This is a genomic window from Rhodospirillales bacterium (assembly GCA_028824295.1).
In the GTDB taxonomy this organism is placed as follows: Bacteria; Pseudomonadota; Alphaproteobacteria; order TMED109; family TMED109; genus VXPW01.
Window position 1 is genome coordinate 1 of sequence record JAPPED010000007.1, and the last position, 56511, is coordinate 56511.

General features: G+C 66.7%; 61 protein-coding genes (1 of these 61 only partly in view). 36 read left to right on the forward strand and 25 right to left on the reverse strand.

All coding sequences use genetic code 11. The features are described 5' to 3' along the window. The 11 genes from OXH60_03780 to OXH60_03830 form a co-directional block, all read left to right on the forward strand. Positions 1–849 (forward strand): cbb3-type cytochrome c oxidase subunit I (locus tag OXH60_03780; GenBank protein ID MDE0711236.1); only part of this gene is annotated, 849 nt, incomplete at its 5' end. A gap of 20 nt (positions 850–869) precedes the next feature. Further along, positions 870–1760 carry a heme o synthase gene (locus tag OXH60_03785; protein ID MDE0711237.1) on the forward strand — a complete coding sequence of 297 codons (891 nt, stop codon included), beginning with the start codon at positions 870–872 and terminating at the stop codon, positions 1758–1760. 114 nt (positions 1761–1874) lie between these two features. After that, positions 1875–2483: a cytochrome c oxidase assembly protein gene (locus tag OXH60_03790; protein MDE0711238.1), complete on the forward strand. Its 609-nt coding sequence runs from the start codon at positions 1875–1877 to the stop codon at positions 2481–2483. After that, positions 2480–3313 (forward strand): cytochrome c oxidase subunit 3, encoded by an 834-nt coding sequence (locus OXH60_03795; protein MDE0711239.1) that lies wholly within the window; start codon positions 2480–2482, stop codon positions 3311–3313. Before OXH60_03790 ends, OXH60_03795 begins: the two co-directional genes overlap by 4 nt. 107 nt (positions 3314–3420) lie before the next feature. Next, positions 3421–3711 carry a DUF983 domain-containing protein gene (locus OXH60_03800; protein ID MDE0711240.1) on the forward strand — a complete coding sequence of 97 codons (291 nt, stop codon included), beginning with the start codon at positions 3421–3423 and terminating at the stop codon, positions 3709–3711. Beyond that, positions 3701–4438: an SURF1 family protein gene (locus OXH60_03805; GenBank protein ID MDE0711241.1), complete on the forward strand. Its 738-nt coding sequence runs from the start codon at positions 3701–3703 to the stop codon at positions 4436–4438. The genes OXH60_03800 and OXH60_03805 overlap by 11 nt, the downstream gene beginning before the upstream one ends. A 91-nt stretch (positions 4439–4529) precedes the next feature. Continuing rightward, positions 4530–5417, forward strand: coding sequence for a COX15/CtaA family protein (locus OXH60_03810; GenBank protein ID MDE0711242.1), 888 nt, complete (start codon positions 4530–4532; stop codon positions 5415–5417). Continuing rightward, positions 5414–6850, forward strand: coding sequence for a threonine synthase (gene thrC / locus OXH60_03815; protein ID MDE0711243.1), 1437 nt, complete (start codon positions 5414–5416; stop codon positions 6848–6850). The genes OXH60_03810 and thrC overlap by 4 nt, the downstream gene beginning before the upstream one ends. Beyond that, complete coding sequence (locus OXH60_03820) at positions 6847–8145, forward strand: pitrilysin family protein (GenBank protein ID MDE0711244.1); 1299 nt, start codon at positions 6847–6849, stop codon at positions 8143–8145. Before thrC ends, OXH60_03820 begins: the two co-directional genes overlap by 4 nt. Further along, positions 8142–8810: a GNAT family protein gene (locus tag OXH60_03825; GenBank protein MDE0711245.1), complete on the forward strand. Its 669-nt coding sequence runs from the start codon at positions 8142–8144 to the stop codon at positions 8808–8810. Before OXH60_03820 ends, OXH60_03825 begins: the two co-directional genes overlap by 4 nt. After that, a complete protein-coding gene (locus OXH60_03830) occupies positions 8807–10162 on the forward strand; it encodes a Gfo/Idh/MocA family oxidoreductase (GenBank protein ID MDE0711246.1) in 1356 nt (451 codons plus the stop codon). Before OXH60_03825 ends, OXH60_03830 begins: the two co-directional genes overlap by 4 nt. Positions 10163–10437: 275 nt before the next feature. On the opposite strand, the gene OXH60_03835 is transcribed toward OXH60_03830, so the two are convergent. The 3 genes from OXH60_03835 to OXH60_03845 all read right to left on the reverse strand — a co-directional run bounded on the left by OXH60_03835 (position 10438) and on the right by OXH60_03845 (position 13720). Beyond that, entirely contained in the window at positions 10438–11478 is a 1041-nt protein-coding gene (locus tag OXH60_03835) for an amidohydrolase family protein (protein MDE0711247.1), read from the reverse strand. Between the two features lie 172 nt (positions 11479–11650). Next, positions 11651–12859, reverse strand: coding sequence for an NnrS family protein (locus OXH60_03840; protein MDE0711248.1), 1209 nt, complete (start codon positions 12857–12859; stop codon positions 11651–11653). Positions 12860–13114: 255 nt separating this feature from the next. Next, entirely contained in the window at positions 13115–13720 is a 606-nt protein-coding gene (locus tag OXH60_03845) for a YqgE/AlgH family protein (protein MDE0711249.1), read from the reverse strand. A gap of 117 nt (positions 13721–13837) precedes the next feature. Between OXH60_03845 and OXH60_03850 the strand changes: the two genes are divergently transcribed. Beyond that, a complete protein-coding gene (locus OXH60_03850; protein ID MDE0711250.1) occupies positions 13838–14512 on the forward strand; it encodes an SDR family oxidoreductase in 675 nt (224 codons plus the stop codon). 11 nt (positions 14513–14523) lie between these two features. Here the strand turns inward: OXH60_03850 and ureG are convergent, their stop codons facing one another. The 12 genes from ureG to urtA all read right to left on the reverse strand — a co-directional run bounded on the left by ureG (position 14524) and on the right by urtA (position 25167). Further along, positions 14524–15138: an urease accessory protein UreG gene (gene ureG / locus OXH60_03855; protein ID MDE0711251.1), complete on the reverse strand. Its 615-nt coding sequence runs from the start codon at positions 15136–15138 to the stop codon at positions 14524–14526. Next, a complete protein-coding gene (locus tag OXH60_03860; GenBank protein MDE0711252.1) occupies positions 15135–15806 on the reverse strand; it encodes an urease accessory protein UreF in 672 nt (223 codons plus the stop codon). The genes ureG and OXH60_03860 overlap by 4 nt, the downstream gene beginning before the upstream one ends. 8 nt (positions 15807–15814) lie before the next feature. Further along, positions 15815–16282, reverse strand: a complete 468-nt coding sequence (locus OXH60_03865) for an urease accessory protein UreE (protein ID MDE0711253.1) — start codon at positions 16280–16282, stop codon at positions 15815–15817. A 14-nt stretch (positions 16283–16296) separates the two neighbouring features. Next, the gene (gene ureC, locus OXH60_03870; GenBank protein ID MDE0711254.1) at positions 16297–18003 is read right to left on the reverse strand and encodes an urease subunit alpha; all 1707 of its coding nucleotides are present in this window, start codon (positions 18001–18003) and stop codon (positions 16297–16299) included. Between the two features lie 3 nt (positions 18004–18006). Continuing rightward, entirely contained in the window at positions 18007–18318 is a 312-nt protein-coding gene (locus tag OXH60_03875) for an urease subunit beta (GenBank protein ID MDE0711255.1), read from the reverse strand. Beyond that, complete coding sequence (locus tag OXH60_03880; protein MDE0711256.1) at positions 18305–18637, reverse strand: urease subunit gamma; 333 nt, start codon at positions 18635–18637, stop codon at positions 18305–18307. The genes OXH60_03875 and OXH60_03880 overlap by 14 nt, the downstream gene beginning before the upstream one ends. A gap of 15 nt (positions 18638–18652) precedes the next feature. After that, positions 18653–19480, reverse strand: a complete 828-nt coding sequence (locus OXH60_03885; protein MDE0711257.1) for an urease accessory protein UreD — start codon at positions 19478–19480, stop codon at positions 18653–18655. Between the two features lie 7 nt (positions 19481–19487). Continuing rightward, complete coding sequence (gene urtE, locus OXH60_03890) at positions 19488–20183, reverse strand: urea ABC transporter ATP-binding subunit UrtE (protein ID MDE0711258.1); 696 nt, start codon at positions 20181–20183, stop codon at positions 19488–19490. Between the two features lie 2 nt (positions 20184–20185). Continuing rightward, on the reverse strand, positions 20186–20959 hold the full coding sequence (gene urtD, locus OXH60_03895; GenBank protein ID MDE0711259.1) for an urea ABC transporter ATP-binding protein UrtD: 774 nt from the start codon (positions 20957–20959) through the stop codon (positions 20186–20188). Beyond that, entirely contained in the window at positions 20956–22107 is a 1152-nt protein-coding gene (urtC, locus tag OXH60_03900) for an urea ABC transporter permease subunit UrtC (GenBank protein MDE0711260.1), read from the reverse strand. The genes urtD and urtC overlap by 4 nt, the downstream gene beginning before the upstream one ends. Before the next feature lie 3 nt (positions 22108–22110). Continuing rightward, the gene (urtB, locus tag OXH60_03905; protein ID MDE0711261.1) at positions 22111–23757 is read right to left on the reverse strand and encodes an urea ABC transporter permease subunit UrtB; all 1647 of its coding nucleotides are present in this window, start codon (positions 23755–23757) and stop codon (positions 22111–22113) included. Between the two features lie 120 nt (positions 23758–23877). Next, a complete protein-coding gene (gene urtA, locus OXH60_03910) occupies positions 23878–25167 on the reverse strand; it encodes an urea ABC transporter substrate-binding protein (GenBank protein ID MDE0711262.1) in 1290 nt (429 codons plus the stop codon). Between the two features lie 366 nt (positions 25168–25533). Here urtA and OXH60_03915 point away from each other — a divergent pair, with 366 nt between their 5' ends. From OXH60_03915 to OXH60_03925, 3 genes are read left to right on the forward strand one after another with little or no spacing between them, the layout of a single operon-like run. Then, complete coding sequence (locus OXH60_03915) at positions 25534–26217, forward strand: dienelactone hydrolase family protein (protein ID MDE0711263.1); 684 nt, start codon at positions 25534–25536, stop codon at positions 26215–26217. After that, positions 26214–26654 (forward strand): FKBP-type peptidyl-prolyl cis-trans isomerase, encoded by a 441-nt coding sequence (locus OXH60_03920; protein ID MDE0711264.1) that lies wholly within the window; start codon positions 26214–26216, stop codon positions 26652–26654. Before OXH60_03915 ends, OXH60_03920 begins: the two co-directional genes overlap by 4 nt. 2 nt (positions 26655–26656) lie before the next feature. After that, positions 26657–27532: an S-methyl-5'-thioadenosine phosphorylase gene (locus OXH60_03925; GenBank protein ID MDE0711265.1), complete on the forward strand. Its 876-nt coding sequence runs from the start codon at positions 26657–26659 to the stop codon at positions 27530–27532. Between the two features lie 12 nt (positions 27533–27544). Here OXH60_03925 and OXH60_03930 read toward each other — a convergent pair whose 3' ends face one another. From OXH60_03930 to petA, 3 genes are read right to left on the reverse strand one after another with little or no spacing between them, the layout of a single operon-like run. Then, entirely contained in the window at positions 27545–28324 is a 780-nt protein-coding gene (locus OXH60_03930; GenBank protein MDE0711266.1) for a cytochrome c1, read from the reverse strand. Continuing rightward, positions 28321–29541 carry a cytochrome b N-terminal domain-containing protein gene (locus OXH60_03935; protein ID MDE0711267.1) on the reverse strand — a complete coding sequence of 407 codons (1221 nt, stop codon included), beginning with the start codon at positions 29539–29541 and terminating at the stop codon, positions 28321–28323. The genes OXH60_03930 and OXH60_03935 overlap by 4 nt, the downstream gene beginning before the upstream one ends. A gap of 5 nt (positions 29542–29546) precedes the next feature. Next, positions 29547–30074 carry a ubiquinol-cytochrome c reductase iron-sulfur subunit gene (petA, locus tag OXH60_03940; GenBank protein ID MDE0711268.1) on the reverse strand — a complete coding sequence of 176 codons (528 nt, stop codon included), beginning with the start codon at positions 30072–30074 and terminating at the stop codon, positions 29547–29549. A gap of 328 nt (positions 30075–30402) precedes the next feature. Between petA and OXH60_03945 the strand changes: the two genes are divergently transcribed. From OXH60_03945 to apbC, 6 genes are all read left to right on the forward strand, one after another. Further along, positions 30403–30648 (forward strand): type II toxin-antitoxin system prevent-host-death family antitoxin, encoded by a 246-nt coding sequence (locus OXH60_03945; GenBank protein ID MDE0711269.1) that lies wholly within the window; start codon positions 30403–30405, stop codon positions 30646–30648. Next, positions 30645–31031 carry a type II toxin-antitoxin system VapC family toxin gene (locus OXH60_03950; GenBank protein MDE0711270.1) on the forward strand — a complete coding sequence of 129 codons (387 nt, stop codon included), beginning with the start codon at positions 30645–30647 and terminating at the stop codon, positions 31029–31031. The genes OXH60_03945 and OXH60_03950 overlap by 4 nt, the downstream gene beginning before the upstream one ends. Before the next feature lie 474 nt (positions 31032–31505). Continuing rightward, a complete protein-coding gene (locus OXH60_03955; GenBank protein ID MDE0711271.1) occupies positions 31506–33362 on the forward strand; it encodes a ribonucleoside-diphosphate reductase subunit alpha in 1857 nt (618 codons plus the stop codon). A gap of 227 nt (positions 33363–33589) precedes the next feature. Further along, positions 33590–34117: a hypothetical protein gene (locus OXH60_03960; protein MDE0711272.1), complete on the forward strand. Its 528-nt coding sequence runs from the start codon at positions 33590–33592 to the stop codon at positions 34115–34117. A 200-nt stretch (positions 34118–34317) separates the two neighbouring features. Next, positions 34318–35004, forward strand: a complete 687-nt coding sequence (locus OXH60_03965; protein MDE0711273.1) for a hypothetical protein — start codon at positions 34318–34320, stop codon at positions 35002–35004. A 206-nt stretch (positions 35005–35210) separates the two neighbouring features. Then, complete coding sequence (gene apbC / locus OXH60_03970; GenBank protein ID MDE0711274.1) at positions 35211–36302, forward strand: iron-sulfur cluster carrier protein ApbC; 1092 nt, start codon at positions 35211–35213, stop codon at positions 36300–36302. 9 nt (positions 36303–36311) lie between these two features. On the opposite strand, the gene thyX is transcribed toward apbC, so the two are convergent. Beyond that, on the reverse strand, positions 36312–37232 hold the full coding sequence (thyX, locus tag OXH60_03975; protein MDE0711275.1) for an FAD-dependent thymidylate synthase: 921 nt from the start codon (positions 37230–37232) through the stop codon (positions 36312–36314). 10 nt (positions 37233–37242) lie between these two features. Continuing rightward, entirely contained in the window at positions 37243–37743 is a 501-nt protein-coding gene (locus OXH60_03980) for a hypothetical protein (protein ID MDE0711276.1), read from the reverse strand. A gap of 210 nt (positions 37744–37953) precedes the next feature. Here OXH60_03980 and OXH60_03985 point away from each other — a divergent pair, with 210 nt between their 5' ends. From OXH60_03985 to OXH60_04025, 9 genes are all read left to right on the forward strand, one after another. Further along, positions 37954–38118, forward strand: a complete 165-nt coding sequence (locus OXH60_03985) for a hypothetical protein (GenBank protein MDE0711277.1) — start codon at positions 37954–37956, stop codon at positions 38116–38118. An 85-nt stretch (positions 38119–38203) separates the two neighbouring features. Beyond that, positions 38204–38590 (forward strand): succinate dehydrogenase, cytochrome b556 subunit, encoded by a 387-nt coding sequence (gene sdhC, locus OXH60_03990; protein MDE0711278.1) that lies wholly within the window; start codon positions 38204–38206, stop codon positions 38588–38590. Further along, complete coding sequence (sdhD, locus tag OXH60_03995) at positions 38587–38970, forward strand: succinate dehydrogenase, hydrophobic membrane anchor protein (GenBank protein ID MDE0711279.1); 384 nt, start codon at positions 38587–38589, stop codon at positions 38968–38970. Before sdhC ends, sdhD begins: the two co-directional genes overlap by 4 nt. Then, on the forward strand, positions 38970–40760 hold the full coding sequence (gene sdhA / locus OXH60_04000) for a succinate dehydrogenase flavoprotein subunit (GenBank protein MDE0711280.1): 1791 nt from the start codon (positions 38970–38972) through the stop codon (positions 40758–40760). Before sdhD ends, sdhA begins: the two co-directional genes overlap by 1 nt. 94 nt (positions 40761–40854) lie before the next feature. After that, positions 40855–41553, forward strand: coding sequence for a succinate dehydrogenase iron-sulfur subunit (locus OXH60_04005; GenBank protein ID MDE0711281.1), 699 nt, complete (start codon positions 40855–40857; stop codon positions 41551–41553). 8 nt (positions 41554–41561) lie between these two features. Further along, positions 41562–42500, forward strand: coding sequence for a sodium:calcium antiporter (locus OXH60_04010; GenBank protein ID MDE0711282.1), 939 nt, complete (start codon positions 41562–41564; stop codon positions 42498–42500). A gap of 51 nt (positions 42501–42551) precedes the next feature. Further along, positions 42552–43661 carry a TRAP transporter substrate-binding protein gene (locus tag OXH60_04015; GenBank protein MDE0711283.1) on the forward strand — a complete coding sequence of 370 codons (1110 nt, stop codon included), beginning with the start codon at positions 42552–42554 and terminating at the stop codon, positions 43659–43661. Then, positions 43661–45157, forward strand: a complete 1497-nt coding sequence (locus tag OXH60_04020) for a CoA-acylating methylmalonate-semialdehyde dehydrogenase (protein ID MDE0711284.1) — start codon at positions 43661–43663, stop codon at positions 45155–45157. The genes OXH60_04015 and OXH60_04020 overlap by 1 nt, the downstream gene beginning before the upstream one ends. Positions 45158–45442: 285 nt before the next feature. Continuing rightward, the gene (locus OXH60_04025) at positions 45443–45934 is read left to right on the forward strand and encodes a VOC family protein (protein MDE0711285.1); all 492 of its coding nucleotides are present in this window, start codon (positions 45443–45445) and stop codon (positions 45932–45934) included. A 119-nt stretch (positions 45935–46053) separates the two neighbouring features. Here the strand turns inward: OXH60_04025 and OXH60_04030 are convergent, their stop codons facing one another. Further along, entirely contained in the window at positions 46054–46836 is a 783-nt protein-coding gene (locus tag OXH60_04030; protein MDE0711286.1) for an SDR family oxidoreductase, read from the reverse strand. 219 nt (positions 46837–47055) lie between these two features. After that, positions 47056–48060: an AraC family transcriptional regulator gene (locus OXH60_04035; GenBank protein ID MDE0711287.1), complete on the reverse strand. Its 1005-nt coding sequence runs from the start codon at positions 48058–48060 to the stop codon at positions 47056–47058. Positions 48061–48284: 224 nt separating this feature from the next. Here OXH60_04035 and OXH60_04040 point away from each other — a divergent pair, with 224 nt between their 5' ends. From OXH60_04040 to OXH60_04050, 3 genes are all read left to right on the forward strand, one after another. Next, positions 48285–48749 carry a (2Fe-2S)-binding protein gene (locus OXH60_04040; GenBank protein ID MDE0711288.1) on the forward strand — a complete coding sequence of 155 codons (465 nt, stop codon included), beginning with the start codon at positions 48285–48287 and terminating at the stop codon, positions 48747–48749. 1 nt (position 48750) lies between these two features. Next, the gene (locus OXH60_04045) at positions 48751–51189 is read left to right on the forward strand and encodes a molybdopterin-dependent oxidoreductase (GenBank protein MDE0711289.1); all 2439 of its coding nucleotides are present in this window, start codon (positions 48751–48753) and stop codon (positions 51187–51189) included. A 92-nt stretch (positions 51190–51281) separates the two neighbouring features. Next, positions 51282–52730, forward strand: a complete 1449-nt coding sequence (locus OXH60_04050) for an amidase (GenBank protein MDE0711290.1) — start codon at positions 51282–51284, stop codon at positions 52728–52730. A 156-nt stretch (positions 52731–52886) separates the two neighbouring features. Here the strand turns inward: OXH60_04050 and OXH60_04055 are convergent, their stop codons facing one another. Then, positions 52887–53171, reverse strand: coding sequence for a hypothetical protein (locus OXH60_04055; GenBank protein MDE0711291.1), 285 nt, complete (start codon positions 53169–53171; stop codon positions 52887–52889). Between the two features lie 178 nt (positions 53172–53349). Here OXH60_04055 and OXH60_04060 point away from each other — a divergent pair, with 178 nt between their 5' ends. The 3 genes from OXH60_04060 to OXH60_04070 are packed head-to-tail and all read left to right on the forward strand — an operon-like array spanning position 53350 to position 55540. After that, the gene (locus OXH60_04060) at positions 53350–53979 is read left to right on the forward strand and encodes a CoA pyrophosphatase (GenBank protein MDE0711292.1); all 630 of its coding nucleotides are present in this window, start codon (positions 53350–53352) and stop codon (positions 53977–53979) included. Beyond that, positions 53976–54254 carry a DUF6111 family protein gene (locus OXH60_04065; protein MDE0711293.1) on the forward strand — a complete coding sequence of 93 codons (279 nt, stop codon included), beginning with the start codon at positions 53976–53978 and terminating at the stop codon, positions 54252–54254. Before OXH60_04060 ends, OXH60_04065 begins: the two co-directional genes overlap by 4 nt. Beyond that, complete coding sequence (locus OXH60_04070) at positions 54251–55540, forward strand: CCA tRNA nucleotidyltransferase (GenBank protein MDE0711294.1); 1290 nt, start codon at positions 54251–54253, stop codon at positions 55538–55540. Before OXH60_04065 ends, OXH60_04070 begins: the two co-directional genes overlap by 4 nt. Positions 55541–55602: 62 nt before the next feature. Here the strand turns inward: OXH60_04070 and scpB are convergent, their stop codons facing one another. Further along, positions 55603–56340: an SMC-Scp complex subunit ScpB gene (gene scpB, locus OXH60_04075; GenBank protein ID MDE0711295.1), complete on the reverse strand. Its 738-nt coding sequence runs from the start codon at positions 56338–56340 to the stop codon at positions 55603–55605. Beyond that, positions 56330–56511: the 3' portion of a ScpA family protein gene (locus OXH60_04080; protein MDE0711296.1), read on the reverse strand. 622 nt of this gene lie beyond the right edge of the window; 182 of the gene's 804 nt are visible here — the last part of the coding sequence; its start codon lies off the right edge, out of view; its stop codon occupies positions 56330–56332. The genes scpB and OXH60_04080 overlap by 11 nt, the downstream gene beginning before the upstream one ends.

Genomic DNA, 56511 nt, shown 5'->3' on the forward strand with positions numbered 1-56511 from the left:
CAGCACCTGTTCTGGTTCTTCGGGCACCCGGAGGTCTACATCCTCATCCTGCCCGGCTTCGGCATCGTCAGCCAGGTGGTCGCCACCTTCGCGCGGAAGCCGGTGTTCGGCTACCTCGGGATGGCCTACGCGATGGTCGCGATCGGCTTCATCGGCTTCCTGGTGTGGGCGCACCACATGTACACGGTGGGGCTCGACGTCAACACGAAGGCCTACTTCACCGCGGCAACGATGGTGATCGCGGTACCAACCGGCATCAAGATCTTCAGCTGGATCGCCACGATGTGGGGCGGGTCCATCGAGTTCCGAACACCGATGCTGTTTGCGATCGGCTTCATCTTCCTGTTCACGGTGGGCGGGGTCACCGGCGTGGTGCTCGCCAATGCCGGCATCGACACGGTGCTGCACGACACCTACTACGTGGTCGGACACTTCCACTACGTGCTGTCGCTGGGCGCCGTCTTCGCGCTGTTCGCCGGGTTCTACTACTGGATCGGCAAGATGTCGGGCCGGCAGTACCCCGAGTGGATGGGGAAGGTGCACTTCTGGCTCCTGTTCGTCGGCGTCAACCTGACGTTCTTCCCGATGCACTTCCTCGGCCTGCAGGGCATGCCGCGGCGGATCGCCGACTACCCGGACGCCTTCGCGGGATGGAACATGGTGGCGTCGCTCGGCGCATGGATCTCGGCGGTATCGATCGTCTGGTTCATCGTCATCATCGCCCGGACCTTCCAAGCGGGGGAGAAGTGTCCCGAGAATCCCTGGGGCGAAGGCGCGGACACGCTGGAGTGGAAGACGGCTTCACCGCCGCCGTTCCACACCTACGAAACCCTGCCGACCATCCGCTAGGACTCCGAGCGGTGCCGGACATGTCCCGCCCGGTCGCCTACCGGGCGGGCGGCGACATCAGCGACTTTTTCGCGCTCGCCAAGCCGCGCGTGATGTCGCTGGTGGTCTTCACCGGCATCGTGGGGATGGCACTGGCACCGGCCACGCTTCACCCGGTTCTGGCAGTCGCGGCGCTGATCGCCCTGGCGCTCGGGGCGGGCGGAGCCGGCGCCATCAACATGTGGTTCGATCGCGATATCGACGCGGTCATGGAGCGCACGAAGACGAGGCCGGTGCCCGCGGGCCGGGTCCCGGCCGCCGAGGCGCTGGCCTTCGGCGTGACTCTGTCGATATTCGGGGTGCTGCTGATGGGGCTCGCGGCCAACTGGGCCGCCGCGGCGTTGCTGCTGGCCAGCAGCCTCTTCTACGTCTTCGTCTACACCTGCTGGCTCAAGCGCTCGACTGCACAAAACATCGTGATCGGCGGCGCCGCGGGCGCGCTGCCGCCCGTGATCGGCTGGGTCGCCGCCAGCGGCGGCGGGCTGGCGCCGCTGCCCCTGATCCTGTTTGCCGTCATCTTCCTCTGGACGCCGGCCCATTTCTGGGCATTGGCGCTCGTTCGCGCCGACGACTACGCGCGCGCCGGCGTGCCGATGCTGCCGGTAACGCGGGGCGCCGCCGCAACTCGGCGGGGCATTCTGGTTTACAGCGCGGCCACTGTGGCGGTGACGATGCTGCCGTATGTCCTGGGCGAACTCGGCGCCGTCTACGGTGTGGGTGCCTGCGTGCTGGGCGCGGGATTGTTGTGGCACGCCTTCACGATTTGCCGACGGCGCGCGGGCAGCGAAATGCGAATGTTCTGGTATTCGATTGCCTACCTGTTCCTGTTGTTCCTGCTGATGCCGCTCGACCGCCTGCTGACGGGTTCTTGACGTGCCCCGCCAGGATCCCAGGACGCGCCGCAAGAACCTGGCGCTGGCCGGCCTCATCGTGATGCTGATCGCGGTGTTCTACGCCGTCTCGCTGATCCGCATGGGCGCCGGGACATGAACCGCAACCACGCCGTCGGCGGGATGGTGGTGGTGGCGGTCGTCGTGATGGCCGGGCTCAGCTTCGCCGCCGTCCCGTTGTACGACCTCTTCTGCCGGGTCACCGGATTCGCCGGTACCCCCGGTGTTGCGGCCAGCGCGCCAGGGGGCGCCGGCCACGCGGTCACGGTGCGATTCAACGCCGACGTGGCGCCCGGGCTGCCGTGGCGCTTCGAACCGGTCGAGCGGCAATTGACCGTGGAGGCCGGCGCGTCGGTACTCGCCTTCTACCGGGCCACGAACGACGGCACCGAACCGGTGACCGGCACCGCAACGTTCAACGTCACCCCTCTGAAGGCCGGTCAGTACGTGCAGAAGATCGACTGCTTCTGCTTCGAGGAGCAGCGACTCGACCCCGGCCAGACGGTCGACATGCCGCTCACGTTCTACGTCGACCCGGAGATCGCCGCTGATCGCGCAACGCGGGAGGTGACGGCCGTCACCCTCTCCTATACGTTTTTCGGCGCAGACGAGACGAACCCGGACCCAACAGTCGCTTTTGCAGCCCCGGTGCCGGCGGCTGCCGCCAGCAGCCCTGAGGAATCACTTCGCGGGAGCCATCCATGAGCCAGCACGCCCATCCCTATCACCTTGTCTCCCCGAGCCCGTGGCCGGTGGTGGGTGCGCTCGGCGCCCTCACGCTCGCGGTGGGCGGCCTCATGTACATGCACGAACTCGCTTACGGCAGCGCCGTGCTGGCGGTCGGAACGCTGCTGGTGGCGTTCACGATGTTCGTCTGGTGGCGGGACGTGGTGCGCGAGGCGGAACATGAGGGCCATCACACGCCCACTGTCCAGCTCGGGCTGCGGTACGGAATGGTCCTGTTCATCGCCTCCGAGGTGATGTTCTTCGTCGCGTGGTTCTGGGCGTTCTTCGACGCCAGCCTGTTTGCCGACGAGGCCCAGCAGGTCGCCCGGGTCACGTTCACGGGCGGGACCTGGCCACCGACCGGCGTCGAGGTCTTCGACCCGTTCCACCTGCCGCTCCTCAACACGATCATCCTGCTGACCTCGGGCGCGACCGTGACCTGGGCCCACCATGCGCTGCGCGAGGGAAAACGGTCGGGGCTCATCCAGGGACTCCTTGTGACCGTCGCGCTCGGCGTCGCCTTCACCGCCGTGCAGGCCTACGAGTACGCGCATGCCCCGTTCGCCTTCACCGACGGCATCTACAGCTCCACTTTCTTCATGGCCACGGGCTTTCACGGGGCCCACGTCCTGATCGGGTCCATCTTCCTGATCGTGTGCCTCGGCCGGTCCATCGTCGGGCATTTCAAGCCGGAGCAGCACTTCGGCTTCGAGGCGGCCGCCTGGTACTGGCACTTTGTGGACGTGGTCTGGCTGTTCCTCTTCTTCTCCATTTACTGGTGGGGCGGCTCCGGGGGAGTTACCCACTAACGTCCGGAGGTCTCAGCCACCGCCCCGGGACGGCGGCCGGCACGGCGGCGGGCCGAGCGCTCAGGGGATGGTGCCCGGCCTGCGGCAAGGGACGCTGCTTCCGGGGGTTGACCGAGTTCGTGGACGCCTGCCCCAGCTGCGGAATCCGCCTGGGCAGCGCCAACGTCGGCGACGGGGCATCCTGGTTCATCATGCTCGTCGTCGGCGCGCTCGCTACCGGCGGAGCATTTGCGCTCGACGCGTGGCTGCGCCCGCCGGTCTGGGTCCATGCCATGGTCTGGACGCCGGTGATTCTCGGCGCAACCGTCGGCCTCCTGCGTCCGGTGCGGGCCCTGCTCCTCGCCAGTCACGTCCGACACGACCTGCTGGACGACGATCGGAAGCCTGATGTCGGCTGAGCCGGCGCGGCTCCGCGACAACCGGATTCTCCAGGGCACCGCGATCGCATCGGCCTTCCTGATCCTGCTCGGCCTGGGCACATGGCAAATGGAGCGGCTCCGCTGGAAGGAAGCGCTTCTGGCCGATATCACCGCGCGGGCGGGGGCAACGCCGGTCGCCGCCCCGGAAAACGCCCCCGACCTTCCCGAGTACACGCCCGTCTATGCGGACGGCGTGTTCAAGCACGACCTTGAACACCTCCTCATTCCCCGGACCCGGGCGGGCGTCGCCGGCGCTCACGTTCTCACGCCGCTCGCGCGTCCGGGTGCTCCGGCAGTTCTGGTGAACCGGGGATTCGTGCCGGTGGAATTTGAGCCTACGGCCACCCGGCGCGCTGGAAACCCGTCCGGCCCTGTCCGGGTGGAGGGCCTCCTCCGGCTGCAGCACCCGCCGGGCCCGTTCGTCCCGGACAATGATCCCGCCGGCGGCAGCTGGTATTCGATCGATCTCGCGGCCATGGGGGAGGCAACCGGCCTGGAACTGGCCGGCTACGTCCTGGACGCCGGCCCGTCGCGCAATCCCGGGGGATGGCCGGAGGGCGGACAGACCAACGTGTCCATCCGCAATACCCACCTCGAGTACGCGCTGACCTGGTACGGCCTTGCGGGCGTCCTCGCCGCCTGTGTCTCCGTGCTGGGTCGCCGCGCCGGTGATTCCCGACAGCGGCGCGCTGGCGACGTCACGTGACGCAGGTTGCGGCGACCCTCGCTTGCGGGGCCGGCGGCCAGTTCCCGGCCGGCCGAAGCGCGGCACGAGGCGCGCGCAGGACTCCGCCCGCATGAGGCTGGCCAGCTACCTAGCCATCGTCTTCGTCCTGGTGCAGATCGTGCTGGGGGGCGCCGTGCGTCTGACCGGCTCAGGCCTGAGCTGCCCCGACTGGCCACTGTGCCACGGTTTCTGGCTGCCGACCGTGCAGGCGCTCGAAACCGTTCCGGATCTCGCCTACGAGCACTGGCAGGTCTGGCTCGAGTGGATCCATCGCGTCAATGCGGCCGTCTTCGTCGCTCCACTCGTGCTCCTGGTCCTGCTGACCGCGCAGACCCCGAAGCACCGGCTCCTCGGCGGAGCCGCCGTCGTGCTGGTCGTGATCCAGGCGATCCTGGGCGCCTTCACCGTCTTCGACCGGAACAGCCCGTGGTCCGTCACCGTCCATCTCGTGATCGCGCTGATCCTGCTCGTGGCGCTCGTGGGCTCTTCCACCGGACCCCGAAGAGCCCGTGTGCTTTCCCGGATCCTGCCTCCGGACTGCAAGCAGCTCGCCTGGGTCGGAACGGCCGTGGCCATCGCAACGGCCGGGGCCGGCGCGTTTCTCGCCAAGTCAGGGGCGGCGCATGCCTGCCCCGACTGGCTGCTTTGCGGCAGTCCATGGAACCAGGCCCACTACGCGAACCCGGACGTCCTGCTCCATATCGTCCATCGGCTGCTCGCCCTTGCGACCGTCGTCCCGGCCCTGGTGCTGCTGGCGCGGCTGCCCCGACGTCAGGCCGCCGTGGCCTTCAGCTGGGCAGCCGCCACCCCGGTGGTCTTCGTACTGCAGGCGCTGCTGGGCCTGGTGACGGCGACCAGCGAACCCGAGCTCTGGATCGCGTTGTCGCACCAGCTGGTCGGCGCGCTGCTGGTCGTCTCCTACGCCATGGTCGGCTGGTACGTGTTCCGTGAACGATGATTGAGGACCACTCTCCCCTCCGGTATGTCAGCACCCGTGGGTCGGGCCCGGTGGACTTCCGTACCGCGACGTTGTCCGGCCTCGCGCCGGACGGCGGACTCTTCATGCCCGACCGCTGGCCGGAGTCGGAGCCGCTGTTCCGGCGCACGGCCGGCGCCGGGTACGTCGAGACTGCGGCGCATGTCCTCACCCGGCTAAGCGGCGATTCGCTCCCAATCGGCGCGTCTTCCGAACTTGCCGCCGATGCGTACCGGACGTTCTCGCACCCGGAGGTGGCGCCGGTGCGCGGGCTTCGGGACGGGCTCCACCTGCTCGAGCTCTTCCATGGCCCCACGCTCGCCTTCAAGGACTTCGCGCTCCAGGTCCTCGCCCGTCTCTTCGACCGCTTCCTGGAGCTCGACGGCCGGCGGGCACTGGTCCTGTGCGCGACTTCGGGCGACACCGGCGCAGCCGCCATCGAGGCCTGCCGCGGTCGTCGCGCGATGGCGATCGTCGTCCTGCATCCCGAGGGCCGGATCGCCCCGCTGCAGCGACGCCTCATGACCACCGTCGACGACCCGGCCGTGTTCAACGTGGCCATCGAAGGTACGTTCGATTCCTGCCAGTCGCTGGTCAAGCAGGCGTTCGCCGATGAGGCGCTGCGCCGCGAATGCGGCCTCCTCGCCGTGAACTCGATCAACTGGAGCAGGATCGCCGCGCAGGCGGCCTACTACGTCCACGCCGCCAACCGAATCGGTGGCCCGCCGCCGGTGTTTGCAGTACCGTCGGGCAACTTCGGCGACTGCTACGCCGGGCACGTGGCCGCCTGCATGGGGCTGGGGGTGGCCGGCCTGATCGTCGGTACGAACCGCAACGACATCCTGGCCCGATTCTTCGAGACCGGGCGCTACCATCCCGGCACGGTCCACCGCACCCTCTCGCCGGCAATGGACATCCAGGTCGCGTCGAATTTCGAACGGCTACTGTACGAGATTCGTGATCGGCAGCCCGATGCGGTGCAGCGTGACTTGGCAGGCCTTGCGCGCGGCCAGGCAATTTGCGTGACCGCCCGGGAACGTGCGGAAACCGGGAAACGTTTCAAGGGAAGCATGGTGACGGAAGACCAGACCATTCACACGATGCGCGACATCCGGGACCTCTGCGGCGTCCAGATCGACCCGCACACCGCCGTCGGGATCGCAGCCGCCCGCCTGGCCGGCGCTCTCGACTGGAACTACCACGCCACTGCCGCTCCCGTGATCGCGCTGGCAACCGCCCATCCCGCAAAGTTCCCGGACGCCGTCCGGCAGGCCTTGAACGAAGAGCCCGAGACGCCCGAACCCCTGGCGCGTTGCATGGAGGCGCCGGAACGTGTGACCACCCTTCCGGCCGACTACACGCGGCTCGCGGACCATCTCCGTCGGGCCGCCGCCGCCGCGGCACCCGCGCCATGAACAGCCACGGCACCTTGCCGGAAGCGGCAGTCACCACCCTTCCGTCCGGTCTCCGGATCGCCAGCCAGAGCGTCCCCGGCACCCGCACCGCTGCGGTAGGGGTCTGGGTGCACACCGGCGCCCGCAATGAGCCGGAGGAGCGCAACGGGATCTCCCATCTGCTGGAGCACATGGCGTTCAAGGGAACGACCACGCGCACGGCCCGGCAAATCGCCGAGGAAGTGGAATCCGCCGGCGCCTACATGAACGCCTACACCGGGCGCGAGGAGACCGCCTACCATCTCCGCATCCTGCCGGGAGCGTTCCCCCTGGCCGTCGACGTCCTGTCGGACATCCTGCTGAATCCGACCTTCGCCGACGAGGAACTGGCGCGCGAGCGATCGGTGATCATCCAGGAGATCGGCGAGGCGCGGGACAATCCCGCGGACGTCGTCTTCGACCGCTTCCAGACGTGCGCATTTCCCGACCAGCCGCTTGGCCGGCCCATTCTCGGGACCCCGGAGATCGTCTCGGGAATCGGGCGGAAAACCCTCCTCGCCTACATGCAGCAGCACTACCGGGGCGAGGCGATGGTCCTGGCGGCCGCGGGCGAAGTCGATCACGAGGCACTGGTGAACCTCGGGGCTGCCGCGTTCGAGGGCATCGGGAGCACGCGCTCGGACGCGCCGGCACCGGCCCGCTACCACGGCGGGGTGGGCGAGGTACCCCGCGAACTGGAACAAACGCACCTGGTGCTCGGGTTCGAGGGGGTCGCCTACGCTGATCCCGACTTCTATGCCATGACCATGTTCTCCGCGATCCTCGGTGGTGGCCTGTCGTCCCGGCTGTTCCAGGAAGTGCGCGAGAAACGCGGGCTCGCCTACGACATTCACAGTTTCGGAAGCTCGTTCCACGACAGTGGCATCTTCGGTGTCTACGCAGGGACCGCCGAACAGGATGCCGGCGAGGTGATTCGCCGCACCGCCGAAGAGATCCACGGAGTGGCCGGCAAGGTCCGGCCGGATGAGCTCGACCGGGCGATGGCACAGGCCAGAAGCGGCCTGCTCATGGGACTGGAAAGCTGCGCCGGACAAGCCGAGGCGCTGGCCCACCAGCTTCGGATCCACGGTCGGCCCATCCCCGTCGACGAGCACCTGCGGCGGCTTGCCGACGTCGACCGCGCTGCCGTGAGCCGCGTCGCCCGGCGCGTCCTCGCGAGCGAGCCGACCCTCGCTGCGATCGGCCCCCTCGGCGGGCTCCCCACCAACGCCACGCTCCGGTCACTTTTCGGGACCCCGGTGCCGGGCGCGGCGTGATCCGGCTGCCCCCGGCCATTCGGGATCTGTTCGCGTCCCGCAGCATCGAGGGACCGAACCTGTACCTGCGGCCTCCTAGGCGATCCGACGCGCACGCCTGGGTGTCCCTGCGAAGGGAGAGCTACGCGTTCCTCAAGTCGTGGGAGCCATCGTGGCGGCCCGAGACCTGCACCCGGTCGTCCTATCTCCGCCAGTACCGCGGCCAGGTGTTCGCGGCCCGTGAAGACCGGGGGTATGCCTTTCACATCTTCCGCAACTCTGACCGTGCGCTGCTGGGCGCGGTGACCGTGGCAAACGTGCAGCGGGGAGTCGCGCATTCCGCGTCGCTCGGCTATTGGATCGGGGCTCCCTATGCTCGCCAAGGTTACATGCGCGAAGCCATCACGGTCCTGATTCCGATGCTCTTCCGACAGATGAAGTTCCACCGGTTGGAGGCCGCCGCGGTCACCTCCAACTGGCCGAGTCGCCTCTTGCTCGAGAATCTGGGGTTTCGCTGCGAAGGCATGGCCCGCGACTACCTGAAAATTGACGGCCGCTGGCGGGACCATGCCCTGTACGCACTGCTCGCGACCGACCCCCAGCCGGGGCCGCCGACGTCGGCCGACGTGCAGGCACCTGCGCCCGACGGCACCCACACGCACTCGTACTCCGGAGCGACACCATGAATCTGTCCCGTCTTCTGGAAGCCCGCGCCGAAGCCGGAAATCCGGTCCGTGTCGGCATCATTGGGGCCGGCAAGTTCGGCACCATGTTCCTGGCGCAGGCCCGTCGAACGCGCGGCCTCCATGTGGTCGGCATCGCCGACCTAGACGTCGGCAAGGCCCGCGCGAACTGCCGGCGAGGCGGCTGGAGCGCAGAGCAGACCGGGGCGGCGGATCTTGACCAGGCGATCAAGACCGGCACGACGCGGATTGATGACGATGCGTCGGCACTGATTGCCCATCCGGCCCTTGACGTCCTGATCGAGGCGACCGGTGACCCCAAGGTGGGGATTCGCCACTGCCTGGCGGCGATCGACCATGGCAAGCACGTCGTCATGGTCAACGTCGAGGCGGACGTCCTCGCGGGGCCGCTGCTCGCGAGGCGCGCCGAAGAAGCCGGCGTGGTGTACAGCCTAGCGTGGGGTGACCAACCGGCGCTGATCGCCGAGCATGTCGACTGGGCGCGGGCCTGCGGGTTCAACGTCGTTTGCGCCGGTAAGGGGACGCGCTACCACCCGGACTTCCACCGTTCGACGCCCGATACCGTCTGGGACAACTACCACCTGAGCCAAGAAGAGGCCGAACGCGGCGGCATGAATCCCAAGATGTTCAATTCCTTCATCGACGGGACCAAGTCCGGAATCGAGATGACGGCGGTCTGCAACGCCACCGGGCTCACGCCGCAGGCTGGTGGCCTCACCTTCCCACCCTGCTCACGCTACGACCTCGCTGAACTGCTGAAGCCCGCCAGCGCAGGTGGTCTGGCCGAGCATGTCGGTACCACCGAAGTGGTGTCGTCGCTCCACCGGGACATGTCCCCGGTCAGCGATGACCTGATGGTGGGCACCTACGTAGTGATCGAAGGGGACGGCGATTACGTCCGGAATTGCTTCGAGGAGTACCGGATGCTTCCCGACAGCACGTTCCATTACGCCGCGCTCTACCGCCCCACGCACATGATCGGGCTCGAACTTGGCATCTCGGTGGCTTCGGCAGCGCTCCGAGGGGAGCCGACCGGATCGCCGACGGGTTTCCGTTCCGACGTCATTGCCTGCGCGAAGCGGCCGCTCAAGAAGGGCGAAGTGCTGGACGGAGAAGGCGGCTACATGGTCTGGGGCCGGCAGTCCCCCGCGATCGATTCGCTGGAGTTCGGCGGGTTGCCCCTTGGCCTGGCGAGCGGCGTACCGCTGACCCGTGACATCGCCGAGGGCGAGCTCCTCCGGTGGTCCGACGCCACCGTCCAGGACACGGACGAAGCGGTCAGGACCCGCCGCGAGATGGAAGCCGCGTTCGGGAGACCCAACGAACCGGCCTAGCCGCAGACCAGGGAGGCTCCGTGCATCCGGAGTCGGAGGCCGTCGAGCCGGTTTGCGTTGGTCCCCGGTGCGGCGGCGACGCCGGTCACACGGCTGCCGACAAGGTCATCGTGACGGCCTTGGACCGCCCGTCGAACCGCATCATCGACGGCGCTCACCTGCAGCCGGCGCTGCGATTGGGTCGGGGCCGTCCAAGCGCCGCCGGACGCGCCGGCGTCCCCTCCGATGCGCACTCGGACTGTTCTGTCGACGTCCAGTTACGGCGCCGGTGGCCGTCAATCCGACGGAGTGGCGGAAGGCTGGATCCGATAGACCCTGGTCGCCGTGTCGTGGAACAGTGCCCGCTTTTCGTCCTCCGAGGCGCCAGCGACGAGCCGTTTGAACGAGTTCCACAGTACCGTGTAGCTGCAGCTGACCTTGTCGACCGGGAAGTTCGATTCAAACATGCAGCGGTTGACGCCGAACAGCTCGATCATCGTCTCGTAGTACCGCCGGGTAGCCTCCATCAACTCCCAGCTGTATGGCGGACGGCTGCGCCCGTGCCAGCCGAAGCCGTTCACCTCCATATTGATCCCCCCGAGCTTCGCCACAACGTTCGGGCATTCGGCCAGCTCTACCATTCGCTCCCGCCAGTCGTCGAAGACTTCGTCGGCACGATTCGCGTACGGCCCCACGCCGAGCGGCCCGCCAAAGTGATCGAGAATGACCGTCTGATCGGGGAACGCACGCACCAGGTCGACGGCTTCAGACAGCTGCGGGTGGTAGCACCACAGGTCGAAGGTCAGTCCCCGGGGTGCCAGGTGCCGGAAGCCGGCGCGAAAGGCGTCGCTCGCCATCAGGCCGGGCGGGGGCGCCGCACGGGCGATCGGAGTTTCGGGACTCTCGTCCCAGGCAACCACGTGGCGGATGCCGCGGAAGCGCGCCGGGCTGGCCGCAATCTGCGCATCCAACGTGGCCGCTACCCCGTCGCCCTCGTCGAGAGGGGCCGTCCCGACGATGGCGGCGGCAATCTGAGTCTCCCCATAGAGCCCGGATGCCGCCATGGCCGCAAGGCCGTTCACGAACTCCGTCTCCCCTACGACCCGCGTGCGTGGCGTCCCTCCACACCGATACATTGCCCCGCACTCGACGTAGACCGTGCTGACCACCCGGTGGCCGCCGCCAAGGTCCGTCAGGATCTCATCCAGCAGATAGCGGGGCTGGACCATCACATCGCGACGGTCCCAGAAGTGATGATGGGGATCACAGATCGGCAGCTCAGGCTCCAGTGCCTGTTCCTGGACCAGGTCGAGCCAGTCGGCGTTCTTCGCTTGCATGAGCCTGATTTCCCCAATGATGTGGCCGAAACGGCAGGAACGGCCAGTCTACAGGGGGTGCAGGAGCCGGCCGTTCGCAGGAACGCGGTCGGTCCGATACCGCTCGGCCCGACGTTCGGCACGCCCCGGCGTGCGGTCAGCGGCCCCACCTGGGGGAGGACTCGGAACGTTGCTACGCCGCCCGGCGCGGCGCCAGGAGCATCGGCCCGTACGCGACGGCGTAGCCGAGGAAGGCGGCAATCCATGCGACAGCCGCCACCGATGACAGCAGCGGACTCCACGCTGGCAACAGGGGGGCGGCGATCCGTGTCGCGGCCGCCAGCAGGACCGACAGGTAGATGATCACCGTGGCCGGCGAAGCTCGAAGGGGCCGTCCGGTGTGGCCAAGGCTTGCCCGCGTCATCACCGCCAAGGTCATGGTGCCGAAGGCACCCACCGTCCAGGCGTGGACCGCGGCGCGATGGACGTCCTCCAGTTCCGCGATCAGGGCGAGCCCGGCCAGCGCGAACCCGACCGGCACGAACAGATACGCCCCGTGCAGGACCGCGACCAACGGGTCGGCCACGGTCCGGTGCGGTCGCCAGCGCAACTGCCGGACCAGGTGCAGGCCGGCCGACCCCAGCAGGATCACGCCGACGATGGCGGCCGGGACGATCCAGCCATCCACGACCCACAGCGCGAGCCCCAGCGCGCCGATCCCGACCACGACCGAATCGTACCGTGCGTGCGGGGCCGGCATCACCGTCTCGCCGCGCGCCTCCAGCCAGTTCGCCGTAAAGCTGGGAACGATCCGGCCCGCAACCAGCGTCAGCAGCAGGAGCACCGACGCGATGGTCATGCGAGTGCCGATCGCTGGATCGCCGCCACGCCAGACGGCCCAGGAATAGACCGCGTGCGAGGCAGCAAATGCGGCCAGGAGGCCCACGACCTTCAGGTTTCGCCAGTTGCCGCCAGCAACAATTTCCCGTCCCGCGACAGCCGTGACCGCCACGAGGAACGCGGTGGACAGGCCCGCCGCAGGGGCATACCCGATCAGGGGCGATAGGTTGACCGCGAGGCGTCCGACAACCCACAACCCCAGCAAGGCGAGGAGGAGCCAACCCGACACAGGCGGGCGACGTGTCCAGCCAGGGATGGCCGTGAACAGGAAACCGGTGATGGCCGCAGCCACGTAGCCAAACAAGAGTTCGTGAGCGTGCCACGCGACGGGCGGAAACGCGGTCGGGAGGTCCAGGAATCCCCGTAGCCACGCCAGCCAAAGGCCCATCAGGAGCGCGGCGTACAGCGATCCGAACAGGAAGAACGGCCGGAAACCGAAGCTGAGCAGGGGCGGCCCCGGCCGGGCGCCGGCCTGCTTCCCGGCTGAGGCCAGTGGTTTCACGATGGCGGAGGGCAGCCGCTGGCGCCCGGGCCGGGAGGTCGCATGCTTCCTCTCAGCGATGTCACGGATGGAGAGCAATCCCGAGACCGGAGACGGGAGACGGGTCTGGACGCCGCGTCACTGGTCCAGGCGGGACTACGGCCGAGTTGAGCCGCACCTGCGGGTGCCGGCGAGGCTTGGTAACGCTTGTCGCGCCCTGATGCCCGGGGCAAACCGCAGAGACCGCCGGCGCGAGGTCAGCGCCCCTCGCCGCCCTCAGGCGTTCCCGGCCGTCGGCGAGATTCGATAAGGGTCGACCGGCTGACCCGACGCGGTATCCCCGATGCCGCCGATCGCTCGTTCCCACTTTGCCGAATGATCCGCCGAAAACACCAGGTCCTCGTCGGCCGCCACGTTGAGCCAGGAGTTCTGCATGATCTCGTGATCCAGCTGACCTGGTCCCCAACCTGCATAACCAAACAGGATCAGGGCCCGCCGTGGTCCGCCGCCGCTGGCGATTTCCCGGAGCACGTCCACGCTTGATGTCAGCAGAATGGAACTCCCGACGCGCTGCGAATTCTCGTACTTCAGGTCATCGGTGTGCAGGACGTACCCGCGGTTCAGCTCGACCGGACCGCCCATGTGAATCTGCACCTTTTCCGCCGCGTCGGTACCTTCGATGTTCAAATCGTTCAAGATCTTGTCGAACCGTGGCGAATCGGCCGGGCGGTTGACGACCAATCCGACAGCGCCTTCGGCCGCATGCGAACAGAGATACACGACCGCCCGCTCGAAAAACATATCCGTCAGCGACGGCATGGCCACCAACAGCTGGCCGGCGAGGTGTGACTGGTCCGAATTCTCTGACGGTGTCTGCGACATGGGTCAACGCTATTCTTTGTGGGGCCGCTCCGCAACGCACCCGGCGCCGCGGCCGGGAACCCGGCCCGGCGGCGATCGCCGGCAGAGGCGCGACGGTCCCTCTCAGGAGATTCACGCATGCCCCGCACAGTGATCACCGGCGCAAGCCGCGGCATCGGGCACGCCCTCACCATCGAGCTCGCTAGGTGCGGTCACGACGTCCTTGCCCTTTGCCGGAAACCGGCGGAAGTCACCGGGCTCGCCGATGTCGACGGCGTCACCGTGCGGGGGCTCGATGTCGCCAGCCCGGTCGCCATGCATTCGTTTGCAACCAGTCTCGACGGTACGATCGATATTCTCGTCAACAACGCGGGGATTGCGGGCGGCAAACTTCGAGACAACCTGTCCGAAGCAGACTTCCAGATGGCCGATGACGTGTTCCGCGTGAATGCGGTCGCACCCCTCCTGCTGACACGTCTCCTCGCGGACCGGCTCCCTCCCGGTGCCCTGATCGTGAACGTGACCTCGATCATGGGGTCCAACGCGGCCAACACGTCGGGCGGCATGGCGATCTACCGGGCCAGCAAGGCAGCCCTCAACAGCATCACCCGAACGCTGGCGGCGGAACTGGGCCCGAAGGACGTGACGGTGCTGGCCGTGCATCCGGGTTGGGTGCGGACCGATATGGGCGGTCCGTCCGCGAACATCGACACGGAAACGTCAGCCCGTGGCATCGCGCAGGTGATCGCCGATGCCGACCCTTCGCAGAACGGCACCTACCTCGACTGGAAGGGTGATTCGCTGCCCTGGTGACGAAGCGGTGCCTAACGCTCTGTCGTGAGGCCCCCCGCCTCCACGATGAATTCCGCCACCGCGCGGACGCCCTTGCCGTGCTTCACCTGCGCGAACAGGAAGGGGCGTGAACCGCGCATCCGTTTCGTATCACGGTCCATCACCTCAAGGTCCGCGCCAACCAGCGGCGCAAGATCGGTCTTGTTGATGATCAGCAGGTCGGATCGGGTGATTCCAGGGCCGCCCTTGCGCGGAATCTTGTCGCCCGCCGAGACATCGATCACGTAGAGGGTCAGGTCGGCGAGTTCCGGCGAAAACGTCGCTGCGAGATTGTCGCCGCCGGATTCCACGAACACCACGTCGAGGTCGGGGAATTCGGCCTCCAGTTGCGCGATCGCCGCCAAATTCATCGAGGCGTCCTCGCGAATCGCGGTGTGGGGACATCCGCCGGTCTCGACCCCCTGGATCCGTTCCGGGGTGAGCGCCCCGGAGCGGGTCAGGAACTCGGCATCCTCACGGGTGTAGATGTCATTCGTGATGGCCGCAATGTCGTAACTGTCGCGCATCGCCTTGCACAGGCCGTCCAGCAAGGCCGTCTTGCCGGAGCCGACGGGCCCGCCGATGCCCACGCGGAACGGTGTGGTCATGATCGGAATAACCTCGTGTATTGGGTTTCGTGCCGGATGGACGTCCAGTCCACGGCGACTGCTGCGGAGCCGATGTCGTCCAACGATCGGCCGAGCGCCTCGTCCGTTGCCTGGAGGACGTCCGCTTCGAGATCGGCCAGAATGCGCTGCCCGGCGACCTGTCCGAGCGGGATCAGCCGAATCCCGGCGGACACCAGGTTCGCCGTCACTGCATGGAGGTAGGCGGCCAGCCCCTCCCGAACCGGGATGTCCTCCCGGGCGACAGCGGCGGCGACGCTGATCGGATATACCGGCGGCGGGTGCCCGTCCGCCGAACCGTCGCCGTTCCACGCCGCTGCAACCGTATCCGCGAAGGCGGTGCCCTGTGCGGTGGTCTCGGCCGCGATCTCGAACGTGCCGCGCATGGCCCGGCCCAGCGCTCCCACCGCGGCCAGGCGCTCGGCGTCACCGCACCGGACCGCGTGCCAGGTCTCCCGGTAGAGATCGGCATCGACGCGCGCGGCGCCAAACCGGAGAATGCCGCGTACCCACGTTGCCAGCGTGTCCTGGTCGTGGACCAGTCCGGCCTCGACGGCATACTCGATGCCGTGCGAGTACGCGTAGGCACCGACCGGGAACGACGGTCCGAGCCATGCCATCAGGCGGATGATGCGCCGATCGGCTTCCACACCCGGAGCTACCCGCGGTCTTCCCCGGGATCGGACGCGGCGTGCGCGTACGCGCCCGCTTCCGGCGAAAACGGGGCTTGCCGCCGTCGCGTGGCAGCACCCAGCCCCTCCGCCATCCCGGCCAATACGTGGTCGTCCTGAATCCTGAGACCCCCGTCCGCCAGCACTTGCAGCGGGGCATGGCGATTGCCGATGTGCCATGCCACCCTGGCCGCGTGCGCCGCCGATTCGCAGCGGATGTCGACGACCGGTTCGGGAGCCGCCCGGACCAGCACCGCGCCGCCGTCGGCGAGCGTCAGTCCATCACCGTCCCGCAGTCGGGGCACGGTCTCCAGTTCGAGGAGCAGCGGTTCGCCGTCATCGCCGCGGAGCCGCCCACGGCGACGCTGTCGATCGTCGTGCGTCAGCGTCACCGACGGCCCCCCCGGCGGCGGTGTCCAGGCGCCGTGGCGCAGCACCGCGATCGCGCGTCGCATCGCCGTCGTCGCACTCAGAAGAGAAAGTAGCGCTGGGCCATCGGCAATCGGGTTGCCGGCTCGCAGGTCAGCAGCGCTCCGTCAGCGCGGACCTCGTACGTCTCCGGGTCGACGTCGATCGCCGGGCAGAGATCGTTCAGCACCATGTCCTTCTTGCCGAGCGCACGGGTACCCGACACCGCCACCAACCGCTTCGTCAGTCCCAGTTCGCCCAGTCCGTCCTCCAGGCCCGCCTGCGAGACGAACGTCACCGATGACGCAGACCGGGCTCGACCCAGCGCCGCGAACATCGGGCGGTAGTGCACGGGCTGCGGCGTGGGAATCGACGCGTTCGGGTCCCCCATCGCCGCCGCGGCGATCGCTCCTCCCTTGAGCACGAGATCGGGTTTGACGCCGAAGAACATCGGCTTCCACAGCACCAGGTCGGCCAGCTTGCCCACCTCGACCGAGCCGACCTCGCCGTCGATCCCGTGCGTCCGGGCCGGATTGATCGTGTATTTCGCGATGTAGCGCCGCACCCTGAAGTTGTCGTTGTCGCCGCGCTCCTCCGGGAGTCGGCCGCGCTGCTGCTTCATCTTGTCGGCGGTCTGCCAGGTCCGGACAATGACTTCGCCGACCCGACCCATGGCCTGACTGTCGGAGGCGATCATCGAGAACGCCCCGAGATCGTGCAGGATGTCCTCCGCCGCGATGGTCTCGCGCCGAATGCGGCTCTCCGCAAAAGCCACGTCCTCCGGAATGTTCGGGTCCAGGTGATGGCACACCATGAGCATGTCGAGGTGCTCGTCGACGGTGTTCACGGTGAACGGACGGGTGGGATTGGTGCTGGACGGCAACACGTTGGGCTCACCACAAAGCCTGATGATGTCCGGCGCATGGCCGCCGCCGGCCCCTTCGGTGTGGAACGCATGAATGGTGCGGTTCCGGAACGCGGCCGTCGTGGTCTCGAGGTAGCCCGACTCGTTCAGCGTGTCGGTATGGATCGCGACGCCGATGTCCCACTCGTCGGCGACGGACAGGCACGTGTCGATGGCCGCGGGCGTGGTACCCCAGTCCTCGTGCAGCTTCAGGCCGCAGGCTCCGGCGCGCACCTGCTCGACCAGCGCCGTCGGCTCGGAGGCGTTCCCCTTGCCGTAGAAGCCCAGATTGACGGGCAGCTCCTCCGCGGCCTCCAGCATGCGTGCCAGGTGCCAGGGCCCCGGCGTGCACGTCGTCGCATTCGTCCCTTCGGCAGGACCCGTGCCGCCGCCCAGCATCGTGGTGACACCCGAGTAGAGGGCATCGTCGACCTGCTGCGGGCAGATCCAGTGAATGTGCGCATCAATGCCGCCGGCGGTCAGGATGCGGCCCTCGCCGGCGATCGCCTCGGTGCCCGGCCCGACGACGATGTCCACGTTCGGCTGCGTATCCGGATTGCCGGCCTTGCCGATTGCGGCGATCCGTCCATCGCGAAGGCCCACGTCCGCCTTGACCACTCCCCAGTGATCGACGATCAGGGCGTTCGTGATCACGGTGTCCACCGCACCAGCCGCACGGCCGGCAGATCCCTGGCCCATGCCGTCGCGGATGACCTTGCCGCCGCCGAACTTGACCTCCTCGCCGTACACGGTCCGATCGGCTTCCACCTCGACGAACAGGTCGGTGTCGGCCAGCCGGACCCGGTCGCCGACCGTCGGCCCGTACATGGCGGCGTAGGCCGCCCGCTCGATGGAAAATGGCACGGCCTAGTCCTCCAATGGGCCTTGAACCCGGGCATTGAACCCGCGGACGATCCGAGCGCCGGCGTAGGGAATGAGCTGCGCCTCGCGCCGCTGGCCCGGCTCGAACCGCATCGCGGTCCCGGCTGGAATGTCGAGGCGGCGGCCCCGTGCCGCATCGCGGTCGAACTCGAGCGCGGTGTTGACCTCGAAGAAGTGGTAGTGCGAGCCGACCTGGATCGGCCGGTCGCCGGTGTTGGCCACCGTGATCGTGATGGTGTCGGCCTCTGCGTTGAGGAGCAGCGACCCGGGCGCGGTAATGATCTCACCGGGAATCATCGGTCATCTCCCGATTGCAGCGGATGGGCTGGTGCACGGTGACCAGCTTGGTACCGTCGGGGAACGTGGCCTCGACCTGGATCTCGGGGATCATGTCGGCGACGCCCTCCATGACCTGATCGCGGCGCAGGACGCCGGTCCCGTCGCGCATCAGGTCCGCGACGGAAGCTCCGTCCCGCGCGCCCTCCACGATGTAGTCAGTGATAAGGGCGACCGCTTCTGGATAGTTCAGCCGGACGCCACGCTCGAACCGTCGGCGCGCGACGATAGCGGCCATGGCAATGAGCAGCTTGTCCTTTTCCCGCGGCGAAAGATTCATCCATGTCCTCCCGAATCAAACGTGCCAGAGCCGAGGCAGGGTGGCGGCGAGACCCGCCGCGGAGGCGCGAAACCCCGCCCAGAAGGTCGCAAACGCGCGGCGGACGTCGTCTCCGTGCGCCGCGAGCCACCGGACGACCAGCACGCCGTTGACGACCGTGGCCCCGGCGCGCACGCCGGCCGGCAGATCGTCAAGCAGGCGCCGAGCCTCCTGCTGCCGTGCGGGCGCGTCATCCGCGGCGTAGACCGCGCAGGCCACCGCCCGCGCGCCGCCGAAGCCGGCCGGGTGGTCGAGCACATCCAGCAGGTCGTCCTCGACGTGGAGCGCGTCGGCCCAGACGAGGTCGTCGCCCCTGCGCACCTCCCACGCCTCGCGGACCAGCCCTCGCGTCATCCGCTCGCCGGACGCAATCCGCCCAAGCACCAGGAACTCTCCGGCCAGGACCCGCCCCCCGGGCGCCCGGTCGATGCGGACCCGGCGCCGCAGCCGTGCCTGATCGAACAGGATCGTCTCCTGGGGCAGCCACTCGAGCCACGTGCCTTCCGCGGCCTCCAGGCGGACATCGATTCGGCAATCCGCACCGGTCGAGCGGTACACCTTTTCCGCCGCCTGCGCGGCCACGATCGCGGAAGCCCCGTCCGCGGCGGATGCGGTGACGTCGATCCGGTCACCGCCGACGAGCCCGCCCGACGTCGTCACGAGCGCCGCCAGCGGCGGTTCGGCGGCAGGCTGGGCTGGAAACAGGACCCGCATCGGATCGCGCTGGTACAGGTGGCGCAGCGAGGCCGTGCCGACGCCCGCAAAGCCGACCTCGGCCACGCCGTGGACGCCGTGTCCGGACACCGGCGCTTCAGACGGTAAGGCGGCGGCGGACATCTTCCTCAACCATGTCGTCAGACTTGCCCGCCAGCACCACTTCGCCCCGGTCCATGACGACGAAGTCGTCGGCGAGGTCGCGCGCGAACTCGAAGTACTGCTCCACGAGCAGGATCGCCATGTCCCCACGGGCGGCCAGTGTCCGGATCACCCGTTCGATGTCCTTGATGATCGACGGCTGGATGCCCTCCGTCGGCTCGTCGAGCACCAGCAGCCGGGGCCGCATCACCAATGCCCGGGCGATTGCCAGCTGCTGCTGCTGGCCGCCGGACAGATCGCCGCCGCGGCGACCGAGCATGTCGCGCAGGACGGGGAACAGGTGGAAGATCTCCTCCGGCAGCGTACGGGTCGGCCGGGGCAGGGAGGCATAGCCGGTGTAGAGGTTCTCGCGGACGCTGAGGAGCGGGAAAATCTCGCGCCCCTGGGGCACGTAGGCGATACCCCGGGCGGCGCGCTGGTACGCTGCGAGCGCCGAGATGTCGGCACCCTCCCACAGGATCCGGCCGGCGCTGATCATCTGCTGGCCGACGATGGCGCGGAGCAGCGTGGTCTTCCCCACGCCGTTGCGCCCCATCACGCAGGTCACGCGGCCAGGTTCCGCGCTCAGGCTGACCTGCCGCAGCGCCTGGCTGGCCCCGTAGTGGAAATCGATGGCCTCGACCTGCAGCATGGCTAGCGCCCCAGGTACACCTCGACCACCCGCGCGTCGTTTTGCACGGCATCGAGGGTCCCTTCGGCCAGCACCGCGCCTTCGTGCAGCACCGTGACCCGGCAACCCAGGCCCCGCACGAACGCCATGTCGTGCTCCACCACGACGACCGAACGCGATCCGGCAATCCGGGTGAGCAGCGCCACGGTCTGCTCGGTTTCCTCGTCGGTCATGCCGGCGGCCGGCTCGTCGACCAGCAGGAGTTCGGGATCCTGCATCAGCAACATCCCGATCTCGAGCCATTGTTTCTGGCCATGAGACAGGTCGCCCGCCCGACGGTCGCGATGGGAGCTCAGGGCGGTCGTCTCGAGCACCCCGTCGATCCGCTCGCGAGAAGCGGCGCCGAGGCGGGCGAACAGGCTGCCGAACACCCCGCGGGTGCCCGCGAGTGCCAGCTCCAGGTTGTCGAAGACGGTGTGTTCCTCGAACACGGTGGGCTTCTGGAACTTCCGGCCGATTCCCAGATTGGCAATTGCCGCTTCGTCCAGTTGCGTGAGATCGATGCCCCCGTTGAACTCCACCTGGCCGCGATCGGGCCGGGTCTTGCCCGTGACCACGTCCATCATCGTCGTCTTACCGGCACCGTTGGGTCCGATCACGGCGCGAAGTTCGCCCACCTCGACATAGAAGCTGAGATCGTTCAGGGCCTTGAAGCCGTCGAACGACACCGATACGCCGTCGAGGTACAGGATGGTGTCGTGCAGTTCCGGCCGCGCCTGGACAGGGACATCGCTCATAGCGCCGATTCCGGGGACCGAGCCCGGCCGGGCCGGCGCCGCCAGCGGTCGCCTGCCCGCTTGAAGACCGGCACGGTCCCGACGAGCCCCTTCGGCAGGAACAGGGTCACGGCGATGAACAGCCCCCCCAGGACAAACAGCCACATGTCAGGGAGCGCCCCAGTGAACACCGTCTTCGCGTAGTTGACGAGAATCGCCCCGAGCACAGCGCCGTACAGGGATCCACGGCCGCCCACCGCCACCCAGACCACGATCTCGATCGACGCTGCCGGCGCGAACTCGGACGGGTTGATGATGCCGACCTGCGGCACGTACAGGGCGCCGGCGAGACCGGCCAGCATGGCCGACAGGACGAAGACGAAGAGCTTGTAATGCTCCACTCGGTAACCCAGGAACCGGACCCGGGTCTCGGCATCTCGCACCGCGACCAGCACCCTCCCGGCGCGGCTGCGGACGATGAAGCGCCCGAGCAGGTAGCCCAAGGCCACGGCCAACGCGCTTGCGCAGAAGAGCGCGACGCGGGTGCCGTCCGCCTGCAGGTTGAACCCCAGCAGGTCCTTGAAGTCGGTCAGCCCGTTGTTGCCTCCGAAGCCCATGTCGTTGCGGAAGAACGCGAGCATGAGCGCGAACGTCATCGCCTGGGTGATGATCGAGAGATAGACGCCGGTCACCCGCGAGCGGAACGCGAACCAGCCAAAGACCAACGCCAGCGCGCCCGGCACGACCAGCGCCATGACCATCGCGAACGGGAACCAGTCGAATCCGTGCCAGTACCAGGGCAGCTCCTCCCAGTCGAGGAAGACCATGAAATCCGGCAGTTCGGGATGCCCGTAGACCCCCCGGTCGCCGATCTGGCGCATCATGTACATGCCCATGGCGTAGCCGCCGAGCGCAAAGAATGCGCCGTGGCCAAGGCTGAGCACGCCCGCGTACCCCCAGATCAGGTCGACGCTCAGGGCCAGCAACGCGAACGTCAGGTACTTGCCCAGCAGGCTGACGACGTAGGTCGGAACGTGCAGGACCGAATCCGCAGGCAGCAGCAGGTTGGAAATCGGCACCACCACGACGGCCGCCAGCAGCACGGCCAGCAGGATCTGGCCGCCCCGATTGCCGGCGAGCAGATCGACGAGCACCGACCGGACCACCATCATTCAGCTTTCCGCCGCCCGGCCCTTGAGGGCGAACAGGCCGCGCGGCCGCTTCTGGATGAACAGGATGATGGCCACCAGCACGAGGATCTTCGCGAGAACCGCGCCGGCAAACGGCTCCAGGAACTTGTTGATGACCCCGAGGCTCATGGCGCCGACCAGGGTTCCCCAGAGATTGCCGACCCCGCCGAACACCACGACCATGAAGCTGTCGACGATGTAGGCCTGCCCGAGATTGGGGCTCACGTTGTCGATCTGGCTGAGAGCCACCCCGGCCACGCCCGCGATGCCCGCGCCCAGACCGAAGGTCGCGGCATCGATCCACCCGGTGCGGATCCCCATGGATGACGCCATCGACCGGTTCTGGGTCACCGCCCGCATGTACAGCCCCAAGGCGGTGCGTCGAAGGACCAGCGCGATGCCGGCGACCACCAGCAGGCTGAAGATGATGATGGCGACCCGGTTGTAGGGAAGCACCAGCCCCGTCGCTGTCTCGAACGCCCCGCTCAGCCACGACGGGCTCGACACCTCGCGGTTGGTCGGTCCGAACACCGTCCGCACCAGCTGCTGCAGGATGAGGCTCAGCCCCCAAGTCGCCAGCAGGGTCTCGAACGGCCGCCCGTAGAGCCAGCGAATGACGCTGCGCTCGATCGCGACCCCGGCGGCTCCGGCGACGAGAAAGGCCGCCGGCACGGCCACCGCCAGGGAATAGTCGAGGCCGCCCGGGGCAAAGTCACGGAAGAGCTGCTGGACCACGAAGGTCGTGTAGGCGCCGAGCATCACCAGTTCGCCATGGGCCATGTTGATGACGCCCATGACCCCGAACGTGATGGCCAGCCCCACGGCCGCTAGGAGCAACACCGAACCAAGGCTGAGGCCCTGGAAGATGGCGCCCAGAAGGTTCCAGAAGGCGAGATCCCGCTCGACCGCATCCAGCGCCTCGGCGGCGGTCGCCCGGACCTCCCCATCCGGTTCGCTCTCCTGGCTGAGGCTGGCCAGCAGCGACCGGACTTCCGGAAGCGCTGACTCGGAAAGGCGCTCCACCGCAGCCAGCCGAACATCGAGCGGGAAGTCCGGATTGGTCTCGATCGCTGCCTTGGCGAGCGTGAGCTGGTCGAGGAGACCCTGATCCTCCTCCCGGGCAATCGCCTGTTCCACGGTCTCCAGCGCCCCTGCATCGCGCGCCGCAAACACCGCCGCCGCCGCCTCCTCGCGCCGGTCGGGATCGTCGGACAGCAGGGTCAGGCCGCCAAGCGCCGCCTTGATCACGCCGCGCAGGCGATTGTTGACCTTGACCTTCTTGAGTTCCTTCTTCCTGGCGTCGCCGACCGCACTGTCGTCCAGGGCATTCGTCAGCGCATAGACCTTGCCGGTCTTGTGGCCGATCACGATCACCCCGTCCGCCTTGCGCACGAACAATTGACCCTTCGCCATGGCCTCGAGGATCGGAATGGCCCTCGGGTGCCCGGTCGCCGCCAGGACCTCGACTCCGACCGCGCGGTCCTTGTAGCTCTTGGCCGACAGTCCCTGGACCGCTTCTTCCAGTGTCGCTGCGTGGCTGGCTGGAGCGCCGCCTGCAACGGTCGCCGCGAACGCGAAGCATGCGAACACCGCGGCCAACAAGGGCAGGGCAAATCCGCGTGTCGGCATGGCAGCGGGTCCGGACGTTAGAAAACCGGCCAGAGGCCAGCGGAAAACGGTGGAGCAACGACGCTCGATCCGGTCCGGGGCAGCGGGACCCCTCCCGCCGTCCTGGACCGGATGCGCCGACTACATGTCGGCGATCGCGCCGAACTTCGGGGCCTCGCAGTTGCCGCAGACCCACGGGAAGGTCCAGTCGGCAGTCAGCTTCGCGCTTTCGGGAATGAAGTCCGACCAAGCGTCACCCTTGACCACCCCGTCGGTTTCCCAGACCGTTTCGAACTGCCCGTCATCCTGGATCTCGCCGATGAGGACCGGCTTCGACAGGTGATGGTTGGTGTTCATCATGGCCATGCCGCCGGTCAGGTTCTTGAAGGTCTGGCCGTACATGGCCTGCCGTACGGCATCGACATCCACCGTCCCGGCCTGCTGCACCGCCTGCACCCACATGTTGAAGCCGATGTAATGGGCTTCCATGGGGTCGTTCGTCACGCGGTCCTCGTCCTCGATGAACGCGTGCCATTTCTCGATGAACGCCTCGTTCTCGTCGGTCTCCACGCTCATGAAGTAGTTCCACGCCGCGAGGTGGCCTACGAGCGGTTCGGTGTCGAGCCCGGCCAGTTCCTCTTCGCCGACCGAGAAGGCAACCACGGGAATGTCCTCGGCCTTGATGCCCTGGTTGGCCAGCTCCTTGTAGAACGGGACATTGGCGTCGCCGTTGATTGTCGAGACCACGGCCGTCTTCTTGCCTTCGGAAGCGAACTTCTTGACATCCCCCACGATCGTCTGCCAGTCGGCGTGCCCGAACGGCGTGTAGTTCTCCAGGATGTCCTCGTCGGAGATTCCCTTCGCGTTCAGGTATGCGCGGAGGATCTTGTTGGTTGTACGCGGGTACACGTAGTCCGTGCCCAGGAGCGCGATCCGTTCGGCTCCACCGCCGTCCTCGCTGAGGAGATAGTCAACCGCGGGAATGGCCTGCTGATTCGGAGCTGCGCCGGTGTAGAACACGTTCCGGGAGCTCTCTTCGCCTTCGTACTGGACGGGATAGAACAGCAGTCCGTTGAGCTCCTCGATCACCGGCAGCACCGACTTGCGGGATACCGAGGTCCAGTTCCCGAAGATCACGGCAACTTCATGCTGCTCGATCAGCTCGCGAGCCTTTTCGGCAAAGAGGGGCCAGTTCGATGCTGGATCAACGACGACTGGTTCAAGCATCTTGCCGAGCAGGCCGCCCTTGCTGTTCTGCTCCTCGATGAGCATCAGCATCGTGTCCTTCAACGTGGTCTCGCTGATGGCCATCGTGCCGGAGAGTGAATGCAGGACCCCGACCTTGATGGTCTCGGCCTGCGCCGCTCCACTCAGTGCGGTCGACGCGGCCAGGATGCCTGCGAAGACCAGGTGACGCTGGTTTCGAAACATAGAATTTCTCCGTGAAGTCTGGTGCACACCCACCGATGTCCGGGGCCGCTTTGCGGACTGCACCACGCCTTCACAGAAGCAAGCTTTATGCCATTTTTGCGGCTGAATGTTCCGAGCCAGCCTGGAAACCGAATCTGCAGGCAACCTGATCTGAAGTATATGCATATATGATAATCAATAATGAAAATAGTATGCCTATATCTTAGGCATAATGCCCCACCAAGGCCGATGTTTCGCTGCTCGCCGCAACGCCGCCGTCCGCTTTCGTCCCCGCTCTGGAAACCCGGGCCTGCGCGAGCTACAAAGCGGTGCTCGCCCAGGCGGGATCTCCAGCAACCCACCTCGCCCGAATCGGATTTAGCCCTCATGGGATCAATGATCGCGGTCCGCGCCGCTGATGACACCAGTTTGCCCGTCTATCTCGCCGAACCCACTGGAATCCGCCGTGGTTCGCTGGTGGTCATCCAAGAAATCTTTGGCGTCAACCCGTACATCCGCAGCGTGGCGGACCAGTTCGCCGAGGCCGGTTACGTGTGTTACGCGCCGGACCTCTACCACCGGATTGAGCCCGGCATCGAACTCGGCTACGAGGCGGCCGACGTCCAGCGCGGCCTGGAGCTCAAGTCGCAGACGGGCTTGGACCTGCCCGTCATGGATGTGCAGACCTGTGTCGCCACCCTGTTGATCGACCACAGGGTCGGCGTGGTCGGCTTCTGCTATGGAGGTTCGTTGTCGTGGCTCAGCGCCTGCCGTGGCTACGGCATGGAGGCAGCCGTCTGCTACTACGGCGGACAGATCGCAGCCTTGCTCGACAAACCGGCCAACGTCCCCGTGCAGATGCATTTCGGAGACCGAGACGCGTCCATCCCGCCCGAAGACGTCGAGAAAATCCGCGCCTTCGCGACCGAAGCCGACATTCACGTCTACGAAGGCGAGCACGGGTTCGCCTGCCACGCGCGCGGCAGCCATCATCCGGTCTCGGCGGAAGCTGCCAATGAACGCACCCTCGCCTTCTTCTCCAAGCACGTGGCCAAGGAAGAAATCTCGTGAACCGAGCAGCTGCGGTCGCCTTGGCGGCGTTCCTGGCCCCATGGACCGCGCTAGCCATCGAACCGCCCGCCAAGCTCGTCGTGGTCGATCTGCAGACCGGCGATGGCCGGTTTGTCGAGGTGGGCCGAGGCGTGAGCGTGCACTACACCGGATGGCTGTTCGATCCCGATGCAGCAACCGACGATCCCTGCCTTGCGCGGGGCAAGCAGTTCGACAGTTCCCGGAACCGTCAACGGCCGTTCAATTTCCCGCTTGGTGAGGGCTTCGTCATTCCCGGCTGGGACATCGGTGTCGTCGGGATGCAGGTCGGCGGGCACCGCTGCCTGGTCGTCCCGCCGGATATGGCCTACAGAGAGCATGGCGCGGGTGGCGGAGTGATCCCTCCGAATGCGACGCTCATTTTCGAAGTGGAAGTGCTCTCCGTGGCCGATTTCTAGCCATGACGAAACCGGTCTTCGGGGTGGTGGGCGGCAGCGGCATCTACGAGCTCGACTCGCTCGAGTCGCCGAGCTGGAAGACCGTAAGCTCCCCCTTTGGCGCGCCGTCAGACGCGATTCTTCACGGCCGGCTGAGAGGGCTGGAATTTCGTTTCCTGCCGCGGCACGGCCGCGGCCACCGCATTCCTCCCAGCAGCCTCAACTTCCGGGCGAACATCGACGCGCTGAAGCGCACCGGCGTGACCGACATCATCTCGCTTTCCGCCGCAGGGAGCCTCAGGGAGGACTTGCCGCCCGGTACATTCGTCCTAGTCGATCAGTTCATCGACCGCACCTTTGCGCGGGTCAAGAGCTTCTTCGGACCCGGTCTCGTGGCCCACGTCTCCATGGCCCATCCCACCTCGGATCGCCTTCGGCGACTGCTGGCCGAAGCGTCCAGCACTGCCGACATCGATGCGGTGAACGGGGGTACGTACCTGGCCATGGAAGGGCCGCAGTTCTCGACGCGAGCCGAATCCGAGCTCTACCGGTCCTGGGGCTGCGACGTGATCGGCATGACCAACATGCCGGAGGCGAAGCTGGCGCGCGAGGCCGAAATCGCCTACGCCAGCGTGGCGATGATGACCGATTACGACTGCTGGCACCCGGACCACGAGGCCGTGACGGTCGAGCAGGTCGTCGGCGTGCTGCTGGACAACGCCGCCCGCGCGAGGACGTTGGTCGAGGCTTTCGCGGACGCCGCCGCGGCCACGGACTGGGATGAGTCCGATCCTGCCTACCGTGCGCTCGACGAGGCCATTATCACGCCACCGGAGGCGCGCGACCCGGAACTCGCGAAGAAACTGGATGCGGTGGCCGGACGGGCTCTGGAAAGCTAGCCCGCCTCGTCGTCAAAGGTCATCGTCGCCGCGTTTCACCGGCACCCAGGTGCGCCGGTAGGTCGCGTAAAACACACCCGTCATGACCACCAGGAAGATCAGCACCCGCAGCCCCATGCGCTTCCGCTCGTCGGCCGTCGGGTCAGCTGCCCAGGCGAGGAACGTCGCCACGTCGTGAGCTTCCTGCTCGATGGTCGCCTCGGTGCCGTCCGCGTACGTGACATCCTCGCCCCAGAGCGGCTTCGGCATCGCGATGACAGATCCCGGAAAGTACGGGTTGTAGTACGAGGACCCCGGGTCGACCCCGTCGGGCGGATCCTCGTAACCGATGAGGATCGCATAGACGTAGGGCGCGCCGCGTTCCAGCACCTTGAGCGAGAGATCCGGCGGCGCGACGCCGTTGTTGGCCGCCGCCGCGGCGTTCGCGTTCGCGAAAGGCTCGGTGATCAGGGGGTCGGAGGGACGGCCGGGGCGTTCGAACATCTCGCCCATGTCATCCGGCCCGTCCGTGACCAGCGTCTCCGACGCCATGCGGCGAATGTCGTCCTCGGTGAAGCCCAGGTCACCCAGGTTGCGCCACGCCATGAACCGGAGCCCGTGGCAGGTGGCGCAAACGTTCCGGTACACCTCGAAGCCGCGGATCGCCGCGGCGCGGTCGATCCGGCCGAACGGCCCGTCAAACGAAAACTCGACGGCCGGCGGCGCCAAACCGTCGGTCGCGGCCCGGGCAACCTGCTCAGCCGACAAGGCCGCCAACAGCACCGCGGCAAACAGTACCCCCGGGCGCGTCACGGACCCTGGCTCCCGTGCTTGTGGCCATAGATGCTTTCGGGCAACTGTCGAGAACGCTCGACCCGGCCGATCACCGGCATCAGCACCAAGAAGTGCGCGAAATAGTAGATCGTCGCGATTCTTCCGATCGTGATGTAGATGCCCTCCGGCGGATTCGCACCGATCCAGCCGAGCAGCACCGTGTTGCCCGCGAACAGCCAGAACAGCCACCGGTAGACCGGCCGGAACGCGGCACTCCGGACTCGTGAACTATCCAGCCACGGCAGCGCAAACAGCACGAAGACCGCGCCGAACATCGCGATGACGCCGCCCAGTTTATGGGGGACAGCTCGGAGAATGGCGTAAAACGGCAGGAAGTACCATTCGGGCACGATGTGCGGCGGTGTCCGGAGCGGATCAGCCGGGATGTAGTTGTCGGGATGACCGAGGCTGTCCGGAGCGTAGAACACCACGCCGGCGAAGAAGACGAGCGCCATGCCCAGACCGACCAAGTCTTTCACCGTGTAGTACGGGTGGAACGGAATCGTGTCCCGCGGCGCGCCGGGATTGACGCCGAGAGGATTGTTCGAACCGTGCCGGTGCAGGGCGACAATGTGCAGAAAGACCAGCGCGACGATGACGAACGGCAAGAGGTAGTGGAGCGAGAAAAAGCGGTTCAGCGTCGGATTGTCGACCGAGAAGCCGCCCCAGAGCCATTCGACGATGGCCGGACCGATGACCGGTATCGCCGAGAAGAGATTGGTAATGACTGTGGCGCCCCAGAAGCTCATCTGGCCCCAGGGCAGCACGTACCCCAAGAACGCGCTCATCATCATCACGATCAGGATGATGATGCCGAGCCACCACAGCAGTTCCCGGGGTTCCTTGTACGAGCCGTAGTAGAGGCCCCGGAAGATGTGGATGTAGACGCAAATGAAGAAGAACGAGGCCCCGTTGGCGTGTACGGACCTGATCAACCAGCCGTAGTTCACGTCCCGCATGATGTGCTGCACGCTGTCAAAGGCGTGGTCGACATGCGGCGTGTAGTGCATGGCCAGCACAACGCCGGTAATGATCTGCACCACGAGGAAGAACCCGGCCAGGGAACCGAAGTTCCAGAACGCGTTCAGGTTGCGAGGGGTGCGGTACTCGATCAGCGAGTGCCGCGCAGCCGAGAACACCGGCAGGCGGTAGTCGATCCAGCGCACAACCCGCGATACGAGACCGGAACTCCGCATAGCGCTTAGCCCACCCGGATTGTCGTGTCGTCTACGAAACGGTACGGCGGCACGGCGAGATTCTTGGGAGCCGGGCCCTTCCGGATACGACCCGAGGTGTCGTAATGCGAGCCGTGGCAGGGGCAGAACCAGCCCTGGTATTCGCCTTGCCCGTCGCCGATCGGAATGCATCCGAGATGGGTGCACACCCCGACCAGCACCAGGAAGCGGGGATCCTGCGCCCGGCTGGCGTCCGTCGCCGGATCGGGAAGATCAGCGGTGTCGTCCTGAGCGGCCTGCTCTATTTCTTCAGGTGTCCGATAACGCACGAACACCGGAGCTCCGCGCCACAACACGGTGCGGCTGTTGCCAGGTTCGAGGCCGGTCAGATCGATGTCCACCGTGGCCAGCGCCTGGACATCGGCCGACGGATTCATCTGATCGATTAGCGGCCAGGTCGCGCAGCCTGCGGCTACGGCGCCGAAGGCGCCGGACGCAACGTTGAGGAAGTCGCGGCGGCTTGAAGCCGCCGCTGGAGCAGCTGGATTCGACATGTGGTGCAGAGGGGTCCTAGGCCAACGCCGGATCGTGTGGGCCGGGCTCGTTTGTAGCCGAGACCTGCCGATTTGCAAAGGGGTGACGCTCCCGGCACGACCGGAACCCCGTTCGTGGGAACCTCGCGGCCACACTTGATGAAATAGTGCGGAAGACGCTCGGTGACCATCGCCGGGACGGCGTGACGGGTCGGTCAGGTGATCGACACGTTCCTGGACGGTATCGGCGCGGGCCTCTCGTAGCAGAGACTCCGGTTGCCAGCAGTCGCCGTTGATGCTTCGGCAAGGATAGACTAAGTTTAGTAGACTAAGTTTGGAGTGACCCGATGTGCGCATCGTGAACATGCACGAGGCAAAGACCAACCTGTCGCGTCTTGTCGAGGGCGCCGCCAACGGTGAGCCCTTCATCATTGCTCGTGCCGGAAAGCCCTTGGTCAGGGTGGCCGCTGTGGAAGCGCCCAGGGCGGGCGTCGAGCAGCGCGTCGGGTTCATGTCGGGACAGATCTCGGTGCCGGACGACTTCGACCGCATGGATGCCGGAGAGCTGCAAGCCTTGTTCGAAGGCACGAAGTGAGACTTTTGCTCGACACCCATCTGCTGCTGTGGGCGGCGGGGGTGCCGGAACAACTGCCGGGCGACGCCCGCGCCCTGATCGAACGGCCGGAGAATGAGTTGGTCGTCAGTGCCGCGTCGCTGTGGGAGGTGACCATCAAGCGAAGCCTTGGCCGGGCGGATTTCATTGTCGAGCCCCGCCAGCTGCGTCGGGGGCTGTTGGAAAACGGTTACACCGAGTTGGCAATCACCGGAGCTCATGCCATTGCCGTGGATGGGCTCCCGCCAATTCACGGCGACCCCTTCGACCGTCTCCTGGTGGCGCAGGCACAGGTTGAGGCCATTACGCTTCTCACCGCGGACAAGACCGTCGCTCGTTACCCGGGGCCGGTCCGGCTGTGTTGAACGCGGGAGCGTGGGTCGCGACATCGTTGTCGGCCGGATAAAGCCCGCTCAACCTGTTTCGGGGCCGTCCGAGTCCGGTGGCCGGCATCGAGGTCATCCGCGGTTCGGGCAACGGAGAAAGCACCAAATGGACGGGGTGCGTTTGCCGTCCGAACGGAGAGAGCAGTTGCACCCGGGCATCCATTAGGCACCCTCGCCGGGCGCCAATTGAGACGGCTGCCGCTTGCCAGCGGAACCGTTCCTGCGGACCTTCCAAGGGGCGCCGGTTTATGGTACGGTGCCGTGGCCATTTGTTCAGATGAATGGACGCTGGCCGATCAGGTTAGGCATCAGGAATTTCGTGATCGGGAGAGTCACTGGCACTGCATGTTCCACTCTACTACGATAGGGGGCCCATATCTTGATTTCCCCTCGTCGTGTGGGGTTTTCTCCTTCTAACCGCAATTATTGGGGCAAAACAGCAACATGGATGGGATGATCGAAGAGCGTGTGCCCCCTGCAGCCGTGCTGCCCGACAAGCTTTTCGGTCAAGATCAGGATGCGATTCAGGTCCCTGGAGGGTGGCGCGTCTCCCCGTGCGACGATCGGGATGCGCACCTTACCGAATTCGGAAAATCCGTTCTCCGAGATCGCTACACGTTACCCAACGAAACGATCCAGACCATGTTCGCCCGCGTCGCCAGCACGTTCGCGGACGACGATGGGCACGCGCAGCGCCTGTACGACTACATTTCCAATCTCTGGTTCATGCCGTCGACGCCGGTGCTGTCCAACGGAGGCACGTCGCGCGGACTTCCGATCTCCTGTTTCCTGAACGAGGCGAGCGACAGCCTTGAAGGAATCGTTGATCTCTGGAACGAAAACGTCTGGCTCGCCGCTCGCGGCGGCGGAATCGGCAGCTACTGGGGCAACTTGCGCTCCATCGGCGAGCAGGTCGGCCAGAACGGACAGACGTCCGGAATCATCCCCTTTATTCGCGTCATGGACTCCCTGACCCTGGCGATCAGCCAGGGAAGCCTGCGCCGTGGCAGCGCTGCCGTCTATCTGCCCGTCAGCCATCCAGAGATCGAGGAGTTCATCGAGATCCGACGTCCCACCGGCGGCGACCCCCACCGCAAGGCACCCAATTTGCATCACGGTGTCGTGATTCCTGACGCCTTTATGCGGGCCGTCGAGGCGGACGAAGAATGGGAGCTGATCAGCCCGCGCGACCAGCGGTCACGCCGGGCCGTCTCTGCGCGGGCGCTCTGGATCCGGATCCTGACCGCGCGCGTGGAAACCGGTGAGCCGTACATGCTGTTCATCGATCACGTGAACCAGTCCGTCCCGGAACATCACAGGTTCCTGGGTCTCAATGTCCGCACCTCGAACCTTTGTTCGGAAATCACGCTGCCGACCGGTCCGGATCACCTCGATCGCGAACGAACCGCGACCTGCTGTCTCTCGTCCGTCAACCTCGAGCGCTACGACGAGTGGAAAGACGACACCCTCTTCATCGAGGATGTCATGCGGTTCCTCGACAACGTGCTTGAAGGGTTCATCCAGAACGCGCCCGATTCCATGGCCAACGCGCGGTATGCATCGGAGCGGGAACGCAGCGTGGGTCTCGGGGTCATGGGGTTCCACTCGTTCCTGCAGGCGCACGGACTGCCGCTCGAATCCGCTCCGGCCAAGGCCTGGAACCGAAAGATTTTCAAGGATCTTCGTGAGCGGGCGGATGCCGCATCGCGCGTCCTCGCCATGGAAAAGGGCCCCTGCCCCGACGCCAGAGACGCCGGCGCGATGGAACGTTTCTCGAACAAGCTCGCGATTGCTCCGACCGCGTCGATCTCGATCATCTGCGGCGGCACCTCGCCCGGGATCGAGCCCTTTGCGGCGAATGCCTTCCTTCACAAGACCCTTTCGGGCGCCTTTCCGGTCCGGAATGTCTACCTCCAGAAACTGCTGGAGAAGAAAGGTCGTGACACCGATGAGGTGTGGTCGTCGATCACGACCCGCCAAGGTTCCGTCCAGCATCTGGATTTCCTTGACGACGACGAAAAGGCCGTGTTCCGCACCGCCTTCGAGATCGACCAGCGCTGGGTGGTGGAACTGGCCGCGGACCGGGCGCCGTACATCTGTCAGTCCCAGTCGCTGAACCTGTTTCTGCCCGCCAACGTCCACAAGCGGGACTTGCATCACCTGCACTTCCAGGCATGGAAACGCGGCGTGAAGAGCCTCTACTACCTCCGGTCCATGTCGCTCCAGCGCTCCGACCGGGACGCCATCGTCGAGGCACCGGCAGCGCCGGAAGAACCGGTGGACTACGAGGAATGCCTAGCCTGCCAATAGGCCTTGAGCCGCCCGGCCTGCACGCAAGCCCTCCATTCAGTGATCGTTGACTTGGGCCCCCGGGCGCTCGCCCGGCGGAACCGCCGTCGGGTCCCTTCGCCGCCGGCGCACCAGACCTATCGTCCGGATGACCCGACGGGCACGCATGGCCGCCGCAAGCGGTAGCGCCGCAGGCCCGCACCGCTTCGCGACAACTTCCTCGCCTACCGCCGCACCGGGCTCGTACCATGTCCGAACACCTTGAAGACATGCTGGCAGGTGGCCACCCGAACTCGCTGGGACGGACCGTGGAAGTCGTGGAGACCGTCTTGGCCGACACTGAACGCTTCGGCGAGCTCTTCGCCTGCTACGTGTCCAAGGATCCGGTGGTCCGGCTCCGCACCTCGAACGCGCTCAAACGCATCGAGGCCCAGCGTCGGGACCTCCTGGTCCCTTACATCGACCGGCTGATCGAGGAGGTCGGCAGCCTCGACCAGGCTTCCGCGCAGTGGACCCTCGCCCAGCTCTTCGGACGGCTGGCCGCCGACATGGACCAGGATCAGTGGGCGGGCGCCCTCCGGATCATGAAGCGAAACCTGTCGTCGCACGACGACTGGATCGTGCTCAATGCAACCATCGAGACCCTGTCAGACTGGGCGATGGCAGACCAAGGCCTGAGGCGATGGCTGAAACCGCACCTCGAGCGCCTGTCGGCTGACAGGCGGAAATCGGTCGCGTCGCGGGCGGCGAAGCAACGGCGCAAGCTCTACCCTTGATTCCGTCCCCTGCAGGTATGCCGGCGATCGCCTGCCCGGATTGACGGTACGCCCAGCCTGCATTACCCGGACCCGCGTCCCCGCCCTCCCCGGGACGGGCACGGCCGCCCCGTAGTGCTCGGAAGCACGGGACGCGACACCACGCGCCCGATGGTGCGAAGGCCGACCGGCAACACTCCGGAGAGGAGAGGAGAGGAGAGATGAAGCGGAACCGCTTCCGTGCCCTGAAACGTTTCGCCGACCGGCGCTCCGAAACCGATTCACCGGCGCTTGACAGCAGTGCCGTCAGGGCACTGGAGGACTTTGGTCGCGTCCGGCTGTCGAAACACTTCTTCATGCGCGATTTCCTGTACTCCGAGATCTCGGCGGTCCACGGGATCCCCAACGTCCCGAACGAACCCGACCTCGCGATCGAAGCGGGCAGAGGACTGTGCGAGCATCTTCTGGAGCCGCTGCGCGACATCTTCGGCCACGTCACCATTCGGTCGGCCCTTCGCAACGCCTCTGTCAACCGGTACGGCAACCGGCACCAGCTGAACTGCGCCCGCAACCCGAAGACCCACGCGAAGCACATCTGGGATCATCGCGACGCGGACGGTTGCTTCGGCGCCACGGCTTGCATCGTGATCCCCTGGTTCATCGACTCGGATCGGTACCGGGCGACAGGCGACTGGCGTCCCCTGGCATGGTTCATTCACGACCGGCTTCCGTATTCGGAGATGTGCTTCTTTCCGAAGAACGCGGCCTTCAACCTGGCGTGGCGGAGCCGGCATCCCCGGCGCGAAATCCGCAGCTACATCGCGCCCAAAGGCATCCTTACTCGTCCGGGATTTGCCAACCACGACGGCGATCACAGCGCCTGCTACCGCGAGTTCCCCGGCACCTGAAGCGCCGGCCCGTTCGGATCGAGGCCCCGCTCGGTCTTGCCGGGCTCCCCAAGCCACCAAGCCCCGTCCCCCTCCCTCGCTTGCCCGCGCGCCGCGTCGGCGGTCGGAGGTTGGCAGTCGGACATGTATTAGACTTGCCACAGGCAGCGTCCGGGTTACCAAGCCGCCCGAACAGCGTTTCCCCTGCGGCCATGCGGAAGGTGCTCGTGTCAACCATCACCGAAGCCGAAGTGCGCTCCGCCCTAGCCGGCGTCAAGGATCCAGCCCGCAATCAGGACGTCATCAGTCTCGGGATGGTGCAGGAAATCGCCATCCGGGACGGCAACGTCGCCTTCGCCCTAGAGGCCGATCCGGCCCGGGCCAAAGCCCTCGAGATCGTTCGCCGCGCCTGCGAACAGGCCGTGCTGTCGCTCCCCGGCGTCGCCTCGGTGAGCGCAGTGCTGACCGCCGAACGCCCGCCGCAGGCGCCAACGGGACCGGCGCCAAACGCCCGGGCGATCTCGCTCCCCGGCGTCCAGTCGATCATCGCCGTCGCCAGCGGCAAGGGTGGCGTCGGCAAGTCGACGGTCACGTCCAACCTCGCCCTGGCCCTGAGCCGACAGGGCCTTCGCGTGGGCATCCTGGACGCGGACATCTACGGCCCCTCGCAGCCGCGCCTCATGGGGATCGCCGGCCGGCCGCAATCCATCGACGGGAAACGCATCCGACCGATGGCCGGCTACGGAATCAAGGTCATGTCCATCGGGTTCATGGTGGACGAGGAGCGCCCGATGATCTGGCGCGGGCCCATGGTCCAGGGGGCACTGGAGCAGCTGCTCCGCGACGTGGAATGGGGTGAACTGGATGTGCTGTTGGTCGACATGCCGCCTGGCACCGGGGACGTGCAGCTCACCATGTCGCAGCGCGTGCCGCTCCGTGGCGCGGTGATCGTGTCCACGCCTCAGGACATCGCGCTCATCGATGCGCGCAAGGGACTGAACATGTTTCGTCGCGTCGACGTGCCGGTTCTCGGTTTCATCGAGAACATGAGCTGGTTTGCCTGCCCGAAATGCGGCGAACGCACCGAGATCTTCGCCCACGGCGGCGCCGAGCAGGCTGCGGCAGCCATGCAGGTCCCGTTCCTGGGCGGCATCCCGCTGCACCTCTCCATCCGGGAAACGTCCGACCAGGGCCTGCCGGTGGTGGCCACGTTGCCCGAGAGTGCCGAGGCGCAGGCGTTCGTTGCCGTGGCCGCACGGCTCGCCGCGGAGTTGCAGCGAACCGAGACCGCGCCCAAGCCGGAGATCAGCTTCGAGTGAAGGCGGCGGCTACGCGTCCGGCAGCTCGCGTCCAAGGAGCGCGTGCAGTTCGCGCCATTCCCGAATACCGAGCCCGCTCGCCTCTCGGTCCACCGGTTCGCCCGCCAGCCACGCCCTGACCACCGTCAGCATGGGCCTGGACAGCTCGGCAGCTCCCAGGCGATAGTCCTCGAACGCTTCCGCCACCACCGGCACCCAGCGCCGCACGATCCCCAGCATGGCCTCTGCATAGACCCGGATCTCGGTCTGGGCATGGGGGTCCGCCCGCAGCTGAAGGAAATGCAGCAGGTTGTGAAGATTCACCTTCCAGTACCACTGCGTGTACGTGGACAGGGGCAAATTGATCCGGGCGAGCTCGCGGGCGAGCCCCGGCCGGTCGGGGTCGGCGGGAGAGCCGTCCGGCTGCTCGTTGAGGAGCCATTCGTAGCGGCTGTACGCCTGCCGTGCATCCTGCTCCAGTAAACGCCGGATCTCGTCGGCGTCGGCCGGCAAAACGCTCTCCTCGCGCCCCTGCGCGTTGGATTTCGACTGCACCGCCAGGTCCTCGGGCGCCGGCAGGTAGAACTCGCGGTCAAGGACCGAATAGCGGGCCGAGTACTCGTTCACCGACGCCGTGCGGTGCCGGATCCACTGCCGGGCCACGAAGATGGGCAGCTTCACGTGGAACTTGATGGAGCACATCTCGAACGGCGTGGTGTGCCGGTGGCGCATCAGGTAGCGAATCAGGCCGCGGTCCTCGCGGACCCGACGGGTGCGCGCGCCATAGGAAACCCGGGCCGCCTGCACGACCGCCGCATCATCCCCCATGTAGTCGACCACCCGGATGAACCCGTGGTCCAGCACGGGATACTCCCGCCCCAGGATGGCCTCGAGGTTCGGGACGACAGGCCGGCCCGTGGTTGCATCGTCCCCGGTGGTCGAAGCAGTCACGGACCCGGTTTCACTGGCCGAGCTGGAAGACGTGTCGGCGCAGGAAGTAGCGGATCGCCGCCGGCTTGGCAGGCAGGATGGCGGGGTAGTACGCCGGGTGGGCGTGAAACGAGAAGGACCCCGCCGCGCGCGCGGTGTAGTGCAAGTGCCATCGGTTGCCGTCGACCACCGCGGTGCGCCACGCCGCGAGTGTCGTGTTGCCGAGCATGGTCTCGAACTGCTCGTGGACGTAGATCTGCTGCTTCTCGACGAACGCCTTCAGGCGAGCAGGCTGCTCGAGCGGATAGCAGTGGGCGGGCAGGCCGAGGATCAACAGCGCGTGGTCAAGGCTGACCGCCCGGATCAGCCCGCCGCCGTCGTATCCGTTCTCGTCCGTCTCGATATCAACCACGTGATATCCAACGGCGGCCACGAGGGCGGCCTCGAGATTGCCGGCCGTGGGGACCAGCGCATCGCCGGCAAACGCTTCCGGCAGGATGGCATGAAGAAGGGGGTCACCATTAGATGACAAGGGAGGTACTCCAATAGGATCGCGGCGGCGCGGTCGGCATTCATCCGGAACCAACGGCCCGGACCCGGTTGCCGGCTCAAGGTAACCAACTGCGGCGACGCGCGCACCCTGATCGGGGCCGCCGGCCTGGGGTTCGAAGGCAAGACACTGGTCCACCCGACGACACTGGCAGGAGCGAACGAGGTCTCCGGTCCGACTGCGGCAGAGGACGTGCATGCGGAACGGGTGATCGACGCCCATCGCGCGGCCGAGGCCATTGGGAAGGGCGTGGTCCAGCTCGACGGCAAGCTGGTCGAGAAGCTGCCCGTCGAGAACGTGGGGCGGATCGCGGCCAGGGCAGCGACCATCCTGGAACTGGAGGGAGCCTCGGGCTAAATCGGGCCTGCGTTCTTCGGCCGGCCTCTGGTATCGTGCCCGCCGTTCCTTTCCGGCACTGCCCCGGATCCCCACGGAGTTCCGCATGCCGGACCCCAACGGACGGCCGCTGTCGCCCCACCTCTCGGTCTACCGACCGGAGATCACGTCGGTCCTGTCGATTCTGCACCGGCTCTCCGGGCTGCTGCTGGGATTCGGGATGGTGGCGCTTGCGGCATTCCTGGTGGCCGCCGCGGCCGGGCCGAAAGCGTTTGCCATCGCCACGTCGGCAGCCGACAGCCTCATCGGATGCGCGTTTTTCGTCGCGGTGTCGATCGCGTTCTTCTACCACCTCGCAAACGGTGTTCGGCACCTCTTCTGGGACGCGGGCCTCGGATTTGAACTGGTCAACGTCCGCAGATCCGGCTGGTTCGTGATCGCCCTCACAGCCGTCCTGACGGTGCTGTTCTGGCTGGGAGTGGGCGCAGCGTGAACCTTCTCACACCCCTCGCGCGGGCACGGGGCCACGGATCCGCGCACGAAGGCGCGCATCACTGGTGGATGCAGCGCGTGACGGCGGCGGCACTGGTGCTGCTTGGTGCTTGGTTCGCGTGGTCGATGCCGTGCCTCGTGGGCGCGGATCACGGCGAGTTCGTCGCCTGGATGGCCCGGCCGGTCAATTCCCTGCTGCTCGTCCTGCTGGTGATCGCCGGCTTCTACCACGGTTGGCTCGGCGTCAGGGTGGTCGTCGAGGACTACGTTCACGCCCCCGCGGCCCGGATGGCAACGCTGGCCGTTTGCGCCGGGATCGCCTGGCTGGCGGCTGCCGCTGCCGTGCTGGCGGTTCTGCGGACCGGGATGGGAGGGGCGTGATGGCGACGAGCTACGACATCGTCGATCATGCCTACGATGTCGTGGTGGTCGGCGCCGGCGGAGCGGGGCTGCGCGCCACGCTCGGGCTTGCCGAGCGGGGATTTCGCACGGCCTGCCTGACCAAGGTGTTCCCGACGCGAAGCCACACCGTGGCGGCGCAGGGCGGGATCAGCGCCGCGCTCGGGAACATGGGCGCGGACGACTGGCGTTGGCACATGTACGACACCGTCAAGGGGTCGGATTGGCTGGGCGATCAGGACGCCATCGCGTACATGTGCCGGGAAGCCACGGACGCCGTCATCGAACTCGAGCACTACGGCGTCCCCTTCTCCCGGATTCCGGACGGACGGATCTACCAGCGTGCCTTCGGCGGCATGACGACCGAATTCGGCGAAGGACCGGCAGCGCAGCGCACGTGCGCGGCAGCCGACCGGACCGGCCACGCGATCCTGCACACGCTGTACCAGCAGTCCCTTCGCAACGCCGCCGAGTTCTTCATCGAATTCTTCGTGCTGGATCTCCTGATGGACGCGGACGGCTCCTGCCAGGGCGTCCTGGCCTGGAAGCTGGACGACGGCACCCTGCACCGGTTTCGGGCCCACACCGTGATCCTCGCCACCGGCGGCTACGGGCGCGTCTACTTCTCCTGCACGTCCGCCCATATCTGTACCGGCGACGGTAATGCCATGGTCCTGCGGGCAGGGCTGCCGCTCCAGGACATGGAGTTCGTGCAGTTTCACCCGACCGGCATTTACGGCGCCGGCTGCCTCATCAGCGAAGGTGTGCGCGGCGAGGGCGGTTATCTCACCAATTCCGAAGGCGAGCGCTTCATGGAGCGTTACGCGCCCAGCGCGAAGGATCTCGCGTCACGCGACGTGGTGAGCCGGTCGATCACGCTCGAGCTCCGGGCCGGCCGTGGCATCGGGGAGTTGGGAGATCACGTACACCTGCACCTCGAGCATCTCGACGCCGACGTCATCGCCGAACGGCTTCCGGGGATTGCGGAATTGGCCCGCATCTTCGGTGGCGTCGACGTCACGCGCGAACCGATTCCGGTGTTGCCGACGTGCCACTACAACATGGGCGGCATCCCGGTGCTGCATACCGGCGAGGCGGTGACCGGATCGGCAGGCAGCCCGGATGCAGCCGTCCCCGGACTGATGAGCGCAGGCGAGGCGGCGTGCGTCTCGGTCCACGGCGCCAACCGGCTGGGATCGAACTCGCTGCTGGACCTCGTGATCTTCGGCCGCGCCTGCGCGAACCGGATTGTCGACACGCAGCGGCCCCAGGCTCCCCGCCACGCGCCCCTGAAGGACGCGGAAGACGCCATTCTCGACCGCTTCGACGGTTTTCGGCACGCCGACGGGGACACGCCGACGGCCGAGCTTCGGCTGCAGATGCAGCGCGTGATGCAGGACCACTGCGCCGTCTTCCGAACCGGCGACAGCCTTACCGAGGGAGTCGACAAGATCGCCGAGGCCTGGCGACAGCTTGCCGACGTCCGGGTCAGCGACCGGTCGCTGATCTGGAACACCGATCTCGTGGAAACCCTCGAGCTCGAAAACCTCCTCCAGCAGGCGGCCGTTACCATTGGCTCGGCCCTGCACCGGACAGAGAGCCGGGGCGCGCATGCCCGCGAGGACCACCCGGACCGCGACGACGAGAACTGGTTGACCCACACGCTGGCATGGTTCCGTGACGGCCGCGCCGAGTGCGCCGCACGCCCGGTGCATCTCGAGACGGATTCGCCGGACGTTGACACCATTCCGCCCAAGCCGCGCGTCTATTAGTGAGGAAGATGCAACGATGGTGGCGTTCAGACTTCCAAGAGGCTCCGAAGTAAGGAAGGGCCGCCGGGTTCCGGCGCCCGACGGCGCCAGCCGCGTGCGCGAGTTCCGGGTCTACCGCTATTCGCCGGATGAAGACGAGTCGCCCCGGCTCGATACATTCGAGGTCGATCTGGACAAGAGCGGACCCATGGTCCTCGACGCCCTGATCGAGATCAAGAATTCCGCCGATTCCACGCTGGCCTTTCGCCGGTCCTGTCGCGAGGGAGTTTGCGGTTCCTGCGCCATGAACATCGACGGGACCAATACGCTGGCCTGCACCAAGGCCATCGACGACGTCCGGGGCCCGGTGAAGGTCTATCCCCTGCCGCACATGCCGGTGATCAAGGATCTCGTTCCCGACCTCACCGATGCGTACGCCCAGTACGCGCTGGTCGAGCCCTGGCTGAAGACAGAATCGCCGCCGCCGGCGCGCGAACGTCTGCAGTCCGAGGAAGACCGCCGCAGGCTCGACGGTTTGTACGAGTGCATCCTGTGTTTCTGTTGCAGCACCAGTTGCCCGAGCTACTGGTGGAACGGGGACCGATATCTCGGTCCGGCAACCCTCCTGCAGGCGGCGCGCTGGCTGGAGGACAGCCGTGACGAGGCGGCGGGCGAGCGGCTCGACGCCCTGGAAGACCCGTTCCGGCTGTACCGCTGCCACACGATCATGAACTGCACGAAGACCTGCCCGAAGGGCCTCAATCCGGCCCGCGCGATCAGCGACATCAAGCGCCGTATCCAGCAACGGCGCTGAACGCGCCGGTGCTCCTACTCCATTTGGCGGCCGTGGCAGGCGGGATCGGCCTGCTGGTCGTGGGCGGCGAATTTCTGGTTCGCGCGTCCGTCGCCACTGCCACTCGCCTGCAGGTCGCGCCGTTCGTGATCGGCGCGAGCGTCGTCGCTTTTGGCACCTCGTTCCCGGAACTGGTCGTGGCGGTGCGGGCGTCGCTCGGCGACCATGCCGGGTTCATCCTTGGAAACGTCGCCGGCTCCAACATCGCCAACGTGCTGCTGGCGGTGGGGGTCGCTGCCGCCTGCCGGCCGCTCGTCGGCACGCCCGGCCTGCGGCTGGATGCCGTCATCATGCTGATGGCCACCCTGGTCTTTGCCGGATTTACGCTCTGGGTCGACGTGCTGCCCCGGCTGGGCGGACTGGCGCTCGTCGTGGCGCTGGCGGTGTCGACCACGTACTCCATCCGGCGCGCTGGTGCCGACATGACCCAGGCGGCGGGCGCGGCGGTCACGCGGTCGCTCGGCGTCAGCGCCGTTGTGATCGTGGTGAGTCTCGCCATGGTGGCGGGAGGCGCGGAGGCGCTGGTGGTCGGTGCGAGTGGCCTGGCCCGCGCGTTCGGCGTGCCGGAAACGGTCATCGGCCTGTCGATCGTGGCCATCGGGACGTCGCTGCCCGAGGTTACGGTAACCGCCCTTGCAGCCCTCCGCCGACAGGGCGGCCTCGCCCTGGGCGGCATCCTCGGCAGCAACATGTTCAATCTACTGGGCGTCACCGGCGGCGCCGCCCTCGCCCACCCGCTGTCCATGCGGGGCCTGCTCACGCCGCTGGATCTCGCGGTCCTGATCGTGACGGCGCTGTTCCTGACCGGTTTCCTGACGCTTCGCCGCTCCCTGGGCCGCAGCGTCGGTGTGGGCCTGGTGCTGGTACAGCTGCTGTATCTCGGAGCGTTGTACGTCGGCGCCAACTGATACAATCGAACGCCGTGCTGCGTAACGGGCGTGCCGCATGGGGAGTGCGAGATGGATCGAGGAAAACTGGCCGTTCTGGTCGTATTGGTAGTCGGGATCGTCATCGGACTTGCGGTGCGCCCAGCCTTGTTCGGCGATTCGGAGATGACCGCCGTCACGCCCACATCCACTTCGGATGCCCCGGAAGCCGCGCAGTCGGTTCGCTGGAAGATGGCGAGTGCGTATGCCGGAACGACGCCGATCATCGGCCCGGAGATGAAGGAGATGCTGGAGCGCATCCGGACGTCGTCGGACGGAAGCCTCGACATCCGCTTCTTCGAACCCGGCGCCCTGGTGCCGCCGCTCGAGATCTTCGATGCCGTTGCATCGGGCGGGGTGGATGCGGGCTGGGCGACTCCCGGCTTCTGGGCCGGCAAGGTGCCGGCGCTCCAACTGTTCGCGTCGATTCCCTTCGGCCCGGCGGCACCTGAGTACATGGCCTGGATGTACGTCGGCGGCGGCCAGGAGCTGCTCGACGAGCTGTACCTGAAGCACAACATCAAGAGCACGCTCTGCATGATCCTGCCGCCGGAAGCCTCCGGCTGGTTTCGGCAGGAGATTCGCACGCTCGATGACCTTCGCGGCCTGAAGATGCGGTTCTTCGCGCTGGGCGCGAGGGTGATGGAGAAACTGGACGTTTCGACCCAGCTGCTCGCCGGCGGGGACATTTATCCGGCGCTCGAGCTCGGGACCATCGATGCGACCGAGTTCTCCAGCCCGGCGATCGACCGCAACTTCGGCTTCGAGCAGATCGCGAAGTTCTACTACTTCCCGGGCTGGCATCAGCAGTCGACGTGGGCCGACGTGATCTACAACCTGGACGGCTGGAACGAGCTCTCGCTCGGCCAGCAGACGTTGCTGACGATGGCGTGCGGCGACCTGGTGCAGCGAGGACTCGCCCAGGGCGAGGCGCTCCAGGTGCCGGCGCTCGAGTACTTCGAGGGTCAGGGCGTGCAGCTCAAGCGCTGGAACGACGAGTTCCTGAACGCCTACAAGACGGCGTGGGAGCAGGTTGCCATCGAGGAATCCGAGAAGGATGCCGATTTCGCCCGGGCGCTCGCCTCGTTGAACGAATTCCGTGAACGCTTCGCGATCTGGCGCGACCTGGGGTACCTCGACTGATGTCGGAGACCCTCGACCATCACATCGGCGGCCGCCGCGTTCCGGGTGAATCGGAGCGCGTCGGCCAGGTCTTCAATCCATCGACCGGCGAAGTCGCCCGGCATGTCCGTCTCGGCGGAGCCGCCGAGGTCGACGCAGCCGTACAGGCGGCCCAGGAGGCGCTTCCCGCCTGGCAGGCGATGCCGCCCGCGGCGCGGGCGCGGATCATGTTCCGCTACCGCGCGCTGCTTGAAGAGCACGCCGGCGAAATTGCGGAACTGATCTCGCGGGAACACGGCAAGACGCTGGAAGATGCGCGCGGATCCCTGATCCGCGGGTGGGAAGTCGTGGAATTCGCATGCGGCATTCCGCACCTCCTGAAGGGCGAGCACAGCCGCGACGTGGGCGCCGGCATCGATACCTGGTCCCTGATGCAGCCCCTCGGGGTGTGCGCCGGCATCACCCCGTTCAATTTCCCGGCGATGATCCCGCTCTGGATGTTCCCGCTGGCGGTCACCTGCGGCAACACGTTCGTGCTCAAGCCGTCGGAGCGCGATCCGTCCTGCCCGTTGCGCCTCGTCGAGCTGTTCGAGGAAGCTGGCGGGCCGCCGGGGGTCGTCAACGTCGTGAACGGCGACAAGGAAGCCGTGCAGGCGATCCTCGCGCACCCCGACATCGAGGCCGTCAGCTTCGTGGGCTCGACGCCGGTCGCGCAGGCCGTCTACGCGGGAGCGGCCGAACACGGCAAGCGCGTACAGGCCCTGGGCGGGGCGAAGAACCATTTGGTGGTGATGCCCGACGCCGACCTCGACAAGGCGGCCGATGCGCTCCTGGGTGCGGCATACGGCTCGGCCGGCGAGCGGTGCATGGCGGTCTCGGTGGCGGTGCCGGTGGGGGACGTGGCGGACCCGCTGCGCGATCGGCTGGCCGATCGGGTACGCACCCTGAAGATCGGACCGTACAACGACCCCGCGGCCGAAATGGGTCCGATCGTGACGCGCGACTCGCTGCAGCGGATCGAGAGCCTCGTGGCCAAGGGGGTCGAGGAAGGGGCCGAACTGGTCGTCGACGGGCGCGGCCTGAAGCTCCAGGGATACGAGGACGGCTTCTACATGGGGGGCTGTCTTTTCGACCGGGTCACGCCGGACATGTCGATCTACCGGGAAGAGATCTTCGGCCCGGTGTTGTCGACGGTCCGGGCGGAGTCGTACGCGGACGCGCTGCAGCTGGTGCGCGACAATCCGTACGGAAACGGAGTCTCGGTGTTCACCAGGGATGGGGCCGCAGCCAGGGACTTCGCCGAGCGCAGCAACATCGGCATGGTTGGAATCAATATTCCGATCCCGGTGCCGGTGGCCTACCACACGTTTGGTGGCTGGAAGAACTCGTTCTTCGGCGCCTCCAACACGCACGGAATGGAAGGCATCCGGTTCTACACCCGCATCAAGACCGTGACGGCGCGCTGGCCGACCAGCGGTGAAAGCCGCCCCGAGTTCGTGATCCCCACGCATCGCTGATCGCGCGGGGCGGCGGCTCTCGCCCGCCGCATCGCGGCGTCTCCGACCTCGAGACGGTATCTCGGCCGGCGCGAACCCGCCGGGCCGCCCAGCATGCCGATCATTGACGCCGCTCCGGCCGTTTCAGAACACCGCAGGAGATCGCGCTGGGGGCCTGCCGGAAGGTCCGGCCACGCCGCGCGCCACCCCCGGCCGCACTCGGGCGGGTGACGGCAGCGGGATTGACGGTACGGGAGCAGACCTTGCAACATGGCCGCTCCGGTACCCAACCAGCGGCATGGAACCATGATCAGGCAACTTCACCACAACGCGTACCGCTGTCGCGATTCGGAGGAAACCCGGGCCTTCTACGAGGACTTCCTGGGCCTCCCACTGGCGGAAGCGATGGCCATCGGGACCACCAAGACTGGCCGGCAGGCCCAGGTGCTGCACACCTTCTATCGGCTGGACGACGGCTCATTCCTGGCATTCTTCGAGGCGCCGGACGAACCGTTCGAGTTCAAGAAGCAGCGCGACTTCGACCTCCACATCGCGCTGGAGGTCTCACCCGATGATCTGCACATGATGCTCGCCAAGGGCCGGCAAGCCGGGATCGAGACCCGCGGGCCGTCGGATCACGGCGTCGTCGAGTCGATCTACTTTCGTGACCCGAACGGCTACGTCATCGAACTCTGCGCAAAGCGTACGGGACACGATGACATGCTGGATCCGGACCGAAACGGCGCGCGTGACAAGCTGGACGCCTGGCAGCACGCGAAGGCGTCCCGGCCGGCCTAGACCGCGGCTCAGGGCTTCCGACGATCACCCGACGGATCGCGGGGACCGGCCGCACGGCCGCCATCAGGGGAGGCCCTCGTACGATCGGCAGCCGACACGCTGCCGGACGGCGCTTCGGTTCAGAAGGTCCCGCCGCGCGCGGCGCGCCCGCCATCGACCGTAACGATGATGCCGCTCAGGTAGCTCGCGCGTTCGGAGGCGAGGAACACCACCACGTTTGCGACTTCCGCGACCGACGCCGCCCGTCCTAGCGGCAAGTTCGAGAGGAACTCCCGCCATCGTTCACGGTCGCCGAGCTCGGTCTCCGCCTTGCCGGCAAGCAGAGCGCGAATGCGGTCAGTCTCGACCGCACCCGGGTTGACACCGACGATGCGGACGCCCTGATCGATGCTGGTGCTGCCGATGCCTCTGGTGAACGCCATCAGCGAGGCGTTGCCGGCAGTCCCGGCGATGTACGCCGCGTCGTAGCTCTCCCCGGCCATGCCGATCACGTTGACGATCGTGCCGCCTCCGCGCTCGCGCATGCGCCGGAAGTACTGCCGGGTGATGTTGATGTAGCCGAACACCTTCAGGTCCCACGCCTCGCGCCAGCGCGGCTCGTCGACCTGGTCGACCGTGCCGCCGGGAATGGCGCCCGCGTTGTTGACCAGGATGTCGACATCGCCGCAGCGCTCCACGAGCTCTTCGGCCGACCCGCTGACGGCGAGGTCGATGGGGTGCACCTGCACGTCCACCTGATGGGCAGAGCGGATCGCCTCCCGCCGCGTCTCAAGCAGGTCTTCACCGCGCGCCGCCAGGTGCAGGCTGGCGCCCTCAGCGGCAAACAGTTCGGCACAGCCGAGCCCGATACCCTTCGACGCCCCGGTCACCAGTACCGACTTGCCCTGCAGTCCTAATTCCATGGAACGTCTCCCGGATTGGCGAAGCCCCTACGTATAGGGAACATGTTCATTCGGCGATAGGCCGGCGCGCCCGGCCGCGGCGGATTGCGGGCCGCGTGACCAGGGTTCGGGCCTCCTGCCGGCGTGCTTCCGCGTCCTCGCCGAAGGCGGTCGGTCTCCGGGCGGCTTTCGATCAGTTCCGTCGGCGAGCCGGAGCGCGGCCCGCAAAGCGGCAGCCGGTCAGCTCTGACGCATCCGCTGGACGCGTCGCAGCGTCCGCGACGGGGATTCCGAGAAGCGTCTCGCGTATTCCTTGCTGAAGCGCCCCAGATGCTCGAAGCCGCAGTCCAGCGCGATATCCGTCACGGATTCACCCGGGGCGGCGGCCAGCAGCCGCGCCCGCGCATCATCCAACCGCACCGCACGCAGAAAGGCCATCGGCGAGGTGCCACGGTTCCGGAACGCGCGGAAGAGGGAACGCCCGCTGATGCCGGAGTACCGGACCAAGTCGTCGATCGACAGCGGCTCCGCGGCGTGTGCCCGGATGTACTCCTCCACCTCCCGTATCTGGCGCGGCGCGACATCCGGCGGCTGTGCCTCGAACTGCGGCGAGTAGTTGTGCGGCTGGCCGACCAGCAGGGCGGTCATCAACGTGTCTTCCACGTTGGTCACCAGGACCGGGTGGTCGCCGATGGAGTTGCCGGCCTCGAGGTCTTCCATCAGAAAACGCAGCAGCCCGCGATAACGGTCTCCGAACTGCGGGCGAAACCGCGGGTCGAACGTCAGCGGCGCGGTAATCGGTTCGCCGGTCAGCACGTGCAGGTGGCGTTCCAGGGCCCGGCGACGGATCTTCACGATCAGCCCGCAGGAACTGGGCCCGTAGTGGATCGACAGCGGCCGCGTGGGCGACGTGACCATGCCCTGACGCGGAGTCACGACACACAGTTCATTGCCGTTGATGTACCGGATGGTGCCGGAAGCCGCGATCTGGACGAGATAGAAGATCTCGGTTTCGCCGAGGTCGTACCCGATCTGGGCGTCAAAGGACAACGCCCCGACCGAAATGCGGGCCAGTGAAGCCTCGCAAAGCCGGAAGCGGAGACTGGCCGCCCGATCCGGAAAGCGGATCTGGTGCCCGCAATAGGTACTGGAAATGAACGACGCCGCTTCGTCGGCGCGAGAAGTCGCTGCGATCTGGTAGCGCGAAAGCGGTCGAACCGGGAGAGCTGTCGTCGTCGGTCCCATGGCAGTTTCCCCGTTCAGCATATGAAGCGCGCGGCAGGCCGACAAGCAGCACCGGGGATTCGAGCCCGGGTCCCCCGATTGGCGGAATTCGGATATCGATGGCGCAAACCGGATTGCGACCGGTTTCGGCGTTGGCTTGGGTTGAAGGTGGGCATGTCACGCGTACTGGTGCGCAACGCGCGTTGCCAGGCGCGCCAAATGAACCCAGAGGAGGAGATTTGCCGATGGTTGCCTTGACCATCAACGGATACAGCTACCTCGTGGACGCCCCGCCGGATACACCGCTCCTGTGGATCATTCGGGAGGAATTGCGCCTCTCCGGAACGAAATACGGGTGCGGCATTGGCCTGTGCGGCTCCTGCACTGTTCACGTCAATGGCGAAGCAGTGCGATCGTGCATGGTTCAGGCTGGTGATGTCGAGGGGACATCGATCACCACCATCGAGGGCCTGCATTACGCCGACAACCATCCGGTGCAGCAGGCATGGATCGAAATGCAGGTGCCACAGTGCGGTTACTGCCAGTCCGGGCAGATCATGCAGGCGGCTGCGTTGATTTCGGCCAACCCTTCGCCCAGCCGCGACGAAATCGTCGAGGCCATGGACGGGAACCTGTGCCGGTGCGCAACCTATTCAAGCATCGTCGGCGCGGTCGCACGCGCTGCCGAGATCGCCGGAAGCGAGGCCTGACATGAGTACCACAGACACCCAACTGTCACGGCGGGACTTCATGGTCCGGTCGATGGCAACCGGATCGGGGCTGGCGCTCGGTATCGGCTTCACGCACAGCGTGATCCCGGGTGCCCACGCCGCCACCGAAGCGGCGGAGGCATTCACGCCCTCCATCTGGTTCACGATGATGCCGAACGGCCACACCAGCATTCACGTCGTGAAATCCGAGATGGGTCAGCACATCGGCACTGCACTTGCGCAGATCGTCGCGGACGAACTCGAGGTGAACTGGCAGGACGTCACGATCAACTACCCGGAAGGGAGTGCCGAGAACTTCGCGGTGTACGGCCTCGCCTACACCGTGAACAGCGGCAGCGTCACCACCGAGTTCGACCGCCTGTCGCGCTCCGGTGCCGCGGGTCGCATCGCACTCGTCGAAGCGGGGACAGCGCTCCTCGGGACGAACGTCGAGGATGCGGTCGCCGCCAACAGCCGCGTCACAGACAGTGTCTCCGGACGGTCGCTCTCGTACAGCGAGATCCTTACGCAAACGACCATCGAACGGCGTTTTTCGTACCCGGACGACTTCCGCGGCATCCCGCTCAAGAATCGGGCGGACTACAAGATCATCGGGCAGTCCAAGCCCGCGCACGACATTCCCTCAAAGACCAATGGCAGTGCGCGCTACGGGATTGACGTGCACATCCCGAACATGGCGTACGGCGCCCTGGTGCTGCCGCGTGCGCGGTACGGCGCGAAGGCGCTGTCCGTCGACGACAGCCAGGCGCAGTCCATTCCCGGCTACATCCAGGCGGTCACCGTGGACGACAGCTTTGGCAAGTGCACCGGCTGGGTGGTCGCCATTGCGGAGACGTTCCCGGCCGCGATGAGTGCCGCCCAGGCGCTTGAGGTCGAATGGGATCCGGGACCCCACGGCGATGTCTCGCTGGAGGGGCTGCTCGAAGAATACCGGGCGCTCCAGGCGGATCCCGAAGTCGGCGCCCCCTGGGTGGACCAGGGAGACGTGGACGGGAGTCTGGCCAACGCCGACGAGCTGGTCGAGTCCGAGTACACCACCGACATGGTGGTCCACGCGACCATGGAGCCCCTCAACGCCACGGTGCATCAGGTCGGGGACACCTGGCACGTGCACACCGGCACGCAGAGCACGTCATTCGCCCGGATGACCCTTACCGCCTACCTTGCGCACTTCCTCGGCAAGCCGGCGGAGGAGATCAAGGTAATCGTGCATCAGCGCGTGCTGGGCGGCGGCTTCGGCGGGAAACAGGACTACGACGAGATTCTCGCTGCAGCCTACTGCTCCCACCAGGTCGCACGGCCGGTCAAGCTGATCCAAACCCGCGAGACGACCTTCGCGACCAGCTTCCCGCGGACGCCGACGCTGCACAAGCTGCGCGGCTCCATCCAGGGCGGCGCCTTCACCGCCATGCAGCACGACATTGTGTGCGGCTACATGGGTCCACGGTTCTCCGTCGGCAAGGCGTACGGGAGCGACTGGCTCCAGCTGGATGCGGACGACGGCTCGGGCCGAGACATCGACCAATGGTCGATCGGCGGCAGCGACCACTGGTACACGCTGGACAACCATCGCGTGCGCGCGATCAATCACGACCAGACCACCTGGGCCGTTCAGGCGTCGGCTCTCCGGACCGTCTCCAATTCGTACAACTACTTCGTTGTTGAATCCTTCCTCGACGAAGTGGCCCACCGACTTGGCAAGGACCCACTGGAGCTCCGGCTCTCGATGCTGACCGGCGAAGGCACCAGCCGTGGAATCCCGAACGCCGGCTACGAACCCGGCACCGGTTCCGACTACTACATGGACCGCCTCTGGATTTCGCTGCCGTGGCCAAGCGAGGACAGCTGGATCCCCTACGAGTCGGCAACGGTCGGCGGCGCCAAGCGGCTGGCCAACGTCCTCCGGGTCGCCGCCGGCAAGGCGGGATACGGAAAGCGCATGCCGAAGAACCACGGCATGGGCATCGCGGTATCGGCGGCAGAGGAACGGCAGAGCCCGACCTGGGTGGCCGGGGTCGCCGAGGTCGCGGTCGACCTCGAGAGTGGCGAAATTGACTTGCAGAAACTGACGATTGCCATGGACATGGGAATCGCCATCAACCCCGTCAACGCCGTGGCCCAGATCAAGGGTGCGGCACTGTGGGGAGCAAGTCAGGTGCTGAGCGAGCGACTCACTGTCAAGGATGGCGCGTTCGAGCAGCACAACTTCGACACCTACCTGCCGATCCGCTTGAGCCAAGTTCCCGAAATCGACGTTGAGATCGTCGAATCCGGGAACCACCCGAGCGGCGTGGGCGAACCCTCGTCGACCGTCGTTGCGCCGGCAGTGGCCAACGCGGTGTTCAACGCCGTGGGAGTGCGCATGCGGCACATGCCGATCACGGCAGACGCGGTGAAGGCTGCCCTCAAGGCGACCTGATCCCGTGACTTGGGGCTGGAGCTACGCGACATTTGTCGCGTAGCTCCAGTACTGCATGATCGCAGCGAACGTCCTTCCCGGTGCAGCACCCGATGTCGAACGCCCTCCACATGATGTCCGCGCGGGAACTCGCCCGCGGTTTCGGTACGGGCCAGTTCTCTCCGGTTGAGGTAACGCAGGCCGTTCTCGATCGGATCGGGGCTCTCGACAAGACCTACAACGCGTTCTGCGTAATCGACGGGGAAAGCGCCCTGGAAACCGCCCGGCAATCCGAACGGCGATGGCATGAGGAATCGCCGCTCAGCCCGATCGATGGCGTCCCGACCACGGTCAAGGACCTCATTCTCGTCAAGGGATGGCCGACCCGCCGCGGCTCGCGGACCATCGACGCGGACCAAGCCTGGGATGTCGACGGGCCTCCCGTTGCCCGCCTCCGCGAAGCCGGGGCCGTGCTCATCGGCAAGACCACGACGCCCGAGTTCGGCTGGAAGGGCGTAACCGACAGCCCCCTCACGGGAACCACCGTCAACCCCTGGGACACCGCCCGTACCCCGGGCGGCTCCAGCGGCGGGGCTGCCGCGGCCGCGGCTCTGGGCATGGGCACACTGCACCTCGCGACCGACGGCGGCGGCTCCATCCGCATGCCTGCCGGGTTCTGCGGCCTGTTCGGCCACAAACCCACGTTCGGTGCCGTACCCGTCCATCCGCATTCGCCTGCGGGGACGCTGTGGCATCAGGGCCCGATCGCGCGCACGGTGGACGATGCGTGCCTGATGCTGGACATCATCTCGCAGCCAGACGCCCGCGACTGGCAGGCGGTTCCGCTCGCTCGTCCCGTGGCCCCGAACGCTGCCGACGATTCCAGCGTGGAGGGTCTTCGGATCGCCTACAGCCGTTCCCTCGGCTATGCCAGCGTCGATCCGCAGGTCACCGCCCAGGTGGACGCGGCGGTGCACTGGTTTGCCGACCGAGGCGCAATCGTCGTCGAGGAGGACCCGGGCTTCGATGACCCGATCGACGTGATGGTGACATTGTGGACGGTCGCCCTGGCCCTCGCGACGGACGGGTTGTCACCGGCGCAGCGCGAACTCGTCGATCCTCCGATCCTCGAGCTGGCGGAACGAGGCAAGTCCGTATCGGCAGTCGCTTATCGTCAGGCAGAACAGAGCCGCGACGCGCTCGGACGCCACATGCGTGCCTTCCATGAGCGCTACGACCTCCTGATGACGCCGCAGCTACCGCTGACAGCGTTCGAAGTGGGCCACGAAGTCCCCTTGGGCAGCGGGATGACTCGCTGGTGGGAGTGGTCGCCGTTCACGTACCCGTTCAACTTGACTCAGCAGCCGGCCGCGGCGCTCCCCTGCGGTTTCGCGTCAAATGGCATGCCGGCTGCCGTCCAGATCGTGGCACGGAAGTTCGACGACGAACGAATCCTCCGCACCTGTCGCGCCTACGAACGGGCCAACCCATTCGTCATGCCGACGCATGTCAACGCCCGTTCGCATGAGGCGGAACCAGGCGCCGCAGCTCTACACGTCTAGTCCGCAGCCGCCGGCGATTGGCCGCAGCTACCCCTCAGTGCCCGCACGTTTCCAACGCTGAAGCAAGTTGACGGCCGGGCGTGCCGTAGCGCGTGGTTCGCCCGGCGCCAGGCCGGGCAGCGGAGCACGCGTGAAGGCGGCCGACCGGTCGAGCGCCTAGGATCGGCCCGTCAGCAAGATCCCCAATCCGATTGCGACGAGGACGACCGCGACCCCGTAGAACACGCTGCTCGCCAAGATGGGGAGAACCTGATCGAACCAGACGGTCGGGTTCCCCGGATCGGGGTCCAACGTTCGATCCACAAACCCCTGCAGCCCCACCAGGCTGTTCGCATGCAGTTGCGACCATAGGCGGGCAATCGAGGGCCCAAGGCCCAGCAGGGCCGCGACGAAGGCCGCGCCTCCCAGGACCAGCGCGGTCCGACCGATTGTACGTTTCATGGGCAGGGCCTCCCGTCGACACGGAATTGCCCGATCGACTGCCTTGCCTGCGAATCTACCGGACTCAGTCGGGTGGTGCGACGCTCTCCGGCGACGATGTGGTCGGATATCCCCGTGATCCCACTATGATCATGTGCCACGCGACACGCCCGATGGTCATCATTGCCACGCAAACACTGTGCGACCGAACGCCTCCATTGCTCAGGCCACCGCCATCGACGAGATCGAGACTCGCCTGCAACGCGCGTTGCCGGCACGAAGCATCCCGGCGGTGATCGGTGACGTGCAGCTGCCCAATTCGCTGCTTGAGAACCTTGTTCCGGCAGCAGTCCTGGTGGGCCTGGTGGACCGGCCGGCGGGTCCGACCATTTTGCTGACCAGGCGTGCAGACGACCTTCCGAGGCACCCATCCCAAGTGAGCTTTTCGGGCGGGGTCGTCGAACCCGATGACGCCGATGCCGTAGCCTGCGCGCTTCGGGAAACGGAGGAAGAGATCGGCCTCCTCCGTCGGCATGTCGAGATCATCGGGCGCCTGGACACGTGCATCACCGGCACCGGTTACGCGGTGACGCCCGTGGTGGGGCGAATCTCGCCGGGCTTCACGCTGACCCTCGCGACGCGCGAGGTGGCGGACGCATTCGAAGTGCCCCTCGCCTACATGCTGAACCCGGACAACCACACCGAGGCCACCCGCGAAACCACTTACGGCACGTTCCGCTTCTACGACATTCGGTGGCGGGAGCACCGCATTTGGGGGGCGACAGCGCGCATGGTGGTGAACCTGTTCGAGAGGACGCAGCTCCCGTGATCCGGACCCTCCTAGTTCGCATCCTTCCGTTCTTGGTACCCATCATCCTGTTCGCAGTTTGGTACTTTCTCGCCCGCCGGCGAGCCGGCAAGGCAGGCGAGAAGGCGCCGAGCTGGCGCGAAGCTCCATGGGGCTGGATTGCGCTGTCCGGTTTGCTGGTACTGGGTCTTGGCCTCGCCTTCTTCCGGTTCTCCACCGGCGCTTCGCCGGATGGGACCTACGTGCCACCGAAATACGAGGACGGCCGCGTCATTCCGGGTCACGTCGAACCGTGACGGTTCGCGCCCTGCAGGTGATCGGTCGGATCACGACCCCGCCCGCATGGCCGAAACGTCCCCTGGTCGCGAAGGTGATGGCGCTGCTCAACACGCCCGAGATCCGACCGGGGGCACTGTTCGTCGGGGGCTGTGTCCGTGACGCCTTGCTCACGCCGCCGCGCGACACCCTCGATGTCGATGTCGCCACGGTGCATCCTCCGGACGAGGTCCGGCGCCGTCTTCGCCAGGCGGGCGTACGCACGGTTGCCACGGGCATCGCGCACGGCACCATTACGGCGCTGCCGCCGCGCGACGAACCTGGTTCAGTGGAGGTCACGACCTTGCGCCGCGATGTCCGGACCTTCGGGCGAGCCGCCGAGGTCGCCTTCTCGGACGACTGGATCGCCGATGCGGAGCGCCGCGATTTCACCATCAATGCACTGTACGCGGGCTCCGATCTCCAGGTGTTTGGGGTCAGCAATCTTGGGCTCCAAGACCTGGCACGCGGCCACGTGCGTTTCATCGGTACCCCGGCACACCGAATTCACGAGGACTATCTCCGCATCCTTCGGTACTTTCGCATGTTCGCGTGGTTCGGCGGGTGCGTGCACGATCGCGTGAATCTCAATGCGATTGCCAAGTCGCTCCCCGGTCTGAGGCTCGTTTCCGGCGAACGGCTCAGGGCAGAGCTGTTGCGGCTGCTGGCCGCTGAGCAACCGGTTCCGGCCGTGGAGGCGATGGCCGCAACCGGCGTCCTCCAGCGGGTAGTCGGCAACTGGAGCAATCCGGCGTCCCGGGCCGCGAGGCAGCGGCTCCAGACCCTGCGTCGGCTCGTGCATCTCGAAGGACTGCTCGGTCTCAACGATCCGGGACGGCGACTCTGCGCGCTTGTCGACACGGTGCCGGGGGCCAAGACAGCCGAAGCCCGCCTTCGACTCACCAAGACCGAGTCGCGGCGCCTGCGTGCCAGCGCAGCTGCCGGGTCACCGGCGAGTACCTGTTCCGAGGCCAGGCGACACGTCTGGGAAGCAGGTGGCGGCCCTCGGGCCCTCGATCGCCTGCTGCTGGGCGCTGCACGGACCGGGACACCCGCGCCGGACGTCGTCTGCCGCCTTGCCCGGGAGATGCAGACGTGGAAGCGGCCGGTCTTCCCGCTGGGCGGCGACGATGTTGTCCGGCTCGGCATTCCTGCCGGTCCGAGGCGCCGGGCCCTGCTCCGCGCCGTCGAAGCGTGGTGGGCAAACGGGGACTTCACGCCTGGCCGGGACCGCTGTCTCGAGGAACTCCGACGGCTGGCGGGCTAGCCGGTCTACAGCGGCACCCGATGCCCCGCACCCCGGGGCAACACCGCCAGCCGAAACGAGGGCTAGGCCGAGTGCTTCAAGACCTCGGCATCAGCATCGTGGTGGTCGTCGGCCGGCGCCACGATCGAGCCTTGAGCCGCCGTTAGCAGGCCTGCCTTCTGGAGATCACGAAGGCCCGGCAAGTCGTTCCGGGATTCGAGGCCGAAGTGGTCGAGGAAGGCCGGGGTCGTTTGCCATGTCGTTGGACGACCGGGCACCTGTTTTCGCCCCCGCGGTTCGATCCAACCTTCCTCGAACAGGATGTCGAGGGTCCCCGGGCTGACCGACACGCCGCGAATCTCTTCGATTTCGGCCCGCGTGACCGGGGCGTGGTAGGCGACGATCGCCAGTGTTTCCAGTCCGGCGCGGGACAGTTTCCGCCGCCGGACCTTTTCGACGGTGAGCCGGTCGGCAACGTCGCTTGCCGTTCGGAACGCCCAGGCGTTTCCCACCTTTGCGAGTTCCACTCCGCGCCCCCTGTACTGCTCCCGCAAGGCGGTCAGAACGTCCACGACTGCCGTGCCCTCGGGCAACACGCGAGCGATCTCGCTGGTCCGGACGGGGGCTGCGCTCGCGAAGAGCAGCGCCTCGGTCACGCGGCATGCGTCGAGCGTTGCCGAATCGACCTTGCACGGGTCCGCCGCCGGGGCAGCGTCAGCGGGGCACAGCATGGCGCGAGACGCCGACCCAGGCACCTCGACGCCGGATTGCGGCTCGGTCGAACCGCCCCGAGCCAGGATTTCCAGGGATTCATGCGGCATGCGCTGGATCTCCATTGGGGCCGGTTCGCGAGCGCACCAGGACAGGGCCGAACGGCTGCGTTTGCCGCATGTCCAGCTCGCCTCCCCGAACGAGCTCCAGGCTGGCCACAAAGACCGAGGCATAGGCCGACCGGCGGACCGGCGAGGGATCATCGCGCGGCAGGAAACCGG

What these genes read in the sequence shown, in the direction of transcription:
- OXH60_03785 (MDE0711237.1), top strand. Translation starts at nt 870, where the DNA reads ATGTCCCGCCCGGTCGCCTACCGGGCGGGCGGCGACATCAGCGACTTT.
- OXH60_03790 (MDE0711238.1), top strand. Translation starts at nt 1,875, where the DNA reads ATGAACCGCAACCACGCCGTCGGCGGGATGGTGGTGGTGGCGGTCGTC.
- OXH60_03795 (MDE0711239.1), top strand. Translation starts at nt 2,480, where the DNA reads ATGAGCCAGCACGCCCATCCCTATCACCTTGTCTCCCCGAGCCCGTGG.
- OXH60_03805 (MDE0711241.1), top strand. Translation starts at nt 3,701, where the DNA reads ATGTCGGCTGAGCCGGCGCGGCTCCGCGACAACCGGATTCTCCAGGGC.
- OXH60_03810 (MDE0711242.1), top strand. Translation starts at nt 4,530, where the DNA reads ATGAGGCTGGCCAGCTACCTAGCCATCGTCTTCGTCCTGGTGCAGATC.
- thrC (MDE0711243.1), top strand. Translation starts at nt 5,414, where the DNA reads ATGATTGAGGACCACTCTCCCCTCCGGTATGTCAGCACCCGTGGGTCG.
- OXH60_03820 (MDE0711244.1), top strand. Translation starts at nt 6,847, where the DNA reads ATGAACAGCCACGGCACCTTGCCGGAAGCGGCAGTCACCACCCTTCCG.
- OXH60_03830 (MDE0711246.1), top strand. Translation starts at nt 8,807, where the DNA reads ATGAATCTGTCCCGTCTTCTGGAAGCCCGCGCCGAAGCCGGAAATCCG.
- OXH60_03835 (MDE0711247.1), bottom strand. Translation starts at nt 11,478, where the DNA reads ATGCAAGCGAAGAACGCCGACTGGCTCGACCTGGTCCAGGAACAGGCA.
- OXH60_03845 (MDE0711249.1), bottom strand. Translation starts at nt 13,720, where the DNA reads ATGTCGCAGACACCGTCAGAGAATTCGGACCAGTCACACCTCGCCGGC.
- OXH60_03850 (MDE0711250.1), top strand. Translation starts at nt 13,838, where the DNA reads ATGCCCCGCACAGTGATCACCGGCGCAAGCCGCGGCATCGGGCACGCC.
- ureG (MDE0711251.1), bottom strand. Translation starts at nt 15,138, where the DNA reads ATGACCACACCGTTCCGCGTGGGCATCGGCGGGCCCGTCGGCTCCGGC.
- OXH60_03865 (MDE0711253.1), bottom strand. Translation starts at nt 16,282, where the DNA reads ATGCGACGCGCGATCGCGGTGCTGCGCCACGGCGCCTGGACACCGCCG.
- OXH60_03875 (MDE0711255.1), bottom strand. Translation starts at nt 18,318, where the DNA reads ATGATTCCCGGTGAGATCATTACCGCGCCCGGGTCGCTGCTCCTCAAC.
- OXH60_03880 (MDE0711256.1), bottom strand. Translation starts at nt 18,637, where the DNA reads ATGAATCTTTCGCCGCGGGAAAAGGACAAGCTGCTCATTGCCATGGCC.
- urtE (MDE0711258.1), bottom strand. Translation starts at nt 20,183, where the DNA reads ATGCTGCAGGTCGAGGCCATCGATTTCCACTACGGGGCCAGCCAGGCG.
- urtD (MDE0711259.1), bottom strand. Translation starts at nt 20,959, where the DNA reads ATGAGCGATGTCCCTGTCCAGGCGCGGCCGGAACTGCACGACACCATC.
- urtC (MDE0711260.1), bottom strand. Translation starts at nt 22,107, where the DNA reads ATGGTGGTCCGGTCGGTGCTCGTCGATCTGCTCGCCGGCAATCGGGGC.
- urtB (MDE0711261.1), bottom strand. Translation starts at nt 23,757, where the DNA reads ATGCCGACACGCGGATTTGCCCTGCCCTTGTTGGCCGCGGTGTTCGCA.
- urtA (MDE0711262.1), bottom strand. Translation starts at nt 25,167, where the DNA reads ATGTTTCGAAACCAGCGTCACCTGGTCTTCGCAGGCATCCTGGCCGCG.
- OXH60_03915 (MDE0711263.1), top strand. Translation starts at nt 25,534, where the DNA reads ATGGGATCAATGATCGCGGTCCGCGCCGCTGATGACACCAGTTTGCCC.
- OXH60_03925 (MDE0711265.1), top strand. Translation starts at nt 26,657, where the DNA reads ATGACGAAACCGGTCTTCGGGGTGGTGGGCGGCAGCGGCATCTACGAG.
- OXH60_03935 (MDE0711267.1), bottom strand. Translation starts at nt 29,541, where the DNA reads ATGCGGAGTTCCGGTCTCGTATCGCGGGTTGTGCGCTGGATCGACTAC.
- petA (MDE0711268.1), bottom strand. Translation starts at nt 30,074, where the DNA reads ATGTCGAATCCAGCTGCTCCAGCGGCGGCTTCAAGCCGCCGCGACTTC.
- OXH60_03955 (MDE0711271.1), top strand. Translation starts at nt 31,506, where the DNA reads ATGATCGAAGAGCGTGTGCCCCCTGCAGCCGTGCTGCCCGACAAGCTT.
- OXH60_03960 (MDE0711272.1), top strand. Translation starts at nt 33,590, where the DNA reads ATGTCCGAACACCTTGAAGACATGCTGGCAGGTGGCCACCCGAACTCG.
- OXH60_03965 (MDE0711273.1), top strand. Translation starts at nt 34,318, where the DNA reads ATGAAGCGGAACCGCTTCCGTGCCCTGAAACGTTTCGCCGACCGGCGC.
- sdhC (MDE0711278.1), top strand. Translation starts at nt 38,204, where the DNA reads ATGCCGGACCCCAACGGACGGCCGCTGTCGCCCCACCTCTCGGTCTAC.
- sdhA (MDE0711280.1), top strand. Translation starts at nt 38,970, where the DNA reads ATGGCGACGAGCTACGACATCGTCGATCATGCCTACGATGTCGTGGTG.
- OXH60_04015 (MDE0711283.1), top strand. Translation starts at nt 42,552, where the DNA reads ATGGATCGAGGAAAACTGGCCGTTCTGGTCGTATTGGTAGTCGGGATC.
- OXH60_04020 (MDE0711284.1), top strand. Translation starts at nt 43,661, where the DNA reads ATGTCGGAGACCCTCGACCATCACATCGGCGGCCGCCGCGTTCCGGGT.
- OXH60_04025 (MDE0711285.1), top strand. Translation starts at nt 45,443, where the DNA reads ATGATCAGGCAACTTCACCACAACGCGTACCGCTGTCGCGATTCGGAG.
- OXH60_04030 (MDE0711286.1), bottom strand. Translation starts at nt 46,836, where the DNA reads ATGGAATTAGGACTGCAGGGCAAGTCGGTACTGGTGACCGGGGCGTCG.
- OXH60_04035 (MDE0711287.1), bottom strand. Translation starts at nt 48,060, where the DNA reads ATGGGACCGACGACGACAGCTCTCCCGGTTCGACCGCTTTCGCGCTAC.
- OXH60_04040 (MDE0711288.1), top strand. Translation starts at nt 48,285, where the DNA reads ATGGTTGCCTTGACCATCAACGGATACAGCTACCTCGTGGACGCCCCG.
- OXH60_04045 (MDE0711289.1), top strand. Translation starts at nt 48,751, where the DNA reads ATGAGTACCACAGACACCCAACTGTCACGGCGGGACTTCATGGTCCGG.
- OXH60_04050 (MDE0711290.1), top strand. Translation starts at nt 51,282, where the DNA reads ATGTCGAACGCCCTCCACATGATGTCCGCGCGGGAACTCGCCCGCGGT.
- OXH60_04055 (MDE0711291.1), bottom strand. Translation starts at nt 53,171, where the DNA reads ATGAAACGTACAATCGGTCGGACCGCGCTGGTCCTGGGAGGCGCGGCC.
- scpB (MDE0711295.1), bottom strand. Translation starts at nt 56,340, where the DNA reads ATGCCGCATGAATCCCTGGAAATCCTGGCTCGGGGCGGTTCGACCGAG.